This window comes from Kribbella jejuensis (assembly GCF_006715085.1).
GTDB lineage: Bacteria > Actinomycetota > Actinomycetes > Propionibacteriales > Kribbellaceae > Kribbella > Kribbella jejuensis.
On sequence record NZ_VFMM01000002.1, the window covers coordinates 675,769 to 732,454 of the forward strand.

Genomic DNA, 56,686 nt, shown 5'->3' on the forward strand with positions numbered 1-56,686 from the left:
CCTGACGTGACCGTGACCACCCCTGCTTCCTCCCCGACTCGTCCGGCAGGCCGCCGCGGCGTCGTGATCGCGGTGCTCGCCTGCGCCGCGCTGGTCGCCGTCGGCGCCTGGATCGCCCACCTGTACGGCGGCATGATCGACCTGCGCGTCTACCGGATGGGCGGCTCGGTGCTGCTGCACGGCGATTCGCTGTACGACGCCAAGCTGCCCGGCGGCTCGAACCTCCCGTTCACGTACCCGCCGTTCGCCGCGATCGCGATGGTCCCGCTGGCCGCCGTACCGTGGGGAGTGGCGCTGGTCGCGTGGACGACCCTCTCGGTGCTGTGCATCACCGCGCTCTGGCGGACCAGTCTGCCCAAGACGTTCTGGTCGTTCGTGACCCAGCGCAAGCGGACCGCGGTGCTGATCGCGCTGACGCTGCTGTCGCTGCTGCTGGAACCGGTCTGGCAGACGATCCAGTTCGGCCAGATCAACCTGTTGCTGACCGCAATGATCCTGCTCGACCTGGTCCGGCCGAACGACACCCGGCTGCGCGGGTTCTGGGTCGGCGTCACGATCGGCGTCAAGCTCACACCGCTGCCGTTCCTCGCGCTGCTCGTCGTGACGAAGCAGTGGCGCGCGCTGCGGAACGCCGTACTCGGGCTGCTCGCGACGATGGCGATCGGATTCGCGATCGTGCCGCACCAGTCCTGGCGGTACTGGACCGACGTGATCCTGGACGCGAACCGGGTCGGCGGGATCGCGTACACCGGCAACCAGTCGTTCAACGGGTTTCTGCACCGGATCGGCGACCAGGCGAGCTGGGTGCAGCCGACCTGGTTCGTGCTGTCGGTGGTGTTCGGGCTGGTGGTGTTGTGGCTGGCCCGCAAGTACTGGCTGGCCGACGAGCGGGTGACCGCGATCTCCGTGATGGCACTCGCCGTGTTGTACGCGTCGCCGATCTCGTGGAGCCACCACTGGGTCTGGATCATCCCGCTCGGGGTCAGTCTGATCCGCGGTGTGAACCGCGTCTGGGGCCTGAACCCGGCGGTCGTCACCGGGGTCCTGTTCTACGGCCTGTTCGTACTCCGCTCGATCTGGTGGGTCCCGTACCGCGACGACCGCGAACTCAACTGGACCTTCTGGCAGTCGATCCCCGGCAACTCGCACCTGATCGTCGGCATGATCGCCTTCATCCTGCTGATCGTCACCAGCCGCGGGCTGTCGAGAAGCTCAGGACGAGAAGAGCAGCAGTAGGCCGGCACAGGTGTAGCCGACCATGACGATCAGCAGGGGCAGCTGACCGGCCAGGGCTCTGGCTCGGGGGAAGAGGGCGACGGCTCGGTCGTGGGCGGAGATCACGCCGAGCAGGTGGCCGCAGACGACCGCGAGGACCTGGATCACGGCGATCATCGTGCTGTGGTTGGTGATGCCGGTGTTCACCGCGAGCAGGCCGGTGCCGAAGATGTTCGCGCCGTTGCTCAGCGGATCGCTCAGGTAGATCAGCGTCCGCTGGCCCTCGAGGATGAACAGGGTCAGGTAGTGCGCGACGACGTACCCGAAGGCGATCGGTACGACGGAGTGCGCGAACAGACCCGGTAGCGACGTCCGCGAACTGTCGGACAGCCGGCCCGCGAGGACCGTGGCGCCGGAGTACGTGACCAGTACGAACAGGATGAACACGATCAGCGCGCCGGTCCCGAGCCAGGTCATCGAGATGTCCTGGTTCTGCGCCCAGCCGATCCACGCCGACGAGTTCGAGAACCCGTCGTACGCCGTCGACCCGAGCAGCGCGGCGACCATCCCGACGAGGCCTGGTTGCGCGCGGAGACCGTCGAGGTTCTCGAGCGGACGCCGTACGACCAGAGCGCCGTCGGTCCGGCGGCCCCACGGCGACAGCCGGGCCATCAGCGTCGCGTACACCTCGAACGGATCGCCCTGCGCGAACCACCGGTCGCCGAACAGGATCGCGCCGAACAGCTGGATCACGACGTACAACGCGATCCAGGCCTGCAGGACCGGGATGGTCGCGCGGTCCGGAGCGACGAGTTCGAGCCAGGTGAACGCGAAGATGCCGAGCGCGGCCGGCCACAGGCCCGCCCAGCGCGGCAGCTCCAGCAGGCCCCTCGACGGCGGCTGGCGGAGCAGCTTCGAGAGCAGCAGGTGCAGGGTGCGCAGCGGGTTCAGGGTCCGCCAGACCGGGCCGAACACAAGCGAGATCGGCACCAGCCCGACCCAGACCAGGATGTAGATGAACCCGAAGATCGGGTTCGTCAGCCGGTCGACGCCGAAGACCAGCGAGAACATCGCGTACAGGAAGATCGCCAGCCCGATCAGCCGGACCAGCCACCGGAACCAGCCGGCGTCGACGGTCCGGGTGATTGCGGCGGGCAACGGTTTCCCGGAGGCGTTGCCGCGGTACTTCGGACTTCGCCAGGCCAGGCCGAGCACGATGAACGACACCGCGACCGCGACCGCCGCGCCGCCCACCGCCAGCCCGAACGGAATCGGCAGGTCCTGCCTGCCACCGATTCCGTGCAGTGGAAGCATCATGGACGTCCTCGCTTCGCTGCGGGCACCCATGATGTGGGCATGCTGCGCTCGCTCACGAGACGACGAGTTTCGCGACCAGCTTGCCGCTCTTGTGGGTCTCGACCTCGAAGGTGCCCTTCATGTTCGCGGTGAACTTCACCGACGCGGGCTTGCCCGGGGTGAGCTCCAGCTCCTTGTCGTACCCGTGGATGTGCAGTTCCTCGTCGGCGTCGCTGGTCGCCGTGACCAGAACGGTCTGCCCGGCCTGCACCTTGATGGTCGCGCCGCTCGGGTTGACCTTGCCGTTGGCAACGGTGACGTTGATGGTCACGTCCGCGGTCTCACCGGACGGGTCGGCGGTGTTCGACGGGGAGCTGGTGTTCGGCGCGCCCGGGGTCGGGGTGCTGGTCGGCAGGGTCGACGTCGGCGTGCTGGCCGGGGCACTCGGTGAGGGAGTGCTGCTGCCACTGCTGTCGCCTCCACCGCAGCCGGCCAGGACCAGCATGCCGAGGGTGGGCAGGAGAGCGGTGGCGGCACCGCGGGTAAGCGTCGAGCGCATCGGTCCAGAGGCCTTTCAAGGGGTCGTATGACAGCACCGGGCGCAGGACGCACCCTCTTGCCTGACGAACACGGATGGCTCAGTGTTCCCAAGCAGGAAGTGTTGCAGCACACTGTCGGAGCTTCCCGCTAGGGTGAGAAACCTGTCCACGAGAGGAAGGTGACCGCGATGCCGGATCGGCTGACGGCGCTCGATCTCACCTTTCTCAAGGCCGAGTCGCCGGCCACCCCGATGCACGTCGGGACCGTCGACATCTTCGAGCCGCCGGTGCACGGCGACGAGGGGTTCGACTACGAGAACCTGGTGGCCCTGATCCGGGACCGGATCGCCTTCGTGCCGCGGTACCGGCAGCGCGTCCAGCAGGTCCCCGGCCGGTTCGCCGGGCCGGTCTGGGTGGACGACGAAGAGTTCGACATCACCTTTCATGTCCGTCGCTCCGCGTTGCCCCGCCCCGGGACGCACGCGCAGCTGCTCGAGCTGGTCGCGCGGATCATGTCCCGGCGGCTCGACCGCGCCCGCCCGCTGTGGGAGATGTACCTGGTCGAGGGCCTGCAGGGCGACCGGTTCGCGATCATCGCGAAGTCCCACCAGGCACTTGTCGACGGCAACAGCACGGTCGACATCGGCCAGGTGGTGCTCGACGCCACCGCCCAGCCGAACGAGACACCCACCGACACCTGGCAGCCCCAGCACCCGCCGTCCGCACTGGAGCTGCTCGCGGGGGTGTTCGCGGACGCGACCCGCAACCCGAGCGCGTTCCTGGAGCTGGCGCGCGCCGAGATGACCAGCCTGACCGGCTCCAGCTCGGTCCGTGAGGTGATCGGCGACGTGGTCGGCTCGCTGGTCGCGCAGCGGCACGCGCAGGAGAGCTCGCTGCACGTGAAGACGTCCGGTCAGCGCCGGTTCACCACCGTGCAGACCGACCTCGAGGACTACCGGACCATCCGCGCCGCGCACGGCGGCACGGTCAACGACGTGGTGCTCGCGGTCGTCGCGGGCGCGTTCCGGGCCTGGATGATGACCCGCGGTGAGGGCGTCGGGCCGACCCGGAGCGTGCGTGCGGTGGTCCCGGTCAGCATCCGCGACGACGAGGACGAGGAGCCGACCTCGCTCGGTTCCCGGGTGATCGCCTCCAGCGTGAACCTGCCGGTCGGCGAGAACTCCCCGGTCATGCGGCTGCACCAGATCTCGTACCAGACCAAGGTGCACAAGGACACCGGCCGCGCGGTCAGCGCCCGCTCGCTGGTCGGTATCGCCGGGTTCGCCCCGACCACGCTGCACGCGCTCGCCGCCCGGGTCGCGACCACCACGGTCCGGCCGATCGACGACGTGGTGATCACCAACGTCCCAGGTCCCCAGTTCCCGCTGTACGCACAGGGCGCCCGGATGCTCGCGTCGTACCCGGTGGTCCCGCTGATGCCCGGGCAGGGCCTGTCCGTCGGCGTCACGTCGTACGACGGCAAGGTGTACTACGGGCTCAACGCGGACCGCACCGCGATGCCGGACCTCGCCGTTTTCGCCCAATGTCTGACCGACGCGCTGGACGAGCTGCTCGAGACGACCAGGGGCAGCCGGAACCGGGCCCCCCGGGGCCGGAAGAAACTGCGCAGCCCACAGAAGAACGCACAGGCCAAGAAGGCGGGTCCATGAGGGTCTACGTTCCGTCCACGCTCCGGTTGCTGAGCGCGGTCTGCAACGCCGGCGAGATCGGCCCGGCGCCGCTCACGGTGTACGCCGTGACGCCCGCGCTGCGGGAGTGGTACGCCGAAGGCGACGACGAGGAGCTGGAGTACGCCGCGATGGCGCAGGCCGCCCGCGCCTCGGTGGGACTGCTCGCCGCCGATCCGGGTACCCCACGGAGACGGGTGGTGATCGCCGCCGAGGTCAGCGCCGTACCGCCGGCCGATGGATCGGCGGAGCTCGGTGACGCCCGGCTGGAGCTGCACGTGGTGATCCCGTGGCGCTCGGTGGTGTCGGTGCACCTGGACGCCCCGCAGGCGACCACGGTGATCGGCAAGGCCGCGGACCTCTGGGATGCCGCTCAGGACGGTGACGACGACGCGGTCTTCGCCCTCGATTCATGCGAAGGTGAAGACCTGATGTGGTACGCGACACAGGAGATCCCGGATCTGCTCGCGGCGGAGGGGCCGCGCGGCGGAAGCGCTGATCAGGGCTAGTCAGGGCTGAATCAGGGCTCACGAGGGCACGGACGGCACAGAGGAGCTGATGGCGATGCAGGCGATCTGGAAGGGGGCCATCTCGTTCGGGATGGTGACGATCCCGATCAAGGTGTTCTCCGCGACCGAGGAGAAGGACATCTCGTTCCGCCAGGTGCACGTCGCCGACGGGGGGCGGATCAAGTACAAGCGGGTCTGCTCGATCGACGGCGAAGAGGTGCCGTACTCCGACATCGGCAAGGGGTACGAGATGGCCGACGGCCGGATGGTGGTGCTGGAGCCGGACGACTTCGCCGACCTGCCGCTGTCCAGCAAGAAGGTCATCGACGTGCTCGAGTTCGTGCCGGCCGACCAGGTCGACCCGCTGTACCTCGGCAAGTCGTACTACCTGGCCGCCGACGGCGGCCCCGGCGCCAAGCCTTACGTCCTGCTCCGTGACGCCCTGGACGGCTCCGAGCTGTATGCGCTGGTCAAGGTCGCGCTGCGGTCCCGGGAGAGCCTCGGGCTGCTCCGGACCGTCGACGACGTGCTGGTGCTGCAGGTGATGCTGTGGCCGGACGAGATCCGGGACAAGTCGTTCGCTGCGCCGCCCGAGGACGTGGAGATCCGGTCCCAGGAGAAGGCGATGGCCTCGTCGTACATCGACACGCTGCGCGGCGAGTTCGACCCGGACCAGTACCACGACGAGTACCGCGAGGCGCTGGAGAAGGTCGTCGAGGCGAAGGCGGAGGGCGTACCGCTGCCGGAGTCCGACGAGGAGGAAGGCGCCGAGGGCGCCGAGGTGGTCGACCTGGTGGCCGCGCTGCGGGCGTCCGTCGAGGCCGCCAAGGCACGTCGCGCGGGTGGTGGCGAACCGGCCGCCGCCAAGAAGGCACCGGCGAAGAAGGCCGCCGCGGCGAAGAAGGCGCCTGCGAAGAAGGCTGCCGCGGCGAAGAAGGCGCCGGCCAAGAAGACCGCCGCGAAGAAGAAGGCGTCATGACGGAGCGTACGGAGATCCCGACCGACCTCTCGCAGGTGCCGGTGGACCCGGCGCACCCGGTCGTGGCTCCGGGGGCGTACCTGCTCGAGCTGATCCCGGTGCCGGTCGAGGACGTCGACCGGGCGAAGGCGTTCTACACCGAGCAGGCCGGGTTCGTCTGCGACGTGGACATCACGCCCGCCGAAGGGGTGCGGATCGTGCAGCTCACGCCGCCCGGTTCGTACTGCTCGATCTCGCTGACGGCCGGGCTGCCGCAGATGCAGATGGAGCCGGGTTCGCAACGCGGCCTGCACCTGGTCGTGAAGGACATCGAGGCGGCCCGCGCCGAGCTGATCGGCCGCGGCGTCGAGGTCAGCGGCACCGAGGACCTCGGCGGCGTCTTCTACGCCTGGTTCGCCGACCCGGACGGCAACACCTGGGCCCTCCAACATATGCCGTGGCGGAAGTAATTCAGCTGCGTTCGTGGTTGACGGTGCTGGCGTGGCACCATGCTGGTGTCACGCCTGGCCATCCGCACCGGGGGTGACGCCAGTCCGGTCCACCGCACGATCGAGGAGTCCTGCCGCATGGATGCCGTCACCGCCGTACCGACGCCCGCCAACGAGCCCGTGAAGGGTTATGCGCCCGGCTCGGCCGAGCGCGCGAGCCTGGAGGCGAAGCTCAAGGACTTCACCGCGGCCGGGTCGATCGACCTGACCTGCACGATCGGCGGCGAGCAGAAGCTGGGCGGCGGCGCGCCGATCGAGGTCGTCCAGCCGCACCGGCACGCGCACGTGCTGGGCACGCTGGGTAACGCCACCGAGGCGGACGGTCGCGCCGCTGTGGACGCGGCGCTGGCCGCGGCTCCGGCGTGGCGCTCGCTGTCGTTCGACGACCGGGCCGCGATCTTCCTGAAGGCCGCCGACCTGCTGGCCGGCCCGTGGCGGGACACGCTGAACGCCGCCACCATGCTCGGCCAGTCGAAGACGATCCAGCAGGCCGAGATCGACTCCGCCTGCGAGCTGATCGACTTCCTCCGGTTCAACGTCGCGTTCGCGCGGCAGATCGTCAGCGACCAGCCGATCTCGTCACCGGGGGTCTGGAACCGGGTGGACTACCGGCCGCTCGAGGGCTTCGTGTACGCGATCACCCCGTTCAACTTCACCGCGATCGCCGGCAACCTGCCGACCGCGCCCGCGCTGATGGGCAACACCGTGGTGTGGAAGCCGTCGCCGACCCAGCAGTTCGCGGCGCACTGGACGATGCGGCTGCTCGAGGCCGCGGGCCTGCCGGCCGGTGTGATCAACCTGGTCACCGGTGACGGCATCGACGTGTCGAAAGCGGCGCTGACCCACCCGGACCTGGCCGGTATCCACTTCACCGGCTCGACCAAGACGTTCCAGTCGCTGTGGAGCACGGTCGGCGCGAACATCGCGTCGTACAAGACCTACCCCCGGCTCGTCGGAGAGACCGGCGGCAAGGACTTCATCCTCGCGCATCCGTCGGCGGATCCGGCGGTGCTGAAGACCGCGATGGTGCGCGGCGCGTTCGAGTACCAGGGGCAGAAGTGTTCGGCGGCGTCGCGGGCGTACGTGCCGCGCTCGGTGTGGGACGTGCTGAAGGACGACCTCGTGGCGGAGACCGAGTCGCTGACGATGGGGGACGTCACCGACCTGTCGAACTTCATCGGTGCGGTGATCGACGACCGCGCGTTCGCCAAGCACAAGGCGGCGCTGGACCGGGCGCGTTCGGTCGACTCGGTCGAGGTTGTTGCCGGCGGCACCTATGACGACAGCGAGGGGTACTTCGTCCGCCCGACGCTGCTGGTCTCGTCCGATCCCACCGACGAGATCTTCACCACCGAGTACTTCGGCCCGATCCTCGGCGTGCACGTGTACGAGGACGCCGACTACGCGTCGGTGATGAAGGGGATGGAGCACTCCGCGCCGTACGGCCTGACCGGTGCGGTGATCGCACAGGACCGGCACGCGATCGCGGAGGCGGCCGAGTACCTGCGGTTCGCGGCCGGCAACTTCTACGTCAACGACAAGCCGACCGGTGCGGTCGTCGGGCAGCAGCCCTTCGGTGGCGCCCGCGCCTCCGGCACCAACGACAAGGCCGGCTCGATGTGGAACCTGATCCGCTGGGCCTCCCCGCGTTCGATGAAGGAAACCTTCACCCCACCCACCGACTACCGCTACCCCCACCAGGGCTGAGTTATCCGAAGGCGCCGAGCACAGACAACTACCTATGCTCGGCGCCATGCCGTCTGGCGACGAGCCGCTCCAGACGCTCGTGTTACGCGGTCAGGTGGATTGGCTGGGTGGGTGGGTCGACGAGGAGGGCGGAGCCGCAGGTGATGCAGATCCACTCGTCTGGTTCGTCTACGGGGTAGTCCGACGGTTCGACGCGCTCGAACGGTGTCACGGTGGCGCAGAAAGCGCAGTACTGCTCGTTGTCCGTGACGACGAGTGCGCGCCTCTTTCGCAGGGAACTTCGCATCAGAACGGGTCACCTCCGGTGCAACGCTTCCTTCTCAGGTTGCCACCGGAGGTGCGGCCGTCAGTGCAGCGACACGGCGATCAGTCCTACTTGCCGCTCCACTCGTGGCCGAGGTCGTACTCCTTCTGCAGGCCGGAACGGATCGCGTCCACCACCATCGGCTCCATCTTCTTGCCGATCAGCGGTACGGCGACCTTCACCTCGAGGTCGATCGCCTGGACGGTCTGAGCTCCGTCCGCCGCGATCCGCGCGGTGCCCTTCAGCGTGACCGGCGTGTTGCTGATCTCGCCGGCCACGTCCGCGGTCCGCGAGCCGTCCGCCGCCGGCGCGTGCCAGGTCTCGGTCTGTACGAGAGTCAGCGTGTCGCCGACGAACTTCTTCGCCATGTCCGGGATGTCGACGGCCTCCATCCGCCGGCTGACCCGGACCACGGTGTCGGCGCCGGACGTGCTGACCTTGACGTCGTACGACAGTGCCTTGGTCTTCTCGCAGGCTTGCTCACGGAAGGCGGTGTCCGTGACGATCGCGAACACTTCCTCGGGGGTGGCGTCGTACGACGCCGACATCTTCAGCTCCATGCGGTCATCATGGCATCACCGAGCAGGCATCGGGCGCCTCACACCGTGTTGAGCAGGTCGACCACCGACTGCTGCCGGGCCGCGTCGAGCTTGTCGACGGGGCCGTACCAGCGCAGGCCGTACTGGTCCATCGGCGTCCGGTCGGCCGCGTACGCGCGATCGGCCTGCTTCTGCAGGTACGCCGTGTACGGGTGATCGGACAGTGCCGCGTTGAGCTTGCCGAGCCCGCGGACATGCGCGCCTTTGAACGACGGCCCGTCGCCGCCGCAGTCGCCGTCCTCGCACGGTTCGCGCAGAATGCCGTCCGTGGTGTGCAGCGACGCCGCTGTCGTCGATGCGTCGGCCAGAACGCGCGCCGAGGTCAGGTACGCCGAGTTGTTCGTTGCCTTGAACAACTCCGTGAGCCCGCCGATCAGCACGCCCTGGTTGTACGTCCACGCGGTCTGCCCGTTGTTCTTGCAGGTGGACAGGTCGATGCCGTCGTTCACCAGGTGTGAGCCGTTGATCATCCCGGTCTGCTGGAACCAGGTCCAGCCGGCCTGCGCGCGTTGCAGGTACGTCGAATCGCCGGCCACCCGGGTGTGCAGCTGCGCGTTGAGCTGGATGTACAACGAGTTCGAGATCGCGTTCTTGTACGTCTTCGCCTCGCTCCACCAGACCCCGCCGCCGCAGGTGTTGTCCCAGTACGCCGCCATGTGGTCCGCGTCGGCCCGTGCGGTCTGCAGGTACCGCGCGTCGCCGGTCAGGTCGTACGCGGCGACCCACGCGAGTCCCCACCACCCGGTGTCGTCGATGTAGTCGTTGCGGAACTGGCCCTCGAACTTGTTCAGGTTCAGGTCGTACGTCTTCCCGATCGCGTACGTGTAGCTCTTCATCCCGCTGACGCGGATGTTGTCGATCAGCGCGTTCAACGCATTCGCCGAGTTCCACCAGCCGGTCGTGTCGAACAGTCCGGTGGACAGGTTGTAGTCCTGCATCAGCGCCGTCGAGGCCGCCGTACGACGGTCCCACGCGTTCCAGGTCGTCCGCGCCCAGGGGGTGCAGGCGACGTCGGTGCGGTCACCGGCCTTGCCACAGGCGCGGAGTGCGCCGACGCCGAGGTTGTTCCAGTCGTCGACGTTGTACATCAGCGTGCGCCAACCGCGTTGGCCGGTCGGGATCGCGGTGTTGCCGAGCCGGCTGCCGCCGGACCAGGTGCGGCCGCCGTCCATCGAGCGGTCCAGCCACACCTCGTCGCCGGGGTTGCCGTTCTCGATCGAGGCCCAGCCCATCGCGTCGTCGTCGTCGAAGTGCAGCGTGATCGTGCGGCCGAACAGCGTCGTGGAGACCGGGGTCCGGTCCTTCGGGGCGAGCGCCGGGTCGCGGGCGTCGCAGTACTTGTTGCAGATCGTTGCCTGGGCGGTCATGGTCACCTCCGGCGTGGCCGGCGCCGGTGCGGGCGCGCCGAGGGGAGCGATCAGCAGGGCAAGGCTGGAAACGATTCCAACGGACATCACAGATCTCCCTGGGGCGGTAGGAAGAAAGCGGTGTCACCGAAGGTAAGCGGACGACCTCACCACGTCAAGATCAGAACGTGAGGAGTGCGGTGAGGATCGTGGTGGCGACGACGAGGGTGGCGGCGATCGCGACGCGGCGGCCGCGGTTGCGGCGGCGGGCGATCGCGGTGCGGTCGGGGCGGGTGCTGCACGGGTCGAAGCCGAGCGCGTCGGCCGGTGCGAGCACACTGCCGAGCCGGGCGAGCACGGACCGGCGCTCGGCCTGCCGGGTCGCCTCCTCGACCACCCGGCGGCGCATGAACTCCCGCAGCCGCGTCGCCGGCACCCGGACGTCCGCCGGTACGACGAGACTCGACGGCAGCACGAGCTCGGCCGGCAACGGCAGCCCGGGCGGCAGCGCCTGCTGCACGACGGCGTGCGCGGCCGCCACCCGCCTCGCCCGGCTGATCGCAGGCGGGAGGATCAGGTAGGCGAGGTGGACCAGCGACCGGTAGTCGTCGAGCAACAACGCCTCGATCAGCGGCTCTTCCCGGGTCGGTCCTTGGACAGGACCAGGAACGATCGGGCTTTCGACCGTGGCGGACATACAACTCCTCGACTCGCGGCGTACGAGTGTTCCAACGAACGAATCACTGACCGGTCACGGATCTGTGGGCTAGTCTCCGTCACATGGGCAGTGGTGACGGGGTCGCGGGGCAGTGGGGCGGGGTCGACGTGAACTTCGGTGAGGAGGGCGGCCGGCTCACGTACGGCAGCTACCTCCGGCTGGCGGACCTGCTCGACCAGCAGCGGCTGGAGTCCGATCCGCCGGCGCACGACGAGCTGTTGTTCATCACGATCCACCAGGTCTACGAGTTGTGGTTCAAGCAGATCCTGCACGAGCTGACCGCCTCCCGGGACGCGATGCTGAACGGCGAACTCTGGCTCGCCGAGCACCTGCTCCGCCGGGTGCACACGATCGAGCGGGTGCTCACCCAGCAGGTCGACATCCTGGAGACGATGACCCCACAGGACTTCGGCGAGTTCCGGCACCGGCTGTCGCCGGCGTCCGGGTTCCAGTCGGTGCAGTTCCGTGAGATCGAGTTCCTGTCGGCCGCGAAGGACCCTTCGTTCGTACGCCGGTTCCGCGGCCTGACCGAGGTGGAGCAGGAGCGCCTGCGCCGCCGCCTCGAGGAGCCGACGCTCTGGGACGCCTATCTCGAAGTACTGCGGAAGGCCGGGTTCGACACCGACTCGGAGGACTCGATCCGGGACGCGTTGCGGAAGGTGGCCGGCGACCGCTCGCACTACGCCGCGATCTGGGAACTCGGCGAGGCCCTGCTCCAGCACGACGAGCTCGCCGCCGCCTGGCGGGCCCGGCACGTGGTGATGGTCGAGCGGATGATCGGTACCAAGCCCGGTACCGGCGGCTCGTCCGGCGCCAGCTACCTGCGCAGCCGCCTCGACCTGCGTTACTACCCGCTGCTCTGGAACCTCCGCTCGGCCCTCTGAGCTGCTTCGCTAGGCTGCCCGGAACCCTCGAGGAGGCTTCGTGAAGCTGTACTCCGATGTCGGCGGGCAGCGGTTCCGGCAGGTCGTCGGCGACCTGCTGCTGGTCGGGTGGATCTGGTTGTGCGTGGAGCTCGGTCTGCTGATCCACCGGATGGTCGAAGCGCTCGGTGCCCCCGGACGCAAGGCCGCGGAGGCCGGTGACGGGTTGGCGGGAGACCTGCGGCGGCTGTCCGCGCCGATCGGCAAGGTACCGGCGGTCGGCGACGAGCTGCGGTCGCCGATCGACAGCGCCGCCGGCGCCGCCGGAAAACTCGCCCAAGCGGGGCGGGACCAGGTGCACGCGGTGGACCAGTTGGCGCTCGTGCTCGCGGGCGTGACGATCGGCCTGCCGGTGCTGTTCGCCGTACTGATCTGGGTGCCGCGGCGGATCCGCTTCGTCCGCCGGGCGCGGGCGGCGCAGAAGTTCATCGACAACGCCGCCGACCTCGACCTGTTCGCGCTGCGTGCGATGGCGAACCAGCCGATGCACAAACTCGCCAAGATCTCCGACGACCCGGTCACCGCCTGGCGCTCGGGCGACGCGGACGTGATCGCGAAACTCGCGGGCCTCGAACTTCGCACCACCGGCCTCAGGCCGCCGCGGACCTCCAGCACTCAGTAACCCCGCCTCGGGGCCGGCCTTCCCGCCTGGCCAAGCGGGAAGGCCGGAGGTTGGTGAGTGCCGCACGTCCGCTTGACCATCGCTTGAGAGTTCCTTGAGGGACGGACGGTTACGCTCTGAAGCATGGCCCGGGTGCTGCTCATCGAGGACGACGATGCGATCCGGCTGTCGTTGGGGAAGTCCCTGACGGCGGCCGGGCACGTCGTCTCGGCGGTGGCAGCCGGTGCGGACGGAGTGGCGGCGGTGGCGCGGGACAAGCCCGAGGTACTGCTGCTCGATCTCGGCCTGCCGGATCTGGACGGGCGGGACGTGCTCGCGATGGTACGGGCGGTCAGTGACGTACCGGTGATCGTGGCGACGGCGCGGGACGACGATGCCAGCGTCGTACGGCTGCTGGACGCGGGCGCGGACGACTACGTGATCAAGCCGTTCAGCGCCGCCCAGATGGACGCCCGGATCCGCGCCGTACTGCGACGGCTCGGGCAGGAACAGCACGGCGAATCGCTCACCGTCGAGGTCGGTGGTCTGCGGATCGATTCGCGCAGCCGCGAGGTGACCGTCGACGGTAAGCCGGTGGAGCTGACGCGCAAGGAGTTCGACCTGTTGCTCGCGTTGTCGCGGCGACCTGGGGCAGTCGTGAGCAAACGTGAGCTGCTCGCGGAGGTCTGGGGGCTGCCGTGGGGCGGCGGCGACCGGACTGTCGACGTACACCTGTCGTGGTTGCGGCGGAAGCTCGGCGAGACGGCGGCCGCGCCGCGGTTCCTGCACAGCGTCCGCGGCGTCGGCGTGAAGCTGGCCGTGCCGGACCGGGACGGCTGACGGTGCGCCGGCGGATCCTGCTGCTCTCGGTGGGGATGACCACGCTGGTCGTGCTCGCGTTCGCCGTACCGCTGATTCTGTTGCTGCGCAGCACGACGGCGAGCGAGTCCAAGGACAAGGCCCGCAACCGGGCCGAGACTGTCGCGTACTACGTCGGCGATCAGGACCACACGAACGACGACATCACGGCGTACATCAACGGTCTGCCCGCTGCGCCGGGACGGATCTCGGTGCGGCTGGCCGACGGTACGACGCTGGGCGATCCGCCGCCGGGCGGGGTGCCGACGCCGAAGTACGTGCCGGTCGGGGAGGACGACGGCGACGGCGATCGGAAGGGACCGCCGAAGGTCGGTGACGCCGACTACCGCGACCTCGACGGCGGCCTCGCGGTCGACGTCGGAGTCGGTACGCCGCACGGCACCGCGTCTGTCTGCCTCTACCTGACCGGCGACGAGCTGTACGCCGGACTCACCCCGCGGGTCCTGATCCTGGTCGGCGGAAGCCTCGTCGTACTGCTGCTCAGCATCGCGGGCGCGGAACTCGTCTCCCGCCGCCTCGCCCGCCCGCTGGAAGAGACCGCGAGTACGGCCGAACGCCTCGCCCGCGGCGACATGGACGCCCGCGCACCGACCACCGGGCCGACCGAAGTCGCAAAGGTCGGCTCCGCGCTGAACGGACTCGCCGACCGCATCGACGAGGTGATCGCGGTCGAACGCGAGGCGGTCGCGGACCTCTCGCACCGGTTGCGTACGCCGTTGACCGCACTTCGGCTGCAGGTCGAGGCGATGCCGGATCGCGAGAGCGCCGAGGAGCTCAACACCCAGGTCAACAGTCTCGAGCGAACGCTGACCGCGGTGATCAGCGCGGCCCGGCGACCGCAGCGGGAGGGGCGGGTCCCGCACTGTGACGCGGTCGAGGTGACGCGCCAACGGGCGGCCTTCTGGGAGCCGCTGTTCGAGGACCAAGGCCGGGAGTTGGCGCTCGATCTGCCGGAGGAGCCCGCGATGGTGCGGTCGTCCGCCGAGGATCTGGGCGCCGCGCTGGACGCCTTGGTCGAGAACGTGGTTGCTCACACTCCGGATGGAACTCCGGCCAGGATCACACTGACGCGTACGGAGTCCGGCGTACGGATTGTCGTTGCGGACAAGGGTCCTGGGATCCCGTTGGGTGCGGGTGAGCGTGGCCGCAGCGACCGCGGCTCGACCGGCCTCGGCCTGGACATTGCCCGCCGCTGCGCCGAAGCCGCCGGCGGCCACCTCACCCTGCACCGCAACGAGGTCGAACTGACGCTCAGATCTTCGACGGGTGCGTAGCCAGCGGCGTGACCTGGATCTTCAGGTACGGAAAAAGCGGCAGGCTGGTCAGCAGGTCGTGGAGCTCGTCGTTCGACGACACGTCGAAGATGCTGAAGTTCGCGTACTCGCCGACGATGCGCCACAACTGCGGCCAAACACCTTTCTCCTGCAGCTCGACGGCGCGCGCCTTCTCGCGACTCACCAGGTCGGCGCGCACTGCCGGATCCAGGTCGGGAGGCAGGTTGACGTCCATGCGGACGTGGAACAGCATCAGGCCTCCTTCATCAGCTGAGGACGGCGCAGGGCGGCGACCGCGTCGAGGTCGAGTTCCACCCCGAGGCCCGGGCCGCCGGGCAGTTGCAGCGCGCCGTCGCGATAGCTCAACGGTGTACGCAGGACCTCCTCTGCGAACAGCAGCGGGCCGAAGAGTTCGCTGCCCCAGGTGACTCCAGGAGCAGCGCAGGCGAGGTGGAGCGACGCCGCCGTGCCGATGCCCGTCTCGATCGAGGTCCCCGCGTGGCATGGAATGCCGGCGGCAGCCGCGATGGCGACGATGTCGCGGGCTCGGCGGAGGCCACCGACCTTCGTTGTCTTCATCGACCAGATGTCGGCGGCGCGGAGGGACACCAACCGCAAGGCATCCACCGGTGTCCGCAAACTCTCATCGGCCATCACCGGTATCGGCAGCAGACGATTGAGCTCTGCCAGCGCCTCGACCTGTTCGCCAGGCACCGGTTGTTCGACGAGTTCGACTCCGGCAGCCGCGAGCCGGGGCAGGTACGTCTTCGCGGTCGTGAAATCCCAACGGGCGTTGAGATCCACGCGCACCCCGGCAGTCCCGGTGAGCTTCTCCGCGATCGCGCAAACCCGGCGCGTGTCTTCCTCAGGGGGCAGGGCGCCCATCTTCAGCTTGAACGTCCGATGCTCCCCGGACCGCAGCTTCGCCAGTGCCTCGTCGACGACAACCTCCTCGGGCTCGGCCCCGAGCGCCCACGTCACGTCGATCGACGTACGTGCCAGACCGCCGAGCAAGACGTGCACGGGTACGCCGAGCGACCGCGCCCACGCGTCGTGCAGAGCGACCTCGACCGCGCACTTCGCGTAGAGGTTCGCGTTCACGTGGTCGGAGATGTCCTGCCACAGCGAGGCGATGTCGTCGACGCGGCGCCCGGCCAGCAGCGGAGCGACGTACGTGTCGAGTGTGACCTTCATCGACTCGACCGATTCGCCACCCCACCACGGTCCGCCCGGGACCACGCCTTCACCCACGCCGGTGATGCCGTCGCGGGTGTGGACGAATGCCAGCAGGACCGGCTGGGCGGTCATCGTGACGCGAGCGAACCGGTGCGGCCGCCGGAGGGGTACGTCGATGATGACCGTTTCCAGCCGGTCGATCGTGAGCTCCATCAGGCGGGCTCGAGCTCGAAGTCGTACGTCGCCCGCCGGACGCCGGTGCCGTCGTCGACCGGGTCGAGGATCAGCTCGGGCTTGGTCGCCTCGGCGACGTCGGACTCGAGCCACTCGCCACCGGCGAAGTACAGCTGGGTGGTGATCGTGCGATGCCCGTCGGCTCGCACCATCAGGTGCAGGTGCGCCGGCCGCCAGGGGTGCCATCCGGCCGCCTCGATCAACTTGCCGGTCGGTCCGTCGGTCGGGATCTGGTACGGCGCCGGCTGCACTGTCCGGATCTCGAAGCGTCCGGAACCATCGGTTACGACGACCCCACGCAGGTTGCCGTCCGGGAGGTGGGGCGCGAACCCGGAGTAGTAGCCGTCGGCATCGGCATGCCAGATGTCGACCTCGGCACCGGCGAGCGGCGTCCCGTCGAGATCGCGGACCTGACCGCTCAGCACCAGCGGCGTACCCTTCTCGTCCGGCCGATGTGGTAGCTCGCACCGGGAAGCCAACCGGACCTGATCGGGCAGGTAGTAGGGACCTTCGATCGTGCCTTTCGTCCCGCGCTGCGACGAGGCGGCGACTTCCTCCACCACATGTTCGACGAAGACGTCCATGAACAAGGGCCATTCGCCGACTTCACCGACCTCCATCAGCCACGCCTTGGCGGCCTGGAATTCGGGATAGGTCACCTGGTGCTCGCGGATGGCAGTGTGCACGCCTTGCAGTACGGCGGTGACGGCGGCACTGACGCGCTCGGGCGGCACCACAGCCTCCGAGCGTTGCTTGGCTTTGAAGTTCTGGCTCGCGTTCGCACCGGAGCCGGCGGCGGTCGGAGAATCCTGCACAGTAGTCATGATGCGCTCCTTCAGCGGTTCAGGATCCGGCTGACATCGGTCGGGTTGACCAGATCCGGCACGGTCCAGCCGTCCAGGTCGTACTCGGCGAGCATGGTCTCGGCGAAGCCCTTCATCGCCGCGGTCTCACCCTGGGCCTCGGCGGCGAACAGGATCTCCGCCTTGACGTTCTCGTGGTTGCCTGAGTAGTTCCGCTCGTACAGTTCGTGCCGGCCGCCGAACTCGGTACCGACCGCGTCCCACAGCGCCTTCATCAGCTTGGTGCGCTCGACGGCGTCGTACCCGTTCGAGCCGCGGACGAAGCGATCGAGGTACGGGCGTACTTCGGGAGTCTTGAAGTCGACGGCGTTGGAGTTGAGGTAGATCAGCCCGGACGCGACGTCCTGCTGGATGATCTCCTTCACCCGCGGATACCCGGTGATCATGAACTGCCGATAGATCAGGCCGTAGTCCAGCTTCGGCAGTACCGTCCCGTTCGGTCCCGGGTCCGGGTTCAGCGCCATCGCGTCGGCCAGTGCGCGGAACAGGTTCCGCCAGCCGATGACCTCACCGACCCGGGTCTGTACGCCGCGGAAGTCCTTGCTGCCCGTGCATTCGAGGGCCTTGAGCAACAATCCGGCGATGAAGTCGAGCTTCACCGACAACCGGATGCAGCCGTGGAACGTGAACCGCGGGATGAACCCGGACTGCGGGAAGAACCCGTTGATCTTGTCCACGTCGCCGTACAGGAAGATGTTCTCCCACGGCACCAGCACCTTGTCGAAGACGAAGATCGTGTCGTTCTCGTCCAGCCGGCTGGACAGCGGGTAGTCGAACGGGCTGCCCATCACGTCGGCCTGCATGGTGTACGACGGCCGGCAGATGAGCTTCACACCAGGGGCGCTCATCGGGACCGTGCAGATCAGGGCGTACTCCTTCTTCTTGATCGGCAGCCCGTAGTGCGCGATGAAGTTGTAGTTGGTGATCGCCGAGCCCGTCGCCACCACCTTCGCGCCGGACACGATCACGCCGGCGTCGGTCTCCTTCTCGACCCGCATGAAGATGTCACCGGCCTCGTCGGGCGGCAGGTTGCGGTCGACCGGCGGGTTGATGATCGCGTGGTTCCAGTACAGGACCTTCTCCTGCGACTCCTTGTACCAGCGCTTCGCGTTCTCCTCGTACGGCGCGTAGAACTCGGTGTTCCCGCCGAGCGTGCCGAGGAAGCTGGCCTTGTAGTCGGGGCTGCGGCCCATCCAGCCCCAGGTCTGCCGGGCCCAGTGCTCGATCGCGACCCGGTCCTTCTGCAGGTCCGCCGAGCTGTGCGGGCTCCGGAAGAACGGATGCGTGTAGCCGCCGTTGCCGGTATCGGTCGGCACGGTGATCTCGTCCTTGGTGGCGGGGTCGTGCAAGGCGTCGTACAGGCGGGCCGTCATCCGGGCCGGGTTGCGGAACGCCGGGTGCTCGGTGACGTCCTTGACGCGTTCGCCGTAGATCCAGATCTCGCGGTCGTCGCGGATGGAGTCGAGGTACTCCGCTCCCGTCATCGGGCGCACTGTGGTGGTCTGTTGCTCGACGGTCGTGGTCATGGAAAGTCCTTTCAGGCAAGGGCAAGGGGCGTGAAGACAGCGGCCGCGTCGAACCAGCCGCGGTCCGGGCAGTCGATGGAGCCGGACCAGTGGGTCTCGACCGGACCCAGGTAGCGGAACCGGCCGCCGTGGAAGAGCAGCGGGTCCCGGGCCGTGATCTCGACCGCGTCCACCTCACCGATCACGATCAGGTGGTCGCCGCCGTCGTACGTCCGCCACGGCCGGCACGAGATCGTCGTGGCCGCGCCGTCGAGCAGCGGAGCGAGTGGTCCGTCGACCCATCGGGGTGCGCGGTCCGCGGGACGTCCGGCGAAGTGCCAGGCGACGTCGAGTTGGTCGTGGGCCAGGACGTTGATCGCGAACGGCTTGCCGGTCAGGTACTGGCACGCCTTCGATGTGCGGTTCAGCGTGACCTGCGCGAGCGCGGGCTCGAGGGATACGGCGGTGAAGGCGTTCACGGTGGCCCCGTGCGGCCGCCCTTCGTCGCTGGTGCAGGTCACCACGGTCACGCCGGTGGCGAACTGGCCGAACGCGGTCCGGAGTTCTCGCGAGTCCATCTGCGTCACCTCCTGGAGGTTGTACGCTCTGCGTACATCTCGTACGCTTGGCGTACGACTAGACCTTGGGGTCCTCCGAGGGCAGCTGTCAAGAGCTCAACAACTTTTTCGTGACCCGTGGAAGGATGGCCCGCATGACCGGGGAGGGGAGCGAACGCGACTACGTGCAGAGCATCGAGCGCGGGTTCGCCGTACTGCTCGCGTTCGACGCCGACCGGCCGAACCCGACGCTCGCGGAGGTCGCCACCGCGACGGGCTTGTCGCGTCCCGCCGTACGCCGGATCCTGCTGACCCTGCAGCGGTTGGGGTACGTCGCCGCGCAGGGCAGCCGGTGGACGCTGACGCCGCGCGTACTCACGATCGGTCAGCACTACGCGGCCACGCACAGCTTCGTGGAGACCGCGCAGCCGCATCTGCTCCGGCTCGCCGAGGAGACCCAGGAGTCGGCGTCACTCGCGCAGCTCGACGGCACGGACGTCGTGTACGTCGCCCGCGTCCAGGTACGCCGCATCATGGCCGTCGCCGTCGACGTGGGCAGCCGGGTTCCGGCGCACGCGACCTCGATGGGACGCGTACTGACGGCCTGGGCGGACGCTTCGCTCGTCGACGCCGTGATCGCGGCCGGCCTGCCACGGTTGGCACACCGCACGATCACCGATCCGACCGCGTTCCGCGATGCGCTGCACCGGGTCCGGCAGGACGGGTACGCCGTGGTCGAGTCGGAGCTCGAGGACGGCCTGCTGTCGGCGTCCGTACCGGTTCGCAGGCCGGACGGCGACGTACTCGCGGCGCTCGCCTACTCCACGACAGTGGGGCGAATGACCGAGCAGCAGATCATCGAGAAGGTCATCCCGTTGATGCGGGAGACCGCTGAGGCGATCGCCGAGGACCTGCGGCTCCTGAGCGGCACCCGTCGCCTCGATGCCCAGGCTCGGGACGGGTTCTACTGAACCAGTCCCGCGAGGACGGACAACGCTCGCTGCAGCTGCGGCGACTCGTCGTCCGCGCGCGTGGCGGCGGCCAGTTCGACGGAGGCTTGGCCGGTGAGTGCGCGGTAGGCGACGCCGGGGACCCTCAGCTCTGCTGTCGGCGCCGGTACGACGGCGATTCCCAGGCCGGCCGCGACGAACGTGACCAGCGTCGACGTCTCCGCCACCTCATGCCGGATGCGCGGTTCGAACCCGGCCTCGCGACAGCGTGCGAGGACGGTGTCGTGCATCACCGATCGCCCACCACCCGCGTGGATCACGAAGTCCTCGTCAACCAGCTCCTCGAGCCGTACCCGGCGCCGCTCGGCCAACCAATGCCTGTCCGGTACCGCCACGATCAGCCGGTCGGCCCGCAGTACCTGGAGCCTGAGGGCCTCCTCGTCGACAGGCGGTCGCAGCAGCCCGAGATCGATTCGCCCGTCCACCAGCGCCCGTGCCTGATCGGGCGCGAGCATCTCGCCCTGCACCGCCACCTCGACGTCCGGCAGCTCCTCGCGCAGTGTGCGCACCAGACTCGGCAGCAGGCTGTACGTCGCCGAGCCGACGCACCCGATCGCCAAGCGACCCTGCAGTCCGGCGGCCACGCGCTGCGCCTCGCCCGCGGCAGATGACACGGCCGCGATGATCTGCCGGGCCCGGACGAGGTAAGCCTCACCGGCGGGCGTGAGCTCGACACGTCGCGTCGTACGACGGAGCAGCTGCAGACCGAGCTCGCTCTCGAGTTGGCGAATCTGCTGCGACAGTGGCGGCTGGGCCATGTGCAGGCGGGCCGCGGCGCGGCCGAAGTGCCGTTCCTCGGCGACCGCGACGAAGTACCGCAGATGGCGCAGCTCCACGCCTTTCATATTCGCAAAGTCTTGATCCTGCGTAAATGTGTATTTCTCCATATCGGTTTCCGGGCCTACGGTCGGGTCATGAGCGACCCGCGTGACATCGTGATCTGCGAGCCGATCCGTACGCCGGTGGGCCGGTTCGGCGGCGCGTTGTCCGCGCTGTCGGCGGCCGACCTCGCCACCGCCGCTCTCACCGAGCTGGTACGGCGGACCGGGCTGGCCGAAGGTGATGTCGACGACGTGATCCTGGGCCAGTGCTACCCGAACGGCGAGGCGCCGGCGATCGGCCGGATCGCGGCGCTCGACGCGGGCCTCGGCGTCTCGGTGCCCGGCGTGCAGATCGATCGTCGTTGCGGATCGGGATTGCAAGCCGTGCTGTACGCGGCGGGCATGGTCGCGACCGGGGCGGCTCGGCTGGTTGTTGCCGGAGGCACCGAATCCATGTCGCAGGTCGAGCACTACGCCCTCGGTCTGCGGACCGGCGTCCGCGGCGGGGTGGAACTGCACGACCGGCTGGTCCGCGCTCGCGAGACGGCCGGTGGGAAGGACCACCCGGTGCCCGGCGGGATGCTGGAGACGGCCGAGAACGTACGGCGCGAGTACGGCATCTCCCGCGAGGAGCAGGACGAGTTCGCGCTCCGCTCTCACCAGCGTGCTGTTGCCGCGCAGGCCGAAGGGCGCTTCGCCGACGAACTGGTCCCGCTGGAGGTCCCGGGCCGCCGCGGTACCACGACGCGAGTCACCGCCGACGAGCATCCACGCCCAGACACCACACTCGAGAGCCTGGCCGCGCTGCGACCGGTCATGCTCACGACGGACCCCGAAGCGACGGTGACCGCAGGCAACGCGAGCGGCCAGAACGACGGCGCCGCGGTCTGCGTCGTCACCACCCTCGACGAGGCCTCACGCCGCAACCTCCGACCGCTCGTCAGCCTCAGGTCCTGGGCGGTTTCCGGCGTTGGCCCTGAGGTGATGGGCATCGGTCCGGTCCCCGCCACCGCAGCGGCGTTGGCCCGCGCCGACCTCACCCTCGACGACCTCGACCTGATCGAGCTCAACGAGGCCTTCGCCGCTCAGGTTCTCGGCTGCCTGCGCGAGTGGAAGATCGACGCGGGCGACGACCGCCTGAACCCCAACGGATCCGGCATTTCGCTCGGCCACCCCGTCGGCGCGACCGGCGCCCGCATCCTCGCCACCCTGTCCCGCGAACTCCACCGCCGCAACGGCCGCTACGCGTTGGAAACCCTCTGCATCGGCGGCGGCCAAGGCATAGCGGCCGTCTTCGAGGCAGTCCGATGATCGCCCACACTCTCAGCGGTCGGGCTCATGCGCCGACTGTTGTGCTGGCGAACTCGATGGGCGCCACCTGGGAGATGTGGGACGCCAACCTCGAAGAGTTGGAGGAGCATTTTCGGGTCGTCCGCTTCGACACGCGCGGTCACGGCCGCTCGCCGGTCCCGCCGGGTCCGTACACAATCGACGACCTGACCGACGACATCGTCGACCTGCTCGACGAACTCCGCCTCGAGCGCGCCCACTTCGTCGGCCTCTCGCTCGGCGGCATGACCGGTCTCCGCCTCGCCGCCCGCAAGCCGTCCCGCGTCGACCGGCTGGTCGTCCTCTGCACCGGCGCTCGGCTCGATCCGCTGTCGCAGTGGACCGATCGCGCCGACCTCGTCCGCGCGAAAGGTACGGCGGCGGTCGCCGAGTCCGTCGTACGACGCTGGTTCACGCCGAGTTGGCTCGCCGAACATCCGCAGGTCCGCAAGGAGTGCGAGGAGATGGTCGCGTCGACACCGGCCGACGGGTACGCCGCGTGCTGCGAGATCATCGCCACGACGGACTTGACCGGCGACCTCCCCGACGTCACCGCGCCGACGCTGGCGATCGCGGGCGGCGACGACCTGGCCACCCCGCCGGGGCAGCTGGAACGCATTGCCGCATCAGTTGCTAATGGCAAGCTTCTCGTCGTACCGGACGCCGCTCATCTGGCCTCCGCCGAACGGCCCGACGTGGTGACGCGCGCCGTCGTCGCCCATCTTCAGGAGGACGACGGATGAGTATCGACAAGGTCATCGCCGGCGCGGCGGACGCGGTCGCCGACATCCCGGACGGGACGAGCCTCGCGGTCGGTGGGTTCGGACTCGCCGGGATTCCGTGGTTCCTGATCGAGGCGCTGCTCGAGCGGGGTGCCTCTGACCTCACCGTGGTGTCGAACAACTGCGGCGTCGACGGCGCGGGTCTCGGACTGCTTCTGGAACAAGGGCGGATCAGCCGGGTGATCGCGTCGTATGTGGGGGAGAACAAGGAGTTCGCCCGTCAGTACCTGGCCGGGGAGCTGACGGTCGAGCTGACGCCACAAGGCACGCTGGCCGAGCGGCTGCGCGCGGGCGGTGCCGGGATCGGTGCGTTCTTCACGCCGACCGGTGTCGGCACGCTGGTCTCCGAGGGTGGGCTGCCTTGGCGGTACGCACCGGACGGTACGGTCGCGGTCGCGTCACCGGCCAAGGAGGTGCGCATGATCCAGGGCCGGGAGATGGTGCTCGAGGAGGCAATCGTCACCGACGTCGCGCTGGTCCGGGCGGCGGTGGCCGATCGCGCCGGCAACTGTGTCTTCCACGCGGCGGCGCGGAACTTCAACCCGGTCGCAGCCATGGCAGGCCGATTGACGATCGTGGAGGCCGAGCAGGTTGTGGAAGTCGGCGAGCTCGCACCGGACGCGATCCATCTACCCGGCGTTTTCGTTCAACGCGTCGTACCCCTGACGCCTGAGCAGGCCGCGCAGAAGGCGATCGAGAAGCGCACGACCCGGCCACGCGGGGAGGCGTGAGATGCCCTGGACCCGCGATGAGATGGCCGCCCGGGCCGCCCTTGAGCTGAACGACGGCGAGTACGTGAACCTCGGGATCGGCCTGCCGACGCTTGTCCCCAACCACCTGCCACCCCGCTCGTCCGTGACGCTGCATGCGGAGAACGGCATCCTCGGCGTCGGCCCGTTCCCGTACGACGAACAGGTCGACCCCGACCTGATCGACGCAGGCAAGCAGACCGTCAGCGTGGTACCGGGAGCGTCGTACTTCGACTCCGCCACCAGCTTCGCGATGATCCGCGGCGGCCACATCGACGTCGCCGTCCTCGGCGGCATGCAGGTCTCCGCGTACGGCGACCTCGCGAACTGGCTCGTCCCCGGCGCGATGGTCAAGGGCATGGGCGGCGCCATGGACCTCGTCAACGGAGCCCGTCGCGTCATCGTCCTGATGGACCACCGCACCCGCCACGGCGACCCCAAACTGCTGACCACCTGCACCCTCCCGCTCACCGGCCGCGGCGTGGTCCACCGCGTCATCACCGACCTGGCCGTCCTCGACGTAACCCAAGGCACCTTCACCCTCGTCGACCTGGCCCCCGGTGTAACCCACTCCGAAGTCCAAGCAGCAACCACCGCCCCCGTCACCTGAACCGTGCCTCGACTATAGTCAGCGCGGATCTTGGGGGCTTGAAAGACTTTCTGGAGGGGAAACCTATGAAGTTGCAGCGTTTTGCGCTGGCGTTGGCCGGTGCAGGCCTGATTGCGGCCGTGGCCGCATCCGTCCCGGCGGCTGCCGCCGGGCAGGCGGATCCGAAGCATCCGTTCGCCAAGAACGTGACGCCGAACACGCTCAAGGCGGCCGGCGACCCGTGCTTCAGCGACGTCATGTCGCCGACCGCGACCGGCATGTCGCAGGAGACCATCGCGGTGCCGGGGCGGAGCGTCCAGGCGTTCCAGGACACGCCGTTCAAGTTCGTCGGCAGCCGCGCGGACACGACCTGGTACGGCGCCGTGAACGCCGCGGGCACGCAGATCTACTACTACGGTCTGCTCCTGCAGGGCGGCAACCTGTACCGGCACACGACCTACGCCCGTGACACCGGCGAAACCAGCAGCTGGGCGCCTACCTTCAAGAAGGTCGGCTCGGGCTGGAGCAGCTTCAAGTCGATCGCCACGTCGAACTACAGCGTCGCCGCCCCGCGGCACGCGTACCTGTACGGTCTGAACACCAACGGCAGCCTCTACCGCTACCAGATCGTCGGCACCGGCTTCCGCGCGCTCGGCCCGCTTCCCGGGTTCCGCGGTTTCAAGGCGATGACCGTGATCAGCGAGACCGCGACGTACGACACGCTGCTGATGACGACCAACGCCGGTGCCCTGTGGACCGTCCACATCCCGGTCGCGGCCGGTGCGAAGCCGGTGCTCAAGCAGCTCCGTGCATCCGGCTGGGGCGCGTACGAGTCGCTCGTCATCCAGGGCTGCGGCACCCGCGGTGGTTCGCTCCTGGTTGCCGTCGACAAGGACACCCAGTCCGGGTACCAGTTCGCTCTGAGCAAGGCGAACGGCGCCGCGACCGCAATCACGTCGTACGGCAAGATCCCGGCGCCCATGAACGGTGTGGACCACGTGTCGCTCACCACCCACTACGACCAGCTGGTCGGCGAGTAGTCAGTCAGTTACTGGACCGCCACCCTCGGCACCTGTGCCGAGGGTGGCGGTTTTTCAGTGGTCGAGGGTCCAGAAGTGGGCGTTCGGCGGGGCTTCGACGCGCCAGGCAGGTGGTGTGGTCGGGTAGACGCGGGTGCTGAGGACCCGGCCGGCGCTGGTGAAGACTTCCAGTACGGAGCCGTCGAGGAAGATCCGCGCCGCCGGGCGGCCGGATGCCGGGTCGAAGGCGTCGGTTGCCTGCATGCGGCCGCGATGTGCGTGCGGGCTGAGGCTGGACTCGGTACGGTCGACCGTCACCGCATCGGCGTCCAGCGAGACGACCACCCGCTCCTGGTCGCTGAAGTGGATGATCACCTGTCCCGATCCTGACGGTACGGCGATCTCGCACTGCGGGCCTGTCGTGCAGCCGTCGGCCGGTACGCCGGGACCGGTGCGGAGCGTGTCTAGCGAAGGAATCGGTGCACTCCGCAGCGACGAGTCGGCGCCGAGCCAGACCACCCGCGGCAGTGAGATCACGCCCGCCCAGTCGTCCCAGCCGTCGCGATCACGCCCCTCGGTCAACCACCCGAAGAGCAGCGGCCCGAACCGGCTCTCGCGCATCGCCGAGGCGGCGTAGAAGTTCGTCCCGTGATCGACCCGCTGCGGGACCAGCGGTACGTCGACGTCGAACGACAGCACCTCCGCGGAGCCACCCTCGGGTGACCACGATGCGACAACGGCGATCCGCCTGTTGTCGAGCGTCAGTAATTGCGGGCATTCCCACGCGGCGCCGGTGTCCTCGCCGTTCACGGTACTGCGGGGGAGCTCGGCCAGCGGGCCGACGTACGTCCAGGTCTCGAGGTCGGGCGACTGGTACAGCGTGATGCTCCCGCCGCGGCCGGCGTACCCGGCGCCGACGGCGAGCCACCACGAGCCGTTCTCCTGCCAGACGAACGGATCGCGGAACATGATCGCGTCGTCGGTCGGGTCCGGGATCACCTGCCGCGGCGGTCCGAAGGACATGCCGCCGTCGTCGGACACCGCCGTCAGGACGGACTGGTACGGGCGGTTGTCGAGGTAGCCGGAGTAGAACGCGCGGATCCGGCCGTTGTCGAGGATCGTGTTGCCGGACCAGCAGCCGTCGGTGTCCGGCCCGCCCGGCAGCGGCGCCATCGCGGGCCGGTGCAACGTCCAGCGCACGTAGTCGGTCGACGTCACATGCCCCCATTCGACCGGCACGTGCATCTCCAGCACCGGCCGCGACTGGAAGTACAGGTGGACGTCGGACCCCACTTCGAGAGGCCCGTTCGGGTCGTTCATGTACCCGCGCGGTGGCCGGATGTGGAACGCGGGGCGGAGGTGGGCGACCGTACGGGTGCCGGCCTGAACTTGGGTCAACGGGATGCTCCTGCCGTGATGCCTGCGATGAAGTACCTCTGGGCGAAGATGAACAGCACCACGCTCGGCAGGATCGCCAGGATGACGCCGGCCAGCACGATCGAGATCGAGCCGGTGCCGAGGTTTCCCTGCAGGCCGACCAGGCCGAGCGGCAGTGTGAAGTTGTCCTGCGACTGCAGGAAGATCAGGGGCCGGTAGAACTCCGCCCAGAAACCGGAGAAGTTCAGGATCGCGAGCGTCGCGATCGCCGGACCGGCCATCTTGGCGTAGATCATCAGGAACGTCTGGAAATGTCCCGCGCCGTCGATCCGTGCGGCCTCGCCGAGTTCGCGCGGCATCTGCATGAAGTACTGACGCATCAGGAACGTTCCGAAAGCGCTACCCAGCGCGGAAACCACCAGTGACAACGGGCTGTCGGACAGTCCGAGGTACCGGATGATCACGAACACCGGGATGATGATCGTCTGCAGCGGCACCATCATCGTGGCCAGGAAGATCCCGAAGATCACCGAGCGGCCCGGGAAGCTGACCATCGCGAACGCGTAGCCGGACAGCGTGCAGGTGATGGTCTGGCCGATCACGATCAGCCCGGTCACGAGCACGCTGTTCACGAAGAACCGGCCGATCGGGATCCGGTCGAAAACCGCGCTGTAGTTGGAGAAGTCCGGATGCAACGGCAACCAATGCGGCGGGTTGCTGAACGCCTCGGCGGGCGTGCGCAACGACGTCGTGACCGTCCACAGCAACGGGCCGAGGGCAACCATCGCGGCGATGACGAGCACCAGGATGCCGGTCATCCTGCCGATCCGGGCCAGGACTGCGGTGGAGTGGCTCATTGGTAGAACACCAGCTTTCGTGCGGCGAGGAACTGCAGCCCGGTGATCATCAGGATCGCCACCAGCAGCAGGATTGCGATCGCCGAGCCGTACCCGAACTGCAGGTTCTGGAAGCCTTTCTGGTACATCGAGATCGTCACCGTCGTGGTCGCCGACCCCGGGCCGCCCTTGGTCATGATGTACGGCTGGTCGAACAGCTGCATGGCGTTGATCAAGGCAACGACCGCGGCGAACAGGATCGTTGGACTGATCAACGGAATCTTGATCCGGAACAGGGTCCGCAGCGCGCCGGCACCGTCGATCTGCGCGGCCTCGAGGACGTCGGTCGGTACCGACATCAACGAGGCGACGAACAGCACGAACGTGAACCCGACCTGCTGCCACACCGCGATCAGTACGATCGTCGACGCCGCCCCGAAACCGCTGGTCAGCCACGGTACGTTCGGGATGCCGAGCAGCCCGAGGTAGTAGTTCACGACACCGAACTTGTAGTCGAACAGGTACCCCATGAAGATCGACACGGCCGCGGTCGACGCCAGCAGCGGCAGGTAGAACGCGGTCCGGAACAACGTCCGCACCCAGACGAGCTTGCGCTGGTTGACGAGTACGGCGAGCGCGAGACCGATGGTCAACTGCAGTACGACGATCGCGAGCGCCATCCCGAGCGTGACCCCGAAGGACTTCAGTACCGGACCGTCGTTGAACAGCTGCTCGTAGTTCTTCAGACCGACGTACCGCGGGCTCGAGATCACGTCCCAGGAGAAGAACGACAGCCCGAGCGACGCGAGGATCGGGATCGCCGTGAAGACCGCGACGAACAGTACCGACAACCCGATCATCGCGAAGCCGAACCGCGCCTCACCGTGTGCGGTCGGATGGCTGCGCCGTTTCACGACCGCCTTCGCGACGTCGGCGGTGACGGCGGACATCAGCTCGCCCCCGCTGCCTTCTCGAGATCCGCCTGCAACCCGTCCAGGGCGGCCTTCGCGTTGCCCGAGGAGATCGCTTGCGTGGTCCGCTGGTTCAGCGCGGTCGCGAGCGCGTTGTAGTACGGCGGGGCGGGGATCGGCGCGGTGTCCGGGTGCTTGGTCAGCGTGTCGTAGAAGACCGACCAGTGCTTCGGCCCGGTCTTGCTGTACCGCGCGGCCGACACCAGGGACTTGCGGCCGGGGGTGGTCACGTTGCCCGGGAACACAAGGTCGAACGTGTCCGGCTTGACCAGCAGCTTCAGGACCTCCCAGGCCAGGTCCTTCTTCTTCGACGACTTGAAGATCGCGTACCCGCCGGCGCCGAACAGGTGCCGCTGGCTCTTCCACTTCGGGAACATCGTCACGTCGAAGCTGCCGTTCTTCATCCCGGCGTTGGCCAGGCCGCCGGCCCAGAATCCGCCACCGATCGACATCCCGATCCGGTTCGACGCGAACAGACCCTGCAACGTGCCGCCACCGCCGACGTCCGGCGACGGCGAGAGGCCCTTCTTGGTCAGCTGGATCATGTAGTCCAGCGCCTCGACGGTGGCCTCGGAGTTCGCCGTCGGCGCGCCCCACTTCCAGCCGCCCTTGCGTCCGGCGGCGGCAGCGTCACCGGCGTACGCCTTGCTCCACAGCCAGTCGCCGCCGTCGTACTTGCCCTCTTCGAGCAGGTTGGCGTTGTTCGCGTACATGAACGACGTCCAGCTGCCCCACAGCCGGACCACCCAGCCGAAGGCGTTGATGCCCTTGAACTTGGCGATCTTCGTCGCCGCGGACTCGAAGTCGTCGAGCGTCCAGGTCTCGCTCGGCGGGGTCACGCCCGCGCGCTGGAACAGCTCGGTGCTGTAGAACATGTTGCCGGCGTTGAAGCTGTCGGGCAGCTCCCACAGGTGGCCCTGGTACATCATCGACTCGACCAGCGCCGGGTGGATGTCGGCGAAGTACTCCTTCAGCCCGGACAGATCCTTGGTGACGTAGTCGTCGAGCGGGATCGCGAGCTCCTTGGACGCCATCAGCTGCAGCCCCTCGGTCGCGACGCTGATGATGTCCGGGGGCGTGCCGGCCGCGATCTGGGTCAGCACCTTGGCCAGGAAGTCGTTCCAGTCGGTCCCGTTGATCGCGGAGATCTCGAACTTGATCGTCGAGTCGAGCTTGGCGATCTGCGGCTGCAACCGGTTCTGCAGCTGGGTCGCCTGCGCCTGCTCGCCGAAGTACAGCATCTTCAGCGACTTCGACGAGCCGCCGCTGTCCTTGCTGCAGGCGGCCAGGTCGGCGAGCGCGGCAAGGCTCAGGCCACCGGCGCCGGCCTTCAGCAGCGTCCGGCGGCCGAGTGTGCCGCCGGCCGGATGAATACCTGTCATGGGAGTTCCTCCTAGCGCCCAATACGTATTGACTCGGGACCGTAGCAGCGGCATAGAGTGGGGTCAATACGTATTGGGCGAATCTGTGATAGGTAATTACCGGCGGCACCGAGGCCGTACGGTGTTTCAAATTTTTGGGGGAACCCGATGGCGAAGAAGGCAGCCGGTGGGCCGAAGCGCGTCACGATGACCGATGTCGCGCGCCGGGCGGGGGTGTCGCAGCCGACCGTCTCGTTCGTGCTCAACGACCGCCGCGACGTCGCGGTCGCCGAGGAGACCCGGCGCCGGGTGCTGCAGGCCGCGGCCGAGCTCGACTTCGTCCCGAACCGGGCGGCCCAACTGCTCCGGTCGAACCGGTCGTTCACGATCGGCGTCGTGACGAGTGGGATTGTCTCCCAGCCGTACGCCGGTCTGATCGTGCTCGGCCTGCAACAGGTCGTCCAGCCGGCCGGCTACGTCTGCATGGTCGTCGACACCACCGACGACCCGGGCCAGGGTGACGACGCGGTCGCGAGCCTGGTCGCGCAGGGCGTGGCCGCGATCGTGTACGCGTCGCTCTCGCCGAAGCCGTTGCACCGCAGCCCGCGGCTGGACGGGATCCGGACGATCTTCGTCAACTGCTGGCCGGAGGAGGGGCACGCCGACACGGTGTTGCTCGCCGACGAGTACGCCGGGGGTCGCGCGGCTGCGGCGTCGGTGTTCGAGCGCGGGCATCGTGAGGTCGCGTTCCTCGGCGGTATGCGGGACGACTATGCATGCAGGGAGCGCCGGCGCGGGTTCGACGATGCCGCACGGGCGGCCGGGCTGAAGCCGTCGGAGCTCGTGCACCGGTACGGGAACTACCAGATCGGGAACGGGTACGACCTGGCGACCGAGGTAGTGGTCGAGCACAGTCCGACGGCACTCGTCTGCGGGAACGACCGGATGGCGATCGGCGCGCTGCTCGCGCTGCATGCGCTCGGGCTCGAGTGTCCGGGTGACGTCAGCATCGTCGGCTTCGACGACCAGCCGGACGTCGCCGACCAGGTCCGCCCCGGCCTCACCACAGCCGCCCTCCCGCACCTGATGCTCGGCCGCCGCGCCGGCGAACTCCTGCTCGGCCCACCGGAAGAAGCCCCCGCCCGCTTGATCGTGGACTGCGAACTGATCGAACGAGACTCGGTCGGCGACCCGCCGAAGCAGCGTCGCCGGGTGGGTCCGAAATGATTCACTGGCGGCCTCCCGAGGGATTTGTCGGGGATGTGATCCCGTTCAGTTACGGCGGGCGGGTCTGGTTGTTCTACTTGCTGGATCGGCGGTCGGACGACCCGACCGCCGGACCGGGTGGGATGCCGTGGGCGCTGGTGTCGACGACAGACTTTGTGGAGTACGAAGACCACGGCGTCGTACTGCCGACCGGGGATCGGGATGCGGTCGACTTCGACTGCTACACCGGCAGCGTGATCGCGGACGGATCACGGCTGCATCTGTTCTACACAGGGCACAACCCGCGGCGGGGTTCAGACCGCGGTGCGTTCCAGGTCGTCTGCCACGCGGTGAGCGAAGGCGATCCGACCCAGTGGACGAAGGTGCCTGAGGACACCTTTGGTGCCCCCAACGGTTTCGTACCACAGGACTGGCGCGACCCGTTCGTCTACCGAACCGCACCCGATGAACCATGGCAAATGGTGCTGGCGGCACGGTACGACGACTCGCCTGATCGTCGCTGTGGAGTCGTGGCGCGGCTGACTTCCACAGACCTCAAGCGCTGGGAGCTCGCGCCACCTTTGTGGGAACCGCACCGCTACATCACCCAGGAGTGTCCGGACGTCTTCCAGTGGGGCGACTGGTGGTACTTGGTGTACTCCGAGTTCAGCGACGCGTTCCAGACCCGGTACCGGATCGCGCGCACCCCGGACGGCCCGTGGCTCGCGCCGCCGCGTGACACCGTCGACGGGCGCGCGTTCTACGCCGCCAAGTCGGTGCTGCACGAGGGACGCAGGTTCTTCATCGGCTGGATCCCTACAAAACAAGGGGATGCGTGGCAGTGGGCCGGCAATCTCGCCGTACTGGAAGCACACCAAGAGCCCGACGGCACGCTCGCGTTCGGGCTGCCCGCGGAGATCGTCGCAGCCTACGACGCCGCAGACGTGAAGCTGTCCCCGCTCGATGGCGCAGCTGACGTGCCAGGTCAAGGAGCCCACGACCGGTACGCCGCCTGGATCGGCGACCCCATGCCGTCGCATTGCCTGATCACGCTGACGGTCGACGTCGCGTCCGGTACCCAGTCCTTCGGCCTGCTGCTCCACGCCACCCCCGACGGCGAATACGCCACCATCCTTCGACTGGAACCCCAACGCAACCGAGTGGTCCTGGACCAATGGCCGCGCGGCCGCACCGGTCCCGCCCAGTGGCAGATCCACGGCGACGTCCCGCACGCCGTCGACCTGGAACGTCCGTGCCCACTCCCGCCCGGTCGCCACACCGTCCAGGTCCTCCTCGATGGCGCAACCGCCCAGGCAGTCGTCGACAACCGGGTCGCCCTGAGCTTCCGGCCGGACGCACCGGCAGGCCACCTCGGCTTCTTCGTAACCGACGGTGCGGTGGAGGTCGTCGAGCTTCGAGCCGGATAGCGTCCGTCGATTTCTTGCAAAGATCGATCGAGATATTGCGTAGCTGTGTCCGGGGCGTTACGGTCTGGCGCTAACCGCCCCTCGAGAGTGAGCAGCCCATGTTCCGATCGATCAAACCTGTCAGCCTTGCCGCCTGCGGCGCCCTGATCGGCGCCGCCCTGTCCGCGCTCGCCCCGAGCTTCGCCCTGGCCGCGGCGTCCGCCGCGTCCGGTGGTGTCGGCGCGACGTTGCCGTACGTCGAAGTCCAGGCCGAGAACTCCGCCACCAACGGAACCCTCATCGGGCCGAGTGCCGCGTACAACACGCTCGCCGCCGAGGCGTCGTACCGCAAAGCCGTGACATTGCAGGGCAGCGGGAAGTACGTCGAGTTCACGACACCGGTGGCGACGAACTCGATCGTGTTCCGCTACAGCATCCCCGACACCGGGTCCGGCTCGGTGTACACGCCGCAGCTGTCGTTCTACGTCAACGGTTCGAAGCAGTCGAACTTCACGCTGACCAACGCCTACAGCTGGTACTACGGCGGCTATCCGTTCACGAACTCGCCGGGCAGCAACCCGCACCACTTCTACGACGAGGTGCACCGGCTGTTCCCGACGACGTACCCGGCCGGTACGAAGTTCCGGTTGCAGGTCGACGCCGAGGACACCGCCGCGTCGTACACGATCGACTTCGCCGACTTCGAGAACGTCCCGGCCGCGTTGCCGCAGCCGGCCGGTTCGGTGTCGGTGACCAGCCAGGGCGCCGATCCGACCGGCGTCGCGGACTCCACCAACGCGTTCAACGCGGCGATGGGCGCGGCCGGCGCCGGCGGAACGGTGTGGATCCCGGAGGGAACGTTCAAGATCCCCGGACACCTGATCCTGAACAACATCACGATCAAGGGCGCCGGCATGTGGCGGTCGACGATCGTTGGCGCGGCCCCCGGTTTCTACGGCAACTATGCGCCGAACGCCAGCAGCGGCGTACACCTCGCGGACTTCGCGATCTTCGGTGACGTGCAGGAGCGCAACGACGGCGCCCAGGTGAACGGCATCGGCGGCGCGCTGAACAACTCGACCGTGGACCGGGTGTGGATCGAGCACGAGAAGGTCGGCGCCTGGATGGACGGGCCTTTCACCAATCTGGTGTTCAACGGCATGCGGATCCGCAACGTGACCGCGGACGGCATCAACTTCCACGACGGCGTGACGAACTCCAAGGTGACGAACAGCGACCTGCGCAACCTGGGCGACGACGGTCTGGCGACCTGGTCGGAGCAGAACGCCGACGCGAACGACTCGTTCGACCACAACACAGTTCAGTACCCCATCCTCGCGAACGGGATCGCGATCTACGGCGGTCACGACAACTTCGTCACCGACAACCGGGTGATCGACGCCGGCCTCACCCAGGGCGGCGGCATCCACGTCGCGCAACGGTTCAACTCGACCACGCTCGGCCGGACCGACGTTCTGCGGAACACGATCATCCGCTCCGGCAGTCTGGACCCGAACTGGCAGTTCGGCGTCGGCGCGCTGTGGTTCGACGCCCGCGACGGTGCGATGTCCGGCTTGACGAATGTCGACAACCTGCTGATCCAGCAGAGCCCGTACGAGGCGATCCAGTTCGTCTCCGGCTCGAACATCAGCAACGTCAAGATCAACAATGCGACGATCCAGAACACCGGCACGTGGGTGGTTCAGGAGCAGGTCGGCGGCTCGGCGACGATCACCAACAGCACGGCCACCGGGACGCAGGCGCCCGGGCCGATCTACAGCTGTGGCGTCGGTTTCACGCTCACCGACGGCGGCGGCAACTCGGGCATCTTCGCGCCTCCGCAGTGCCAGAACATCACCGCGCCGGCGTTCCCGCCGTACCTGCCGGACAACGGTTCGCAGCTCTCGATCAGCCCAAGTGCCTTGAGCTTCGGCTCGGTGGCGACCGGTACGTCGAGCGTGGTGCAGGCGGTCACCGTGACGAACAGCGGTACGGCGGCGGCGCCGGTCAGTTCGGTCGCGACCAGCGGTGACTTCACGCAGACGAACAATTGCGGCAGCAGCGTTGCGGCCGGCGCGTCATGCACGGTGAACGTGACGTTCACGCCCGCGGCGGCCGGCAGCCGTACCGGGAACCTGACCGTCACCGCGTCCGGGGTGGTGAACACCGTCCCGCTGTCCGGTACGGGCGTCGCGCCGGGTCCGATCCTGAACGCGAACCCGGGCAGCCTGTCCTTCCCCGACACGTCCGTGGGCAGCGCGTCCGCGACCCAGACCGTCATCGTGACGAACTCCGGTACGTCGTCGGCGACCGTCTCCGGGGTCGCGGCGACGGGTGACTTCACCCAGACGAACAACTGCGGAACCGTCGCAGTCGGCGCGTCCTGCACGGTCACGGTCACGTTCCGGCCGACCGCATCCGGCGCGCGGACCGGCAGCATCACGGTGACCAGCAACGCGAACAACAGCCCGGCCTCGATTTCCTTGACCGGGAACGGAATCGGATCCGACACCAACCTCGCTCTCGGGAAGCCGGCCACCGCCAGCAGCCAGGTCAACGGCACCCAGACGGCGGCGACCGCGACCGACGGCGATGCGAATACCTACTGGGAAAGCGCGAACAACGCTTTCCCGCAATGGCTGCAGGTCGACCTCGGTACCGCCCGGAGCGTCGGCAAGGTCACCCTGAAGCTCCCGCCGAGCTCTGCCTGGGGAACACGCACCCAGACGCTCTCTGTGCAGACCAGCACGGACGGAAACGCATTCGCCACGCCGGTCGCGTCCGCGTCGTACACGTTCACGTCGCCCACCAACGTCGTGAACATCCCCGTACCGACGACGACCGCGCGCTACGTGCGCGTCAACATCACCGCCAACACCGGCTGGCCGGCCGGCCAGGTCTCCGAGTTCGAGGTCTACCCGAGCAGCAGCGGCGGCACCACCCAGCCCACCAACCTGTCCACCGGAAAGCCGACCACCGAGTCCAGTCACAACGACGTCTATCAGTCCGGCAACGCCACCGACGGCAACCAGTCGACCTACTGGGAAAGCGCGAACAACGCCTTCCCGCAATGGCTCCAGGTCGACCTGGGCGCCCCCGCCACCTCCGGCCGAGTGGTTCTTCAGCTCCCTGCGACCTGGGGATCCCGCACCCAGACCCTGTCACTCCTAGGCTCCACCAACGGCACAACCTTCAACGCCATAGTTGCCTCCGCCACCTACACCTTTGCCCCAAGCAACAACAACACCGTCACCATCACCTTCCCGGCAACCACCCAGCGCTACTTCCGCCTCAACCTCACCTCCAACACCGGCTGGCCCGCAGCCCAACTCTCGGAATTCCAAATCTGGTCCTCCTGACGAAGCAGCCCACCTACAAGCCTGGGTTGATGCGTCAACTCGGGCTTGTAGGATGGGGGTGTGAGTAGAGGGCCGTGGTTGGGTGATGGGGAGCAGAAGGTTTGGCGTAGTTATCTGTTGATGCAGCGGACGTTGGAGACGCATCTGGAGCGGCATCTGCAGCGGGAGTTCGGGTTGTCGAAGTCGGACTTCGAGATCTTGGTGAATCTGTCGGAGGCCGAGCACGGGCGGATGCGGGCGTTCGAGTTGAGCCGGGCGACGCAGTGGGAGAAGAGCCGGTTGTCGCATCACCTGACCCGGATGGAGAAGCGCGGTCTGGTGCGCAAGGAGGCCTGCGAGTCGCGGTATCCGGAGATCGTCATCACCGAGGAAGGGCTGGCGGCGATCAAGGCGTGTGCGCCGGCGCATGCCGCGCGGGTGCGGGAGTTCTTCGTGGACGTGTTCGGGGCGGAGCGGCTCGCGATGCTGGGCGAGGCAGCGGACGAGGTCGTGGAGACGATCGGCAGGCATTGCGACACCGACTGTCCGCTGACCTCCTGAGAGCTGGTTTCAGGGACCTTTCAGGAAGACTTGACGGTGGCTTGATCTTCTCTTGGAGTGCGGCTGAGGGGCCCCGGCCGAGGCTTGGGGCATGGTCAGAACAGATGAATCCCAGCCCCAGCGGCCGCGCTGGTTGCGCCGTGCCTCCGCCGCCGCGATAGCGACCGCCGTGCTTGGTGTCGGCGCGACCGGAGTATCGGTCGCGGTCGTGTCGTCCAAGCACTCGAGCAACTCGAGCACGTCAACCAGTACGGATGACAGCAGTAGCTCCTCGAGTTCGAGCAACAGCGGATCCAGCTCGAGCGGTCTTGGCTCGACGAGTTCCAATTCCTCCGGTTCCCAGGGTGGGAGCAACGGATCATGACCGCGTCGCGTACCTGGTCCGCGTGGAGTTGTACGGTCCGCCTGACCGTCGACGACCCCGCCGTACTCGGTGCGGCGTGCGGTGAGCTCAAGGCGCTGATGGACCGCGTCGACAAGGCCGCCAGCCGGTTCCGCCCGGACTCGGAGCTTTCGGTCGTCAACAATCGCGCCGGTGCGCTCGTACCGGTGTCGCGGCTGCTCGTCGACCTGGTCGACGTCAGCCTGGTCGCGGCCCAGGTCAGCGGCGGCGCGGTCGACCCGACGGTCGGTGCCGCGGTGATCGCGGCCGGGTACGACGCGGACATCGAGACGGTACGGCGGCGCTTCCCGCAGCCGTACGGCGATCCGGTGAACGTCACTGGCTGGCAGGAGGTCCGGCTCAACCGGAAGCTCGCGCTGCTCGGCGTACCGCAGGGCTGCGCGCTCGACCTCGGCGCGACCGCGAAGGCGTGGACCGCGGACCGTGCAGCCAACCTGCTCAGCAAGCGCTACGGCTGTGCGGTTCTGGTGGAGATCGGTGGCGACCTGCGCGCTGCGGGCACACCGAAGGAGCCCTGGATCATCACGGTCGCAGAGCGCGCCGGTGAACCCGGCGTACTTGTCACACTGGCCCACGGCGGTCTGACCACGTCGACTCGCACGGTACGGCGTTGGCAGACGCCGACCGGCTACGGCCACCACGTCATCGACCCGCGCACAGGCCGTCCCGCGGAGGGCCCGTACCGGACCGCGTCCGTCTGGGCGCCGACCGCGGTACGGGCGAACACCTTCAGTACTGCGCTTGTCGCGACAGGCGAGGCCGCGCTGGGACGGCTGAAGCTGGCGGGGCACCCTGCTCGGCTGGTTGACGCAGACGGTGAAGTGACCGAGTTGTCGGGCTGGCCGACAACGAGCAGGGCCGCCTGATGACACTGTGGTACCTCGCCCGCGCGGCCGGCGTGGTCACGATGGTCATGTTCACGGTGTCGGCCGTGCTGGGCATGGTGATGCCGCGGATCAAGTCCGCCGAGCGGCGGTTCTGGCTGCAGTACGTACACCGCTCCGCCGCTGTGACCGGTCTGGTGTTACTGCTGACGCACCTGGTCGCTGTGTTCTCCGACAGCTACGTGAGCATCAGTCCGGTCGTCCTTGTCTGGCCCATCGGCTCCGGCTACCGGCCGTTCGCCATGGCAGTCGGCGCGCTCGCACTGTACGGCCTGGTGCTGGCCGCTCTGGTGGGAGCTGCCCGTGGACGGCTGGCTTCGTCCGAGAAGTTCACGAAGTACTGGCGCAAGCTGCACATCGCTGCGTCGGTCGGCTGGCTGCTGTCGATCGGACACGCACTGCTGGCCGGTACGGACCGCAGTACGCCGTGGATGCTCGGCATCACGGTCGGCTGCCTCGCTGCAGTCGCCACCGCGGGTGCGTACCGCCTCAACGCACTGCCTACCAAAGCTTGGAGGACCCAGTGATCACCGTTGACGAAACCAGGGTGATCGGTGAGGCCAGAGTTCTCGCCGGACTCGACCAGGGGCGTCTGAACATTCAGAGGCACCTCATGACGCACGGTCCGCTGCCGGAGCTCAGCCGTGACGACTACGTGCAGCTGTGTGAAGCCGTAGGACTCAGAGGACGCGGGGGAGCAGCCTTTCCGGTCGCACTGAAGCTCAGGGACCTCCCGGCACGTGGTGTGGAAGCAGTCGTGGTCAACGGCTCCGAGAGCGAGCCCGCGAGCCGCAAGGACCGCCTGCTCCTCACGCAGTCGCCCCACCTCGTCCTTGACGGCGCAGTGGGCCTGGCACGTGCACTGCGAGCACCACACGTACTGATCGCCGTACACGACGCGGCTGCAGCCATGTCGCTACGCGAGGCGCTGGTGGAGCGCCACGATCGCCTGGCGGTCGAGGTACGGGAGACGCCGGGCCGCTTCGTCGCGGGGGAGGCCCGTGCGGTGCTGAGCGTGCTGGAGGGCGGTACGGCGGTACCACCGGGGCGCAGGGTGCTGCCGACGCGTCAGGGCTACCACCGGCGGCCGACGTTCCTGTCCAACGTGGAGACGTTCGCCCAGCTCGCGGTACTGGCGCGACTCGGATCCCGGAGGTTCAGCAGCACCGGCCTGACCAGTGAGCCTGGTACGCAGCTCCTGACGATCGGGGGCACTGTACAGAGGCCCGGTGTGATCGAGACACCGACCGGTGTCCCGCTGGACACAGTCCTGCAGTACGCCGGTGCCGAGCCGGGCCCCGTACTACTGGGCGGGTACCACGGCCGCTGGCTGCCCACGACCGAGGGTGTGACGCTCCAGCGACCCGAGGTGTCCGCCGGCATCATCCTGGCGCTGGGCTCCGACACCTGCCCGCTGGGAGAGGTCACCCGGATCGCAGAGTGGCTGAGAGGTCAGTCAGCAGGCCAGTGCGGGCCGTGTATCTTCGGTCTCGCCTCACTTGTCGACGACTTCGCCAGGATGACCGTCGGCGATCCGGAGGGCTGGTACGGCGCGCAGCGGCATCTCGGGCTGGTTCCGGGCCGCGGAGCGTGCGCGCACCCGGACGGCGTTGCGAGGTTCCTCACATCGGCGCTCAAGGTTTTCGACCACGACGTACGCCGTCATCTGAACGGGCACGGGTGCGGCCGGCCTGTGCTCGGAGTGCTCGGAGGGACCCGATGAGCAAGCTGGAGATCGACTGGACGCGGTGCGACGGACACGGCTTGTGCGCAGGGCTGTTGCCCGACGACGTGGTCCTCGACGAGTGGGGTTTCCCGGTGCTCCGGGGCCGCGAAATCACCCCGGGTGAGCTCCCGGACGCACGCCGCGCCGTCCTCGCCTGCCCCGCTCTCGCCCTACGCCTCACCAAACGATGACAGGCCCGTCCCGACACCACACCAGTGACAAAGGTGGACTAATCTCTGAGTGACCGCACAATGTCGTGCGGTCCGGCGGCAGCGACGCCGACGTCACGTGTGGAGACGGTGGGGAATGCAGAGCAAGCTGGACGTTCTGAAGGCCGATGTGATCGCCAAGGCGGTGGCCACGGGAACCCATGGGCACGACAAAATGGTCGAGCCGGACAGGCTGAAGACCTTCCTCGAGCAGTACTACCGGCATGTCGCCGCCGAGGACGTCGCCGAGCGCCAGCCGAACGACTGCCTGGGTGCAGCCCGGCACCACTACAAGTCCGCCATGACCCGGCCGCAGGGCACCGCGAAGGTGCACGTCTTCACCCCGACGCCGGAGGAGAACGGCTGGTCCGCCGCCGGCCGTACCGTGGTCGAGATCGTCGTCGACGACATGCCGTTCCTGGTGGACAGCGCGGCGATGGTGATCACCGAGCGCAACCTCGAGTTGCAGCTGCTGATCCACCCGCAGTTCGTGGTCCGCCGTGACGTCGCCGGCATGCTGCAGGAGGTGTTGGAGGACACCACCAGCGCGGACGGGCACGACCTGGTCCGCGAGAGCTGGATGCACCTCGAGATCGAGCGGATCGCCGACGTCGCCGAACACCGCGCCCTCGAGCAGGAGCTGCTGAAGGTCCTGAACGACGTCCGCGAGGCGGTCGAGGACTGGCCGAAGATGCACGAGAAGGCGGTCAGCATCGCCGCCGGCCTGAACGCCGCTGACCTGCCAGTGCCGGAGAGCGAGGTGGAGGAAGCGCGCGAGCTGCTGGAGTGGTTGGCCGACGAGCACTTCACCTTCCTCGGCTACCGCGAGTACGACTTCAGCATGGAGGGCGACCAGGGCATCCTCCGCGGCAGCCCGGGGACCGGCCTGGGCATCCTCCGGCCGGACCCGAAGCCAGGCTCCGGCAAGCTGCCCCCGGAGGTGAGCGCCAAGGCGCAGGAGCGCAAGCTGCTGATCCTCACCAAGGCGAACTCCCGCTCCACCGTGCACCGCTCGACCTACCTGGACTACGTCGGCATCAAGCAGTTCGACGAGGACGGTCAACCGGTCCGTGAGTGCCGGTTCATCGGTCTGCTGTCGTCGACGGCGTACACCGAGAGCGTCATGCAGGTCCCGGTGCTGCGGCGCAAGGCGCTGGAGCTGTTCCGGCTGACCGGCTTCGACCCGAACAGCCACAGCGGCAAGGGCCTGCTCGACGTGCTGGAGACCTACCCGCGCGACGAGCTGCTGCAGGCTCCTGTCGAGGACCTGCTGCCCATCGTGCAGTCGGTGCTGCACCTCCAGGAGCGTCGCGCGGTCAAGCTGTTCGTACGCCGTGATGTCTACAACCGGTACCTGTCCTGCCTGGTGTACCTGCCGCGTGACCGGTACACCACGGCGGTCCGCCTGCGCATGCAGCAGATCCTGAAGGACGCCATCCGCGCGGAGAGCGTGACGTACGCCGCGTACGTCACGGAGTCCGTGCTGGCCCGCGTGCACTTCGTCGTACGCATGAAGCAAGGTGAGACCGTCGGAGAGTACGACGCGGACACCCTGGAGCAGCAGGTCGTCGAGGCGACCCGTGCCTGGGAGGACGACTTCACCGCGGCGCTGCATGCACAGGGCGGCGACGGCGCGGTCACCAAGCTCTTCCGTCGGTACGCCCACGCCTTCCCGGAGGCGTACAAGGAGGACTTCGACGCGCGCGTAGCGGTCAACGACGTCCACGTGCTCGAGGGGCTGCCCGCGGACAACGGGCTGGCCATGTCGCTGTACAGCCCGATCAACGAGGAGTGGGAGAGCGAGCGGCGGTTCAAGGTGTTCCGCACCGGGTCGCCGTTGTCGCTCTCGCAGGTCCTGCCGCATCTGAGCGCGATGGGCGTCGAGGTGGTCGACGAACGCCCGTACGAGATCCGCTGTGCCGACGGCACGATGGCCTACATCTACGACTTCGGTCTGCGTGCGCCTGAGGACACCGAGGAGCGCGAGGAGCTGCGCACGCTGTTCTCCGACACGTTCCAGGCCGTCTGGGAAGGACGGGCCGAGTCCGACAAGCTCAACGCCCTCGTACTGCGTGGCAGCCTCAGCTGGCGGCAGGTGTCGATCCTGCGCGCGTACCAGCGCTACATGCGCCAAGGCGGTACCCCGTTCAGCCAGGACTACATCGAGAACACCTTCCTGAACCACGTGGACGTGGCAGGCCTCCTGGTACGGCTGTTCGAGACCAGCTTCGACCCGGCGCGCGGCCCGGCCGACGACCCGGAGCGGACGATGCTTACGGACCAGTTGGAGAAGGAGATCCTGGCCGCGCTCGACACGGTGCAGAGCCTGGACGAGGACCGCATCCTGCGCTCGTACCTGACCGTGATGAAGGCGACGCTCCGGACGAACTACTTCCAGCCGGGGCCGGACGGGCAGCCGCGGTCGTACATCTCGCTCAAGCTGGAGCCGAAGGCGATCCCGGACCTGCCGCAGCCGCGGCCGGCGTACGAGATCTTCGTGTACTCGCCGCGGGTCGAGGGTGTGCACCTGCGCTTCGGCGCAGTCGCGCGCGGCGGTCTGCGCTGGTCGGACCGGCGCGAGGACTTCCGCACCGAGGTGCTCGGTCTGGTCAAGGCACAGATGGTGAAGAACTCGGTGATCGTGCCGGTCGGCGCGAAGGGCGGGTTCTACGCCAAGCAGTTGCCGGACCCGTCGGTGGACCGGGACGCGTGGCTGGCCGAGGGCATCGCGTCGTACAAGACCTTCATCTCCGGGCTGCTGGACATCACCGACAACATCGTTGCCGGTGACATCGTTCCGCCCCGGGACGTGGTCCGCTACGACGGCGACGACGCGTACCTGGTGGTTGCCGCCGACAAGGGCACGGCGACGTTCTCCGACATCGCGAACGGTGTCGCGAAGGAGTACGGGTTCTGGCTGGGCGACGCGTTCGCGTCCGGCGGCTCGGTCGGGTACGACCACAAGGCGATGGGGATCACCGCCCGCGGCGCGTGGGAATCGGTCAAGCGGCACTTCCGCGAGATGGGCATCGACTGCCAGAGTCAGGACTTCACTGTCGTCGGTGTCGGCGACATGTCCGGTGATGTGTTCGGCAACGGGATGCTGCTGTCCGAGCACATCCGGCTGGTCGCCGCGTTCGACCACCGGCACATCTTCCTGGACCCGGCGCCGGACGCGGCCGCATCGTTCGCGGAACGCCGCCGGCTGTTCAACCTGCCGCGGTCGTCGTGGGCCGACTACGACGCCTCGCTGATCTCCACCGGCGGTGGCGTGTACCCGCGGACCGAGAAGTCGATCCCGATCTCGCCGGAGGTGCGCGACGCGCTCGGGATCGACGGCGGCGTGACGAAGCTGACCCCGGCCGAGTTGATGAACGCGATCCTGAAGGCGCCGGTCGACCTGTTCTGGAACGGCGGCATCGGTACGTACGTGAAGTCCTCGGCCGAGTCGAACGCGGACGTCGGTGACAAGGCCAACGACGCGATCCGGATCAACGGCGCCGACCTGCGCGCCCGCGCGGTCGGCGAGGGCGGCAACCTCGGCTTCACCCAGCTCGGCCGGATCGAGTACGCCGCGGCCGGTGGCCGGATCAATACCGACTTCATCGACAACGTCGCCGGTGTCGACACCTCCGACCACGAGGTGAACATCAAGATCCTGCTCGACAAGGTGGTCGCGGACGGCGACCTGACCGAGAAGCAGCGCAACGACATCATCGCGTCGATGACCGACGAGGTCGGCGCGCTGGTGCTGAAGAGCAACTACCGGCAGAACATCGCGCTCGCCAACGCCGGCGCCCAGGCCCCCGCGCTGCTGCACGTCCACCAGGACTGGGTCCGGCGGCTGGAGCGCCAGGGCCTGCTCAACCGTGAGCTCGAGTTCCTGCCGAGCGTCAGCGAGTTCAAGCGGCGCAAGGCCGACGGGCGCGGGCTGACGTCGCCGGAGCTGTCGGTGCTGATCGCGTACACCAAGATCGTGATGGAAGCCGAGCTGCTCAAGACGTCGCTGCCGGACGACCCGTTCCTCAAGCACAAGCTGGCCAGCTACTTCCCGAAGGCGATCCAGGAACGGTTCGCCGACCAGATCCAGAGCCACCAGCTGCGCCGCGAGATCATCACGACGCAGGTCGTCAACGAGTTCGTCAACACCTCCGGCATCACGGCGTACCACCGGCTCTCGCTGGAAACCGGCGGGACCGAGGAGGACGTCGTCCGCGCGAACCTCGCGGCGTCGCGGATCTTCGCCCAGCCCGAGCTGCTGTCGCGGAACGCCGAGCTCGACAACGTGGTCGACGCCGAGACGCAGACCGGGATGCGGCTGGAGACCCGCACGCTGGTCGAGCGGGCGACCCGCTGGCTGGTGTCGAACCGGCGGCCACCGGTCGACATCGAGGAACTGATCGAGTTCTTCGGGCCGGGGATCGCGAAGCTGACCGCCGCGTTGCCCGACGTACTGCGCGGTCGTGAGCTCGCGCTGTTCGAGCAGCGGCGGGAAGCGCTGGTGCAGAAGCGGGTTCCGGAGGACTTCGCGACCCGGATCGCAGTCCTGCCGCCCGCGTATGCCGGACTCGGCATCGTGGAGACGGCGTCGCGCGACGACATCGACATCCTCGAAGTCGCGAAGGTGCATTTCGCGCTGGGAGAGCGGCTGCAGCTCGGACGTTTCCTGGAACGGATCATCGGACTGCCGCGCACCGACCGCTGGCAGACGATGGCCCGCGCCGCGCTGCGCGACGACCTGCACGCCGTGCACGCCCGGCTGACCCGTCAGGTTCTGGCCGGCACCGACGCCTCCGCCGAACCCGAGGATCGGGTCATCGCCTGGCAGGACCAGAACGCCGTGGCCCTGTCCCGTGCGTCCACCATGCTCGAGGAAATCGTCGAAACCGAGGGTCCTGAACTGGCCCAGCTGTCGGTCGGTCTGCGCCTGGTCCGGACTCTGATCGCCAACCAGGCTTAGGTTCTCAGCGTTCGGATACCACGACGTCGACGGAATACTGGTCGGCCCGGTAGCAGTGGCTGCCGTATTCGACCGGCGTTCCGTCGGCGGCGTAGGCGGAGCGGGTCATCGTGATGAGCGGCTCCGCCTTGGACATGTGCAGGGTGCGGCGTTCCTCGGCGGTTGCGTTGCGGGCGCCGATCCGCTGACGGGCCACCGTCGGGCGGATGCCGCGGGCGCGGAGTACGGCGTACAGGCCCTCGTGCGTGAGCTGTTCGAGGGTGAGGTCGTTGAGGGCCGGGGGCAACCAGTTGCGCATGATCGCGAGCGGCAGGTCGTCGGCGTACCGCAGCCGCACGATCGACACCAGCGGTGTACCGTGCGGGACCTCCAGGACGGCGGCGGCGCGTTCGTCCTGCGCGGCGCAGTCGAGGGCGAGTACTTCGGTCCGCGGTGTGCGGCCCTCGCGGGCGAGGTCGTCGTACAGACTGGTGAGCTCGGCCTTGCGGTGCACCATCTGGTTCGCGACGGTGGTCCCGATGCCGCGGCGGCGGACCAGCAGGCCCTGGTTGACCAGCTCGGAGATCGCCCGCCGCACCGTCGGCCGAGACAGGCTGAGCCGGTCCGACATGCCGATCTCGTTCTCGAACGGATCACCGGGCCGCAACCGTCCGTCGGTGATGGCAGCGGTCAGCTGCTCAGCCAGCTGGTGGTACAACGGCACCGGGCTGGACCGATCGAGCTGGATCGGCACGGTCATGGGCGGATGCTACCTCCTCATGTCCGGACGTGAGAATGTGTTAACAAAGTATTGACACCTCCGGTGCGTGGCCGGAAAGCTGACGGGCGAACCGGTGCGCCCCGTGGCTGTGTGGCGCGCATGAGATCGAGACAGGGGTGCGCGGATGCGGATCGGGCTGGTCGGGGTCGGGCGGATCGGGGCGTTCCACGCCGCGACGCTGAAGGAGTTGCCGGCGGTGGATCAGGTGGTCGTCGCCGACGCGGACCCGGCCCGGGCCCAGGCGATCGCGAAGGAACTGGGTGTCTCCTCGGTGCCCGACGTACCGGCGTTGCTCGCGTCCGGCCTGGACGGATTCGTGATCGCGGCGGCGACGTCCGCGCACGCGTCGCTGATCGAGGCGGGGCTCGCGGCCGGCGTACCGACGTTCTGCGAGAAGCCCGTCGCGCTCGACCTGGCGGAAACGTCGCGGGTGGTTGAGCTGGTCGAGGCGTCGACGGTGCCGGTGCACATCGGGTTCCAGCGCCGCTTCGACGCCGGGTACCAGGCCGCGCGGGCCGCGGTGCAGACGGGCGAGCTCGGCTTCGTCCACCACATCCGCGCCAACACCAACGACGCGTTCCCGCCGCACCACGAGTACATCCCCCAGAGCGGCGGCTTCTTCCGCGACTGCACGGTGCACGACTTCGACATCATCCGGTACGTCACGGGCCGCGAGGTGGTCAGCGTGTACGCCACCGGTGCGAACCGCGGCGAGACCTTCTTCGGCGAGTACGGCGACGTCGACTCGGCCGCGGCGCTGCTCACGCTGGACGACAGCACGTTCGTCGCGGTCAGCGGTACGCGGTACAACGGCGCCGGTCACGACGTACGGATGGAGTTGCACGGCAGCCTCGGGTCACTCGCCGTCGGCCTCGACTCGCACACCGCGCTCCGGTCGGCCGAACCCGGTGTCGCGTTCCCCGAAGGCCCGCCGCACATGACCTTCATGGACCGCTTCCAGCCCGCGTACGTCGCCGAGCTGACCGCGTTCACCGAGGTCGTCGCCGGCACCCGCGAGGTACCGTGCACCGTCCGCGACGCGCTCGCCGCGTTCCGGATCGCCGACGCCTGCGAACTGTCCCGCCACGAAAACCGCATCGTCACGCTCTGAAGGGTTTCCATGACCGACATTGCTGCCCGGATCGCCGGTGCCCCGATCTCTTGGGGCGTGTGCGAGGTACCGGGCTGGGGTTGGCAGTACGACGCCGCGACCGTACTCGCCGAGATGCGCGAGACCGGGCTGGCGGCGACCGAGTTCGGGCCGGACGGGTTCCTGCCCGACGACCCGTCCGACAAGGCGAAGACGCTCGCGGATGTGGGGCTGCGGGCGGTCGGCGGCTTCGTTCCCGTCGTACTGCATGATCCGTCTGTTGACCCTTCCGCCGAGGTGGCTGCTGCTTTGGAGGGTTTCGTGGCAGCCGGCGCGGGGACGCTGGTGCTCGCCGCGGCGACGGGTTCGGATGGATACGACGATCGTCCGGTGCTGGACTCAGGCGGCTGGAGTACGTTGCTCGGCCGGCTCGACGGGCTGTCGGCGCTCGCCGCCTCCCGCGGCGTGCTGGCGACGATCCACCCGCACGTCGGCACGATGGTCGAGAACGCCGACGACGTCGCGCGGGTGCTGGACGGGTCGTCGATCGGCCTGACGTTGGACACCGGTCATCTGCTGATCGGCGGGGTCGACCCGGTGGCGCTGGCGGTCGAGAACGCCGCGCGGATCCGGCACACGCATCTGAAGGACGTCGACGCCGCGTGGGCCGCCCGGGTGCAGTCGGGCGAGGTCACCTACACCGACGCCGTACGCGCCGGTATGTACCGTCCGCTGGGCGCCGGCGACATCGACATCGCCACGATCGTCGGCACGCTGGAGAAGTCCGGGTACGACGGTTGGTACGTCCTCGAACAGGACACGATCCTGCAGGCGCGCCCGACCGACGAGGGGCCGGTGGCCGACGTACGGGCGAGTATCGCGCACCTCCACGAGATCGCGGCCACGGTTCGATGACGCCGGATGGTTCTTCGGCCTGCGAGGCGCCGACGGACCGGCGGGATGGGAAGGTCTGATGGTGGACGACGCACAGCTGGACGTACTGACGATCGGGCGGATCGGGGTCGACCTGTACCCGCTGCAGCTCGGCACGCATCTGGAAGATGTCACCTCGTTCGGGAAGTTCCTCGGCGGCAGCGCGACCAACGTCGCCGTCGCCGCGGCCCGGCACGGCCGCAGGTCCGCGGTGATCAGCCGGACCGGCAACGACCCGTTCGGCACCTTCATCCACCGCACCCTCGGTGAACTCGGCGTCGACGACCGCTTCGTCACCCCGGTGGACGGCCTGCCGACCCCGATCACGTTCTGCGAGATCTTCCCGCCGGACAACTTCCCGCTGTACTTCTACCGCTTCCCCAAGGCCCCCGACCTCGTCATCAACCCGTCCGAACTGGACCTCACCGCCATCCGCAACGCCCGCATCTACTGGTCCACCGTCACCGGCCTCTCCGCCGAACCCTCCCGCTCCGCCCACTTCACCGCCTGGCAAGCCCGCGGCCACGTAACCTCCACACCCCCCACCGCCACCACCGGCATCCCCGCCCCCTCGACACCCTCCGATCCCCCACCCGCCGCCCCGCCCGCCCTGCCCGGCCCGTCCGGAGCTGACTTCGCCGCCGGGGCACCCGTCGGCCAGCCACCCGCCGGCGCAGGCGTGGCAGGTGCGGCCTCTTCCGGCGCACCGTCTTCTGGCGTGCCGTTCGACCCGGGTCCCCAGTTCACCGTGCTCGACCTGGACTACCGGCCGATGTTCTGGGCGGATCCGAGTGAAGCGCATGAGCAGGTATCACGGGCGCTGGAGTACTGCTCCGTTGCCGTCGGCAACCGTGAGGAGTGCGAGGTCGCCGTCGGCGAGACCGACCCGGACAAGGCCGCCCAGGCACTCCTCGACCGCGGCCTCGAACTGGCCGTCGTCAAACAAGGCCCCCGCGGCACCCTCGCCCGCACCCGCGACGAGCGCGTCGAAGTACCGCCGTACCCGGTCGAGGTCGTCAACGGCCTCGGCGCCGGCGACGGCTTCGGCGGCGCCCTCTGCCACGGCCTCCTCGCCGGCTGGCCCCTCGAAAAGATTATCCGCTTCGCGAACACCGCCGGCGCGATCGTCGCCTCCCGCCTCGAATGCTCCACCGCCATGCCCACGACCGCCGAAGTCCTCTCCCACCTGCGAGCCGAAGCATGACCCCCCACGACGAAGACCAGTACTCCGAGGACGCCCGCCCCCTCCCGATCCGCCCCCGCCCCACCGAAGCCCCGGACGCAACCATCCAAACCCCCGCCCCCAACGACCCCACCATCCAAACCCCCGGCCCGAACGACCCCACCGCCCAGGCCTCGCGCTCGCCGGCCTCCAACGACCCAACGATCCGTTTCTCCCACCCATCCGGATCGAATGATCCAACGCTCGCATTCTCCCGCCCAACGGCGCTCGACAATCCGACCGGCTCCTCACGCCCAACGGCGCCCGAGAATGCGACCGGCTCCTCACGCCCGACGGTGCCCGAGGATGCGACCGGCTCCCCACGCCCAACGGCGCCCGACGATCCCGCCCTCCCCACGCCCGCGGCAGCCACCCCCCGCCCGCCACAAGACCCCGCCTCGCAAGCCGCCACCTGGTGGGTAACACCGTCCCCAACAACCCCACCTGCCCCCACCCAGTCCCCAAACGACCGCATGCTCCACGGCCGCACGCCGAATGCCCCAACCCCCCGCGGCACGGCCCCGACCAACCCAGCGCCCGGCGGTACGCCCCGAAGCGACCTGGCGCCCGGTGGTACGGCCCCGAGCAACCCGGCGGCCGGCCGTACGGGCCCGAACGACCCACCGGGCGGAGGTACGACGCCGAGCAACGCGGAGGCCGGTGGTACGGCCCCGAGCGACCTGGCGGCCGGTGGTATGGCCACGAACGACCTAGCGGGCGGCCGTATGACACCGAGCAACGCGGCGGCCGATGGTATGGCCCGGACCCACCTGGCGGCCGGTGGTACAGCCCCGAAGGACCCGGCGACCGGTGGTACGACGCCAAGCGACCCACCGGCTCGCAGTACAGCCGCGGGCACTCCGACGGGCTCACCCCAGCATCGACAGGCACCGTCCGCGCCGACCCACGCCTCCGGCCCGACCGATCCAACAGTGGTAGCGCGCCGTCCGCAGAACACGGATGCGCCAACCGCCGGCAACGACCCCCGAACCGTCGTCGGCGGTGAACCGACCGGCCGGACCAACCCGATAGGTGCAATCGGCTCACCCGAACACCCCGCCCGCGGCGGGGACGCCACCGACCGCAGCCCGGCCTCGAACGACCCGACGGTGGTAGCGCACCGCCCCCACGACCTGAGCGCAGCCACGTACGCCGAACAGAACGACCCGACCGTGATCGGCCGCCACCCTGGAACCCTCCATGTACCAGGTGCCGACGACATCACAGTCATCTCGGACCCGAACGATCCCACCCTTGCCGCACGCCGACCGGCTGCCCCGTCACCCGGCGCCCGCATCACCGCCGCACACCGATCCGACGTATCGGAGCCCGACGATCCCACCATGGCAACACCCCGTACGGACGTCCCGCGGCCGGATGCCCACGCGCTCGCAGCCCGCCAGGGCGACGTACCAGAACCCAACACCCGCGGCGCTGCAACGGAACCAGCGAACGTACCTGCTGGAGCCGACTCACACGGAGTTGCTCCAGGGCGAGCCGACCTAGCTGCTGAGGCCGGCGCGCGCAGAGCTGCACCGGAGCGAGCGGGCGTACCTGCTGGAGCCGGCGCACACGGAGATGCTCCGGAGCGAGCTGACCGGCTTGGTGGGGCGGACGCCCGTAGAGCTGTAACGGAGCGAGCTGACCTAGTTGCTGGGGCCGATGCCCGCAGAGGTGCACCGGAGCGACCTGGCGGGGCTGGCGCCCGTGGAGCTGCAGTGGGAGCAGACGTATCTAGTGGGGCTGACGCCCGTCGAGATGCAGAGGCGCGAGCTGACGTACCTGGGGCAGATGACCCGGCGGTTGTGGCGCGGCGGGGTGATGTGGCTGGGTCGGATGACGTCACGGTGATCGGGGATCCGACCGATGTGAACCTGGGGGCGAACGAGCCGACGGTTGTAGTACGTGGGGGCGACGTACCTGGGCCTGATGATGCGACGGTACTCATGAACACTTCTTCGTCCGCGAATGCCGACGGTCAGACGACCGTGATTGCACACCTGAACCTTCCCGCCGAGCAGACGGCAGGTACGCAGAACGCCGACGTCCCTCAGGCTCCGCCCGGCCACCAGCTGACCGGTCAGACGCTGCGTGGGGCCCAACAAGCGACGCTCTCGCCCCGTAAGCCATCCGTTCAACGTGCAGCCGATCAGGCGACGCCCGATGCAGCGCGGCCCGAGACGGAGCGATCCGGCGCGGAGGAGGCTGCCGCCCAGCAGGCTCGTGCTGCGCAGGCTCGCGCAGAACAGCCTGCGGAGGACGCCTACGGGACGCGGCAAGCCGAGGTAGCGGAAACGGACCCAGCGCAGGCCGAGGCGACGCAAGCCGAGCTGACGGGAACCGTGGCCATGGAGGCCGAGCCGACGGGGGCCGAGCCGACGGGGGCCGAGCCGACGGGGGCTGAAGCGATGAGGGCTGAGACGACACAGCCTCAGGTGACGCAAGCTGAGCCGACGGGGGCCGAGCTGACCGGGGCCGAGCTGACCGGGGCCGAGCTGGTGGGGGCCGAGCCGACAGGGGCCGAGCCGACAGGGGCCGAGCCGACGGGGGGTGAGGCGGCGCAGGCTGGGCCGACGTGGGCTGGGGGCGAGGAGGTGCCGGCCGAGCGGGTGCGGGGTCAGGTGCCGCCGGAGGACGGCTGGGGTGATCAGAGTCGGGACGGGCAGATGCGGGCCGATGGTTTACCGGCGGAGCAGGCGAACCTTCAGCGGCCGCGGGTGGAGCGTGCTGTCGTTGGAGAGGGCCGGGTTGAGCAGGCGTTGTCGGCCGAGCTGCCGGCGGCGCAGGTGGCGGATGGTGGTGCGGTTGAGGGAGAGGCGCTTGACGGGTCTCCCCTTGACGGTGCACTGCGTGCGGACGGTTTGGGCGGTGCGGGCGCGAGTGGTTTGAATCCAGCTGGTCAGTTCACGTCGGGGGTCGGAGATGTGGCCGAGTCGGCTGGCGGTGCCGGTATGTCGGGTGCGGCGGCTGATGGAGTCGTGGCTGGTGGCGGGGCTGCGGTTGGTGGCGGGGCGGCTGGTGGAGTGGTCGGTGGTCGCGGAGCTGCGGCTGGTGTGGCTTCGGTTGCGGCTGGGGGTGTTGTTGCTGGCTTGGCGGGGGGCGTGGCTGGTGGTTTGGCGGACGACGATCGGCATGCGGAGTGGGGTTCTGGGGGCGAGGAGGCCGGGGATGATGGGTTGGCGTCGACTCAGGTCTATCCGGCGGTTGGTGGTGCGGACGAGTCAGATCGGCACGAGTCTGAGTCGTTGAACGGGGCCGGCACGGATGCCCGGGTGGGTGAGGGTGCCGGTGTGGAGAACCCTTACGTGGACGACGCTGCCGTAGGTGCGGTCGGTGGGGCTGCGGCTGTAGGTGCGGTCGACGAGGTGCCTGTGCATGCGGGAACTGATGTTGCCTCGGGTGCTGGCGCAGCTGGTGAGGTCGGGGATGCGGGGCTTGTTGGTCGTGCCGGTGATGACACTGCGGTAGCTCGTGCGGCTGGGGTTGGGGGACGTGGGCGTGGGGTGTTGTTGGAAGGGGTTCGGGGACGGTTGGGGGAGTTGACTGAGGTTCGGGTTCGGTTTCCGGAGCGGGTTGTTGAGGGGTGGTTGGGGCGGCGGACGCGGGCGTTGGTGGGGGATGATGGGCGGCTTTTGATTGTGGCTGCGGATCATCCGGCTCGTGGGGCGTTGGGGGTGCGTGGTGATCGGATGGCGATGGGTAGCCGGTTGGAGTTGGTTGCGCGGTTGGTGGTTGCGTTGCAGCGGCCGGGGGTGGACGGAGTGCTGGCTACTCCTGATGTGCTCGAGGATCTGCTGTTGCTCGGGGCGTTGGAGGGCAAGGTCGTCATCGGGTCGATGAACCGGGGTGGGCTGCAAGGGGCGGCGTTCGAGTTGGACGATCGGTTCACGGCGTACCGGACGGCGGACGAGATCGCGGCGCGGCGGCTTGATGGCGGGAAGATGCTGACCCGCATCGACCTTGCCGATCCGGGGACCGTGGCGACGCTCGAGAGCAGTGCCGCGGCCGTGACCGGACTGGCTGAGCACAAGCTGATGGCGATGGTCGAACCGTTCTGGACGACCCGGGGTGCGGACGGGCGGGTGACGAACGTGCTCGACCCCGACTCGGTGATCAAGTCGATCCAGATCGCCTCCGGACTCGGTGCGACCAGCGCGTACACGTGGTTGAAGCTTCCGGTCGTCGACGAACTCGAACGGGTGATGGAGGCAACGACCCTCCCGACGTTGCTGCTCGGTGGCGACCCGACGGCGGCACCGGAAGCGACGTACGCCTCGTGGGGCAAGGCGCTCGAGCTGCCGTCTGTCCGTGGACTGGTGGTCGGACGGGCGCTGCTGTTCCCGCCGGACGGTGACGTGGCTGCAGCGGTTGATCATGCGGCCGCACTGGTGCATGGCAGCAACGGATGATCTGCGGCTCCCGGACGCGAGAGATTTCTGACGAAGGACGGTTGGGATGACTGAATGGGTTCGGCCCGCCGGTACGGCGGCGGACGGCGGGTACGACGTGGTGGTACGGCCCGGCGAGCCGCAGTGGCATCACAGCGGCCTGCTGGTCCGGACGCTGTTGCCCGGGCAGTCGGTGGAGATCGACACCGGGGACTGTGAGTACATCGTCCTGCCGTTGAAGGGTTCGGCGGAGGTGATCGTGGACGGTGAGGCCGTACCGCTCGGTGGTCGGGCCGACGTGTTCGCGGGTGCGACGGATCTCGCCTACGTACCGCGGAACTCGACCTTCGCGGTGGTGAGCGCCGGCGGCGCGCGGATCGCGTTCCCGCACGCGAAGGCCGCCGCGGACCATCCGTTCCGGCGGCTCGGCCCCGAAGACGTCGAGACCGAGCTGCGCGGCGCCGGGGTCGCCTCCCGTCAGGTTCGTAACTTCGGTACGCCGGGCGTCCTCGACGCGGACTCGATCATCGCCTGCGAGGTGATCACGCCGGCCGGGAACTGGTCGTCCTACCCGCCGCACAAGCACGACGAGCACCGGCCCGGGAAGGAGAGCGAGCTCGAGGAGATCTACTACTTCGAGCTGCAGCTGTCCGACGACGTACCGGAAGATGTCAAGGGCAACGACCCGATCGGCTACCAGCGGGTCTACGGTACGCCGGAACGTCCGATCGACGTCCTCGCCGAGGTGCACAGCGGCGACGTGGTGCTGGTCCCGCATGGTTGGCACGGGCCGGCGATGGCACCGCCCGGCTACGACATGTACTACCTGAACGTGATGGCCGGCCCTGGCAAGGAACGCCAGTGGCTGATCACCGACGACCCGCAGCACGCCTGGGTCCGTGAGTTGTGGAACTCCCAACATATCGATCCGCGCCTGCCTTTCGGAGAACAAGGAGCTGAGTCATGACGGTGCGTCTCACGGTCGCGCAGGCGCTGGTGCGATTCCTGAGCGTCCAGTACTCGGAGCGGGACGGGGTCCGGCAGCGGTTGATCGCGGGGTGCCTGGGCATCTTCGGTCACGGCAACGTGGCCGGGGTCGGCCAGGCGTTGCTGCAGTCGGAGCTCCAGGACCCGAAGGCGCTGCCGTACATCCTGGCCCGGAACGAGCAGGCCATGGTGCACACGGCGGCGGCCTTCGCCCGCACACGTGACAGGCTGCAGACCTATGCCTGTACGGCGAGCGTCGGTCCCGGCTCGACCAACATGGTGACCGGTGCGGCACTCGCCACGATCAACCGGCTGCCGGTGCTTATCCTCCCTTCGGACGTGTTCGCGACGCGGGTGGCGACACCCGTGCTGCAGGAACTGGAGAGCTTCGGCGCCGGTGACGTCTCGGTCAACGACGCGTTCCGCCCGGTGTCGAAGTACTTCGACCGCGTCTGGCGGCCCGAACAGTTGCCGTCGGCACTGATGAACGCGATGCGAGTGCTGACGGATCCGGTCGAGACCGGCGCGGTGACGCTGGCCCTCCCGCAGGACGTCCAGGCCGAGGCCTACGACTGGCCGGACGAGCTCTTCGTCGAGCGCACCTGGTACGTCGCACGCCCCTTGCCGGAGGCATCAATTGTCGACAAGGCGCTAGATCTCCTACGGTCCGCGCAGCGTCCGTTGATCGTGGCCGGCGGTGGCGTGCACTACTCCGGTGCCGAGGACGCGTTGCGTGAGTTCGCTGAGAGGACCGGCATCCCCGTGTCGGAAACCCAAGCAGGTAAGGGATCTCTGAGCTGGGATCATCCGCAGTCGGTGGGCGCGGTCGGCTCGACGGGGACCACGGCAGCCAACGCGCTGGCGCGGGACGCCGACCTGGTGATCGGCATCGGCACCCGCTACAGCGACTTCACGACAGCCTCGCGGACGGCCTTCCAGAACCCGGATGTGCGGTTCCTCAACATCAATGTCGCGCGCTTCGACAGTGGTAAGCATGCAGGCCTCCCGGTAGTGGCCGATGCGCGGGAAACCCTTGTTTCGCTGGGGTCCGCACTCGGCGAGTGGTCCGTGGATGCCAATTACACAGCCGAGGCCCAGGAACTCACCAGGACCTGGAACGGAACTGTGGACGCAATTTTCCGGCCCACTCCCGAACGGATGGCGGCTGAAGGACTGCTCACTCAGGGCGAGGTGATCGGAACCGTCAACGAATTGTCGGCGGCGTCTGATGTGGTTGTGTGTGCGGCCGGATCGATGCCGGGCGACCTCCACAAACTGTGGCGGACACGCGACCCGAAGGGATACCACGTCGAATATGGCTACTCCTGCATGGGATACGAGATCGCCGGCGGCCTCGGGGTCCGGCTCGGCGCACCGGATCGCGACGTGTTCGTCCTGGTCGGCGACGGGTCGTACCTGATGATGTCCAGCGAGCTGGCGACCGCGGTCCAGGAGAACCTCAAGATCATCGTGGTCCTGGTGCAGAACCACGGCTTCGCGTCGATCGGCGCGCTCTCGGAGTCGCTCGGCTCCCAGCGGTTCGGTACGGCGTACCGCAAGCGCACCGGCGATGGCCGGCTGGACGGCGACTACCTGCCTGTCGACCTGGCCGCGAACGTGCGCAGCTTCGGCGTCGAGGTGATCGAAGTGCACAGCAAACCCGATCTGGAGAAGGCGATCCAAACCGCGAAGGCGGCGAGCGGCCCGATCGCGATTCACGTCACCACGGATCCGATGATCGGCGGCCCGGACAGCGACTCGTGGTGGGACGTCCCGGTCAGCGAGGTCTCGGAGCTGCAGACGACGCAGTCGGCCGCGGCGTCGTACGAGGAGAGCAAGAAGGCCCAGCGTCCGTACCTGTCTCCGGCCGAGGGGGACAGCTGATGGGGAAGGTCCACATCGGTACGGCGCCGGACTCGTGGGGCGTCTGGTTCGCCGACGATCCGCAGCAGACGACGTGGACGCGGTTCCTCGACGAGGCTGCTGCGGCTGGGTACACGCGGATCGAGCTCGGTCCGTACGGCTACCTCCCGACGGATCCGGTGCGGTTGAAGGAGGAGCTCGACCGGCGCGGGCTCACGATGACGGCAGGTACGACGTTCGAGCAGTTGCACCGCCCCGACGGGTGGGAGGCGACGTGGCGCGACATCGTGAAGACGGCCGAGCTGACCGCGGCGATGGGCGCGAAGCACCTGGTCGTGATGCCGTCGATGTGGCGTGGCGACAACGGCGAGATCGTCGAGGAGCGGCTCGACCACGAAGGACAGGCCAAGCACGGGCGGGCGGTAACGGAGCTGGGTCGTCGGCTGGCCGAGGAGTTCGGGCTGCGGACGCAGTACCACCCGCATGCGGACGGCCATGTGGACACG

General features: G+C 68.5%; 53 protein-coding genes (2 of these 53 running past the window's edge). 34 read left to right on the forward strand and 19 right to left on the reverse strand.

Annotated features, from left to right (window positions below; all coding sequences use genetic code 11):
- On the forward strand, positions 1-10 hold the final stretch of the coding sequence (locus FB475_RS23170) for an HAD family hydrolase (protein ID WP_141858666.1). Its footprint begins 638 nt before the window's first position; the window shows 10 of its 648 coding nt (coding positions 639-648); the start codon falls outside the window, past its left edge; the stop codon is at positions 8-10.
- Positions 7-1,236 (forward strand): glycosyltransferase 87 family protein, encoded by a 1,230-nt coding sequence (locus FB475_RS23175; protein ID WP_238332361.1) that lies wholly within the window; start codon positions 7-9, stop codon positions 1,234-1,236. Before FB475_RS23170 ends, FB475_RS23175 begins: the two co-directional genes overlap by 4 nt.
- Here the strand turns inward: FB475_RS23175 and FB475_RS23180 are convergent.
- Positions 1,213-2,532 (reverse strand): hypothetical protein, encoded by a 1,320-nt coding sequence (locus tag FB475_RS23180; protein WP_238332362.1) that lies wholly within the window; start codon positions 2,530-2,532, stop codon positions 1,213-1,215. The two genes, FB475_RS23175 and FB475_RS23180, sit on opposite strands and share 24 nt — an antisense overlap.
- Positions 2,533-2,584: 52 nt before the next feature.
- Positions 2,585-3,070, reverse strand: coding sequence for a cupredoxin domain-containing protein (locus FB475_RS23185; RefSeq protein ID WP_141858668.1), 486 nt, complete (start codon positions 3,068-3,070; stop codon positions 2,585-2,587).
- A 168-nt stretch (positions 3,071-3,238) separates the two neighbouring features.
- Between FB475_RS23185 and FB475_RS23190 the strand changes: the two genes are divergently transcribed.
- From FB475_RS23190 to pruA, 5 genes are all read left to right on the forward strand, one after another.
- Positions 3,239-4,720, forward strand: a complete 1,482-nt coding sequence (locus FB475_RS23190; protein WP_141858669.1) for a WS/DGAT/MGAT family O-acyltransferase — start codon at positions 3,239-3,241, stop codon at positions 4,718-4,720.
- The gene (locus FB475_RS23195) at positions 4,717-5,247 is read left to right on the forward strand and encodes a DUF6912 family protein (protein ID WP_141858670.1); all 531 of its coding nucleotides are present in this window, start codon (positions 4,717-4,719) and stop codon (positions 5,245-5,247) included. The genes FB475_RS23190 and FB475_RS23195 overlap by 4 nt, the downstream gene beginning before the upstream one ends.
- Before the next feature lie 49 nt (positions 5,248-5,296).
- Positions 5,297-6,226: a non-homologous end joining protein Ku gene (gene ku, locus FB475_RS23200; RefSeq protein WP_238332363.1), complete on the forward strand. Its 930-nt coding sequence runs from the start codon at positions 5,297-5,299 to the stop codon at positions 6,224-6,226.
- Positions 6,223-6,675, forward strand: a complete 453-nt coding sequence (locus FB475_RS23205) for a VOC family protein (protein WP_141858671.1) — start codon at positions 6,223-6,225, stop codon at positions 6,673-6,675. Before ku ends, FB475_RS23205 begins: the two co-directional genes overlap by 4 nt.
- 117 nt (positions 6,676-6,792) lie before the next feature.
- Complete coding sequence (pruA, locus tag FB475_RS23210) at positions 6,793-8,421, forward strand: L-glutamate gamma-semialdehyde dehydrogenase (protein WP_141858672.1); 1,629 nt, start codon at positions 6,793-6,795, stop codon at positions 8,419-8,421.
- Between the two features lie 82 nt (positions 8,422-8,503).
- On the opposite strand, the gene FB475_RS23215 is transcribed toward pruA, so the two are convergent.
- From FB475_RS23215 to FB475_RS23230, 4 genes are all read right to left on the reverse strand, one after another.
- On the reverse strand, positions 8,504-8,707 hold the full coding sequence (locus FB475_RS23215) for a hypothetical protein (RefSeq protein WP_141858673.1): 204 nt from the start codon (positions 8,705-8,707) through the stop codon (positions 8,504-8,506).
- An 86-nt stretch (positions 8,708-8,793) separates the two neighbouring features.
- Entirely contained in the window at positions 8,794-9,285 is a 492-nt protein-coding gene (locus FB475_RS23220) for a DUF2505 domain-containing protein (protein ID WP_141858674.1), read from the reverse strand.
- A 38-nt stretch (positions 9,286-9,323) separates the two neighbouring features.
- On the reverse strand, positions 9,324-10,778 hold the full coding sequence (locus tag FB475_RS23225; RefSeq protein WP_141858675.1) for a glycoside hydrolase family 76 protein: 1,455 nt from the start codon (positions 10,776-10,778) through the stop codon (positions 9,324-9,326).
- Between the two features lie 73 nt (positions 10,779-10,851).
- Entirely contained in the window at positions 10,852-11,367 is a 516-nt protein-coding gene (locus tag FB475_RS23230; protein ID WP_141858676.1) for a hypothetical protein, read from the reverse strand.
- Positions 11,368-11,450: 83 nt separating this feature from the next.
- Between FB475_RS23230 and FB475_RS23235 the strand changes: the two genes are divergently transcribed.
- From FB475_RS23235 to FB475_RS23250, 4 genes are all read left to right on the forward strand, one after another.
- Positions 11,451-12,272, forward strand: a complete 822-nt coding sequence (locus FB475_RS23235) for a tryptophan 2,3-dioxygenase (RefSeq protein WP_141858677.1) — start codon at positions 11,451-11,453, stop codon at positions 12,270-12,272.
- Positions 12,273-12,312: 40 nt separating this feature from the next.
- Positions 12,313-12,933, forward strand: coding sequence for a hypothetical protein (locus FB475_RS23240; RefSeq protein ID WP_141858678.1), 621 nt, complete (start codon positions 12,313-12,315; stop codon positions 12,931-12,933).
- Positions 12,934-13,056: 123 nt separating this feature from the next.
- Positions 13,057-13,752 (forward strand): response regulator transcription factor, encoded by a 696-nt coding sequence (locus FB475_RS23245; protein WP_141858679.1) that lies wholly within the window; start codon positions 13,057-13,059, stop codon positions 13,750-13,752.
- A 2-nt stretch (positions 13,753-13,754) separates the two neighbouring features.
- Positions 13,755-15,065 (forward strand): sensor histidine kinase, encoded by a 1,311-nt coding sequence (locus tag FB475_RS23250; RefSeq protein WP_141858680.1) that lies wholly within the window; start codon positions 13,755-13,757, stop codon positions 15,063-15,065.
- Here FB475_RS23250 and catC read toward each other — a convergent pair.
- Genes catC through FB475_RS23275 form a run of 5 tightly spaced genes read right to left on the reverse strand, consistent with a single transcriptional unit; the run spans position 15,043 to position 19,421 of the window.
- Positions 15,043-15,318: a muconolactone Delta-isomerase gene (catC, locus tag FB475_RS23255; protein ID WP_141858681.1), complete on the reverse strand. Its 276-nt coding sequence runs from the start codon at positions 15,316-15,318 to the stop codon at positions 15,043-15,045. The genes FB475_RS23250 and catC overlap by 23 nt on opposite strands.
- Positions 15,318-16,454, reverse strand: a complete 1,137-nt coding sequence (locus tag FB475_RS23260) for a muconate/chloromuconate family cycloisomerase (RefSeq protein ID WP_202878475.1) — start codon at positions 16,452-16,454, stop codon at positions 15,318-15,320. The genes catC and FB475_RS23260 overlap by 1 nt, the downstream gene beginning before the upstream one ends.
- Positions 16,454-17,299 (reverse strand): catechol 1,2-dioxygenase, encoded by an 846-nt coding sequence (gene catA, locus FB475_RS23265; RefSeq protein ID WP_141858682.1) that lies wholly within the window; start codon positions 17,297-17,299, stop codon positions 16,454-16,456. The genes FB475_RS23260 and catA overlap by 1 nt, the downstream gene beginning before the upstream one ends.
- Positions 17,300-17,310: 11 nt before the next feature.
- Positions 17,311-18,864, reverse strand: coding sequence for a 4-hydroxyphenylacetate 3-hydroxylase family protein (locus tag FB475_RS23270; RefSeq protein WP_141858683.1), 1,554 nt, complete (start codon positions 18,862-18,864; stop codon positions 17,311-17,313).
- 11 nt (positions 18,865-18,875) lie between these two features.
- Positions 18,876-19,421, reverse strand: a complete 546-nt coding sequence (locus FB475_RS23275; protein ID WP_141858684.1) for a flavin reductase family protein — start codon at positions 19,419-19,421, stop codon at positions 18,876-18,878.
- 134 nt (positions 19,422-19,555) lie between these two features.
- Here FB475_RS23275 and FB475_RS23280 point away from each other — a divergent pair, with 134 nt between their 5' ends.
- Positions 19,556-20,371 (forward strand): IclR family transcriptional regulator domain-containing protein, encoded by an 816-nt coding sequence (locus FB475_RS23280; RefSeq protein WP_238332364.1) that lies wholly within the window; start codon positions 19,556-19,558, stop codon positions 20,369-20,371.
- On the opposite strand, the gene FB475_RS23285 is transcribed toward FB475_RS23280, so the two are convergent.
- On the reverse strand, positions 20,365-21,255 hold the full coding sequence (locus FB475_RS23285) for a LysR family transcriptional regulator (RefSeq protein WP_185759402.1): 891 nt from the start codon (positions 21,253-21,255) through the stop codon (positions 20,365-20,367). The two genes, FB475_RS23280 and FB475_RS23285, sit on opposite strands and share 7 nt — an antisense overlap.
- Before the next feature lie 69 nt (positions 21,256-21,324).
- Here FB475_RS23285 and FB475_RS23290 point away from each other — a divergent pair, with 69 nt between their 5' ends.
- From FB475_RS23290 to FB475_RS23310, 5 genes are all read left to right on the forward strand, one after another.
- Complete coding sequence (locus tag FB475_RS23290) at positions 21,325-22,542, forward strand: acetyl-CoA C-acetyltransferase (protein ID WP_141858685.1); 1,218 nt, start codon at positions 21,325-21,327, stop codon at positions 22,540-22,542.
- Complete coding sequence (pcaD, locus tag FB475_RS23295) at positions 22,539-23,303, forward strand: 3-oxoadipate enol-lactonase (protein WP_141858686.1); 765 nt, start codon at positions 22,539-22,541, stop codon at positions 23,301-23,303. Before FB475_RS23290 ends, pcaD begins: the two co-directional genes overlap by 4 nt.
- Before the next feature lie 2 nt (positions 23,304-23,305).
- Positions 23,306-24,073, forward strand: a complete 768-nt coding sequence (locus FB475_RS23300; protein ID WP_425551984.1) for a CoA transferase subunit A — start codon at positions 23,306-23,308, stop codon at positions 24,071-24,073.
- Position 24,074: 1 nt separating this feature from the next.
- On the forward strand, positions 24,075-24,701 hold the full coding sequence (locus FB475_RS23305) for a 3-oxoacid CoA-transferase subunit B (RefSeq protein WP_141858688.1): 627 nt from the start codon (positions 24,075-24,077) through the stop codon (positions 24,699-24,701).
- A gap of 65 nt (positions 24,702-24,766) precedes the next feature.
- Positions 24,767-25,720, forward strand: a complete 954-nt coding sequence (locus FB475_RS23310; protein ID WP_141858689.1) for a hypothetical protein — start codon at positions 24,767-24,769, stop codon at positions 25,718-25,720.
- Positions 25,721-25,774: 54 nt separating this feature from the next.
- On the opposite strand, the gene FB475_RS23315 is transcribed toward FB475_RS23310, so the two are convergent.
- From FB475_RS23315 to FB475_RS23330, 4 genes are read right to left on the reverse strand one after another with little or no spacing between them, the layout of a single operon-like run.
- The gene (locus FB475_RS23315; RefSeq protein ID WP_141858690.1) at positions 25,775-27,097 is read right to left on the reverse strand and encodes a glycoside hydrolase family 32 protein; all 1,323 of its coding nucleotides are present in this window, start codon (positions 27,095-27,097) and stop codon (positions 25,775-25,777) included.
- Positions 27,094-27,933 (reverse strand): carbohydrate ABC transporter permease, encoded by an 840-nt coding sequence (locus FB475_RS23320; protein ID WP_141858691.1) that lies wholly within the window; start codon positions 27,931-27,933, stop codon positions 27,094-27,096. The genes FB475_RS23315 and FB475_RS23320 overlap by 4 nt, the downstream gene beginning before the upstream one ends.
- Positions 27,930-28,862, reverse strand: coding sequence for a carbohydrate ABC transporter permease (locus FB475_RS23325; protein ID WP_238332365.1), 933 nt, complete (start codon positions 28,860-28,862; stop codon positions 27,930-27,932). The genes FB475_RS23320 and FB475_RS23325 overlap by 4 nt, the downstream gene beginning before the upstream one ends.
- A complete protein-coding gene (locus FB475_RS23330; protein WP_141858692.1) occupies positions 28,862-30,265 on the reverse strand; it encodes an ABC transporter substrate-binding protein in 1,404 nt (467 codons plus the stop codon). The genes FB475_RS23325 and FB475_RS23330 overlap by 1 nt, the downstream gene beginning before the upstream one ends.
- Positions 30,266-30,412: 147 nt before the next feature.
- On the opposite strand from FB475_RS23330, the gene FB475_RS23335 reads away from it, so the two are divergent.
- The 4 genes from FB475_RS23335 to FB475_RS23350 all read left to right on the forward strand — a co-directional run bounded on the left by FB475_RS23335 (position 30,413) and on the right by FB475_RS23350 (position 36,755).
- Positions 30,413-31,471, forward strand: coding sequence for a LacI family DNA-binding transcriptional regulator (locus FB475_RS23335; protein WP_141858693.1), 1,059 nt, complete (start codon positions 30,413-30,415; stop codon positions 31,469-31,471).
- Positions 31,468-32,877: a glycoside hydrolase family 32 protein gene (locus tag FB475_RS23340; RefSeq protein ID WP_141858694.1), complete on the forward strand. Its 1,410-nt coding sequence runs from the start codon at positions 31,468-31,470 to the stop codon at positions 32,875-32,877. The genes FB475_RS23335 and FB475_RS23340 overlap by 4 nt, the downstream gene beginning before the upstream one ends.
- A 98-nt stretch (positions 32,878-32,975) precedes the next feature.
- A complete protein-coding gene (locus FB475_RS23345) occupies positions 32,976-36,215 on the forward strand; it encodes a discoidin domain-containing protein (protein ID WP_141858695.1) in 3,240 nt (1,079 codons plus the stop codon).
- A 60-nt stretch (positions 36,216-36,275) separates the two neighbouring features.
- A complete protein-coding gene (locus FB475_RS23350; RefSeq protein WP_141858696.1) occupies positions 36,276-36,755 on the forward strand; it encodes a MarR family winged helix-turn-helix transcriptional regulator in 480 nt (159 codons plus the stop codon).
- A gap of 9 nt (positions 36,756-36,764) precedes the next feature.
- Here FB475_RS23350 and FB475_RS23355 read toward each other — a convergent pair whose 3' ends face one another.
- Entirely contained in the window at positions 36,765-37,082 is a 318-nt protein-coding gene (locus FB475_RS23355) for a hypothetical protein (RefSeq protein ID WP_141858697.1), read from the reverse strand.
- A gap of 33 nt (positions 37,083-37,115) precedes the next feature.
- Between FB475_RS23355 and FB475_RS23360 the strand changes: the two genes are divergently transcribed.
- The 5 genes from FB475_RS23360 to FB475_RS23380 all read left to right on the forward strand — a co-directional run bounded on the left by FB475_RS23360 (position 37,116) and on the right by FB475_RS23380 (position 44,937).
- The gene (locus FB475_RS23360) at positions 37,116-38,024 is read left to right on the forward strand and encodes an FAD:protein FMN transferase (protein ID WP_141858698.1); all 909 of its coding nucleotides are present in this window, start codon (positions 37,116-37,118) and stop codon (positions 38,022-38,024) included.
- Positions 38,024-38,569 carry a hypothetical protein gene (locus FB475_RS23365; RefSeq protein WP_141858699.1) on the forward strand — a complete coding sequence of 182 codons (546 nt, stop codon included), beginning with the start codon at positions 38,024-38,026 and terminating at the stop codon, positions 38,567-38,569. Before FB475_RS23360 ends, FB475_RS23365 begins: the two co-directional genes overlap by 1 nt.
- A gap of 86 nt (positions 38,570-38,655) precedes the next feature.
- A complete protein-coding gene (locus tag FB475_RS23370; RefSeq protein ID WP_141858700.1) occupies positions 38,656-39,765 on the forward strand; it encodes an NADH-ubiquinone oxidoreductase-F iron-sulfur binding region domain-containing protein in 1,110 nt (369 codons plus the stop codon).
- Entirely contained in the window at positions 39,762-39,959 is a 198-nt protein-coding gene (locus FB475_RS23375) for a ferredoxin (protein ID WP_141858701.1), read from the forward strand. The genes FB475_RS23370 and FB475_RS23375 overlap by 4 nt, the downstream gene beginning before the upstream one ends.
- Before the next feature lie 115 nt (positions 39,960-40,074).
- Positions 40,075-44,937, forward strand: a complete 4,863-nt coding sequence (locus FB475_RS23380) for an NAD-glutamate dehydrogenase (protein WP_141858702.1) — start codon at positions 40,075-40,077, stop codon at positions 44,935-44,937.
- A 4-nt stretch (positions 44,938-44,941) separates the two neighbouring features.
- On the opposite strand, the gene FB475_RS23385 is transcribed toward FB475_RS23380, so the two are convergent.
- A complete protein-coding gene (locus FB475_RS23385) occupies positions 44,942-45,676 on the reverse strand; it encodes a GntR family transcriptional regulator (protein WP_141858703.1) in 735 nt (244 codons plus the stop codon).
- Between the two features lie 145 nt (positions 45,677-45,821).
- On the opposite strand from FB475_RS23385, the gene FB475_RS23390 reads away from it, so the two are divergent.
- The 4 genes from FB475_RS23390 (at position 45,822) to FB475_RS23405 (ending at position 50,793) form a co-directional block, all read left to right on the forward strand.
- Positions 45,822-46,808, forward strand: coding sequence for a Gfo/Idh/MocA family protein (locus tag FB475_RS23390; RefSeq protein WP_141858704.1), 987 nt, complete (start codon positions 45,822-45,824; stop codon positions 46,806-46,808).
- Between the two features lie 9 nt (positions 46,809-46,817).
- On the forward strand, positions 46,818-47,702 hold the full coding sequence (locus tag FB475_RS23395; RefSeq protein ID WP_141858705.1) for a sugar phosphate isomerase/epimerase family protein: 885 nt from the start codon (positions 46,818-46,820) through the stop codon (positions 47,700-47,702).
- A gap of 58 nt (positions 47,703-47,760) precedes the next feature.
- On the forward strand, positions 47,761-48,924 hold the full coding sequence (locus FB475_RS37750) for a 5-dehydro-2-deoxygluconokinase (RefSeq protein WP_141858706.1): 1,164 nt from the start codon (positions 47,761-47,763) through the stop codon (positions 48,922-48,924).
- A 1,680-nt stretch (positions 48,925-50,604) separates the two neighbouring features.
- A complete protein-coding gene (locus FB475_RS23405) occupies positions 50,605-50,793 on the forward strand; it encodes a hypothetical protein (protein WP_141858707.1) in 189 nt (62 codons plus the stop codon).
- Positions 50,794-51,623: 830 nt separating this feature from the next.
- Here the strand turns inward: FB475_RS23405 and FB475_RS23410 are convergent.
- A complete protein-coding gene (locus tag FB475_RS23410) occupies positions 51,624-52,076 on the reverse strand; it encodes a hypothetical protein (RefSeq protein ID WP_141858708.1) in 453 nt (150 codons plus the stop codon).
- 369 nt (positions 52,077-52,445) lie between these two features.
- Here FB475_RS23410 and FB475_RS23415 point away from each other — a divergent pair, with 369 nt between their 5' ends.
- The 4 genes in view from FB475_RS23415 to FB475_RS23430 are tightly spaced (at most 46 nt apart) and all read left to right on the forward strand, a layout consistent with a single transcriptional unit that may run on beyond the window.
- A complete protein-coding gene (locus tag FB475_RS23415; RefSeq protein ID WP_425551922.1) occupies positions 52,446-53,351 on the forward strand; it encodes a Cgl0159 family (beta/alpha)8-fold protein in 906 nt (301 codons plus the stop codon).
- Between the two features lie 46 nt (positions 53,352-53,397).
- A complete protein-coding gene (gene iolB / locus FB475_RS23420) occupies positions 53,398-54,297 on the forward strand; it encodes a 5-deoxy-glucuronate isomerase (protein WP_141858710.1) in 900 nt (299 codons plus the stop codon).
- Entirely contained in the window at positions 54,294-56,201 is a 1,908-nt protein-coding gene (iolD, locus tag FB475_RS23425) for a 3D-(3,5/4)-trihydroxycyclohexane-1,2-dione acylhydrolase (decyclizing) (protein ID WP_141858711.1), read from the forward strand. The genes iolB and iolD overlap by 4 nt, the downstream gene beginning before the upstream one ends.
- A protein-coding gene (locus tag FB475_RS23430; protein WP_141858712.1) for a TIM barrel protein crosses the window boundary here: on the forward strand, positions 56,201-56,686 show its 5' portion. 423 nt of this gene lie beyond the right edge of the window; 486 of the gene's 909 nt are visible here — the first part of the coding sequence; the start codon lies at positions 56,201-56,203; the stop codon falls past the right edge of the window. The genes iolD and FB475_RS23430 overlap by 1 nt, the downstream gene beginning before the upstream one ends.

Coding starts and splice junctions, on each gene's coding strand:
- FB475_RS23180 (WP_238332362.1), bottom strand. CDS start 2,532: ATGATGCTTCCACTGCACGGAATCGGTGGCAGGCAGGACCTGCCGATT.
- FB475_RS23185 (WP_141858668.1), bottom strand. CDS start 3,070: ATGCGCTCGACGCTTACCCGCGGTGCCGCCACCGCTCTCCTGCCCACC.
- FB475_RS23190 (WP_141858669.1), top strand. CDS start 3,239: ATGCCGGATCGGCTGACGGCGCTCGATCTCACCTTTCTCAAGGCCGAG.
- FB475_RS23195 (WP_141858670.1), top strand. CDS start 4,717: ATGAGGGTCTACGTTCCGTCCACGCTCCGGTTGCTGAGCGCGGTCTGC.
- ku (WP_238332363.1), top strand. CDS start 5,297: ATGGCGATGCAGGCGATCTGGAAGGGGGCCATCTCGTTCGGGATGGTG.
- FB475_RS23205 (WP_141858671.1), top strand. CDS start 6,223: ATGACGGAGCGTACGGAGATCCCGACCGACCTCTCGCAGGTGCCGGTG.
- pruA (WP_141858672.1), top strand. CDS start 6,793: ATGGATGCCGTCACCGCCGTACCGACGCCCGCCAACGAGCCCGTGAAG.
- FB475_RS23215 (WP_141858673.1), bottom strand. CDS start 8,707: ATGCGAAGTTCCCTGCGAAAGAGGCGCGCACTCGTCGTCACGGACAAC.
- FB475_RS23220 (WP_141858674.1), bottom strand. CDS start 9,285: ATGGAGCTGAAGATGTCGGCGTCGTACGACGCCACCCCCGAGGAAGTG.
- FB475_RS23225 (WP_141858675.1), bottom strand. CDS start 10,778: ATGTCCGTTGGAATCGTTTCCAGCCTTGCCCTGCTGATCGCTCCCCTC.
- FB475_RS23230 (WP_141858676.1), bottom strand. CDS start 11,367: ATGTCCGCCACGGTCGAAAGCCCGATCGTTCCTGGTCCTGTCCAAGGA.
- FB475_RS23235 (WP_141858677.1), top strand. CDS start 11,451: ATGGGCAGTGGTGACGGGGTCGCGGGGCAGTGGGGCGGGGTCGACGTG.
- FB475_RS23245 (WP_141858679.1), top strand. CDS start 13,057: ATGGCCCGGGTGCTGCTCATCGAGGACGACGATGCGATCCGGCTGTCG.
- catC (WP_141858681.1), bottom strand. CDS start 15,318: ATGCTGTTCCACGTCCGCATGGACGTCAACCTGCCTCCCGACCTGGAT.
- FB475_RS23260 (WP_202878475.1), bottom strand. CDS start 16,454: ATGGAGCTCACGATCGACCGGCTGGAAACGGTCATCATCGACGTACCC.
- catA (WP_141858682.1), bottom strand. CDS start 17,299: ATGACTACTGTGCAGGATTCTCCGACCGCCGCCGGCTCCGGTGCGAAC.
- FB475_RS23270 (WP_141858683.1), bottom strand. CDS start 18,864: ATGACCACGACCGTCGAGCAACAGACCACCACAGTGCGCCCGATGACG.
- FB475_RS23275 (WP_141858684.1), bottom strand. CDS start 19,421: ATGGACTCGCGAGAACTCCGGACCGCGTTCGGCCAGTTCGCCACCGGC.
- FB475_RS23280 (WP_238332364.1), top strand. CDS start 19,556: ATGACCGGGGAGGGGAGCGAACGCGACTACGTGCAGAGCATCGAGCGC.
- FB475_RS23285 (WP_185759402.1), bottom strand. CDS start 21,255: ATGAAAGGCGTGGAGCTGCGCCATCTGCGGTACTTCGTCGCGGTCGCC.
- FB475_RS23290 (WP_141858685.1), top strand. CDS start 21,325: ATGAGCGACCCGCGTGACATCGTGATCTGCGAGCCGATCCGTACGCCG.
- pcaD (WP_141858686.1), top strand. CDS start 22,539: ATGATCGCCCACACTCTCAGCGGTCGGGCTCATGCGCCGACTGTTGTG.
- FB475_RS23305 (WP_141858688.1), top strand. CDS start 24,075: ATGCCCTGGACCCGCGATGAGATGGCCGCCCGGGCCGCCCTTGAGCTG.
- FB475_RS23310 (WP_141858689.1), top strand. CDS start 24,767: ATGAAGTTGCAGCGTTTTGCGCTGGCGTTGGCCGGTGCAGGCCTGATT.
- FB475_RS23320 (WP_141858691.1), bottom strand. CDS start 27,933: ATGAGCCACTCCACCGCAGTCCTGGCCCGGATCGGCAGGATGACCGGC.
- FB475_RS23325 (WP_238332365.1), bottom strand. CDS start 28,862: ATGTCCGCCGTCACCGCCGACGTCGCGAAGGCGGTCGTGAAACGGCGC.
- FB475_RS23330 (WP_141858692.1), bottom strand. CDS start 30,265: ATGACAGGTATTCATCCGGCCGGCGGCACACTCGGCCGCCGGACGCTG.
- FB475_RS23335 (WP_141858693.1), top strand. CDS start 30,413: ATGGCGAAGAAGGCAGCCGGTGGGCCGAAGCGCGTCACGATGACCGAT.
- FB475_RS23340 (WP_141858694.1), top strand. CDS start 31,468: ATGATTCACTGGCGGCCTCCCGAGGGATTTGTCGGGGATGTGATCCCG.
- FB475_RS23345 (WP_141858695.1), top strand. CDS start 32,976: ATGTTCCGATCGATCAAACCTGTCAGCCTTGCCGCCTGCGGCGCCCTG.
- FB475_RS23360 (WP_141858698.1), top strand. CDS start 37,116: ATGACCGCGTCGCGTACCTGGTCCGCGTGGAGTTGTACGGTCCGCCTG.
- FB475_RS23365 (WP_141858699.1), top strand. CDS start 38,024: ATGACACTGTGGTACCTCGCCCGCGCGGCCGGCGTGGTCACGATGGTC.
- FB475_RS23370 (WP_141858700.1), top strand. CDS start 38,656: ATGACGCACGGTCCGCTGCCGGAGCTCAGCCGTGACGACTACGTGCAG.
- FB475_RS23375 (WP_141858701.1), top strand. CDS start 39,762: ATGAGCAAGCTGGAGATCGACTGGACGCGGTGCGACGGACACGGCTTG.
- FB475_RS23380 (WP_141858702.1), top strand. CDS start 40,075: ATGCAGAGCAAGCTGGACGTTCTGAAGGCCGATGTGATCGCCAAGGCG.
- FB475_RS23385 (WP_141858703.1), bottom strand. CDS start 45,676: ATGACCGTGCCGATCCAGCTCGATCGGTCCAGCCCGGTGCCGTTGTAC.
- FB475_RS23390 (WP_141858704.1), top strand. CDS start 45,822: ATGCGGATCGGGCTGGTCGGGGTCGGGCGGATCGGGGCGTTCCACGCC.
- FB475_RS23395 (WP_141858705.1), top strand. CDS start 46,818: ATGACCGACATTGCTGCCCGGATCGCCGGTGCCCCGATCTCTTGGGGC.
- FB475_RS37750 (WP_141858706.1), top strand. CDS start 47,761: ATGGTGGACGACGCACAGCTGGACGTACTGACGATCGGGCGGATCGGG.
- FB475_RS23405 (WP_141858707.1), top strand. CDS start 50,605: ATGCCCGCAGAGGTGCACCGGAGCGACCTGGCGGGGCTGGCGCCCGTG.
- FB475_RS23410 (WP_141858708.1), bottom strand. CDS start 52,076: ATGCCGATCGTCGTCCGCCAAACCACCAGCCACGCCCCCCGCCAAGCC.
- iolB (WP_141858710.1), top strand. CDS start 53,398: ATGACTGAATGGGTTCGGCCCGCCGGTACGGCGGCGGACGGCGGGTAC.
- iolD (WP_141858711.1), top strand. CDS start 54,294: ATGACGGTGCGTCTCACGGTCGCGCAGGCGCTGGTGCGATTCCTGAGC.